This is a genomic window from Mesorhizobium sp. M1A.F.Ca.IN.020.04.1.1 (assembly GCF_003997315.1).
GTDB lineage: Bacteria > Pseudomonadota > Alphaproteobacteria > Rhizobiales > Rhizobiaceae > Mesorhizobium.
The window spans coordinates 1-40,871 of record NZ_RZSN01000030.1; the positions used below are offsets into that span (position 1 = coordinate 1).

At 58.5% G+C, this 40,871-nt stretch carries 33 protein-coding genes and 2 pseudogenes; 13 read left to right on the top strand and 22 right to left on the bottom strand.

Going from position 1 to position 40,871, the window contains the following annotated elements; translation table 11 throughout:
* Positions 1-808: 808 nt before the first annotated feature.
* The 3 genes and pseudogenes from EOA49_RS09210 to EOA49_RS09220 all read right to left on the bottom strand — a co-directional run.
* A complete protein-coding gene (locus EOA49_RS09210; protein WP_127240997.1) occupies positions 809-2,284 on the bottom strand; it encodes an NAD-dependent succinate-semialdehyde dehydrogenase in 1,476 nt (491 codons plus the stop codon).
* Between the two features lie 407 nt (positions 2,285-2,691).
* The gene (locus EOA49_RS09215) at positions 2,692-3,951 is read right to left on the bottom strand and encodes a pitrilysin family protein (RefSeq protein WP_348626865.1); all 1,260 of its coding nucleotides are present in this window, start codon (positions 3,949-3,951) and stop codon (positions 2,692-2,694) included.
* Between the two features lie 9 nt (positions 3,952-3,960).
* Positions 3,961-5,262 (bottom strand): annotated as a pseudogene (locus EOA49_RS09220) (pitrilysin family protein); the annotation flags it as partial.
* A 1,689-nt stretch (positions 5,263-6,951) separates the two neighbouring features.
* Between EOA49_RS09220 and EOA49_RS09225 the strand changes: the two are divergent.
* Complete coding sequence (locus tag EOA49_RS09225) at positions 6,952-7,164, top strand: cold-shock protein (protein WP_008874821.1); 213 nt, start codon at positions 6,952-6,954, stop codon at positions 7,162-7,164.
* Between the two features lie 222 nt (positions 7,165-7,386).
* Here the strand turns inward: EOA49_RS09225 and EOA49_RS09230 are convergent, their stop codons facing one another.
* The 6 genes from EOA49_RS09230 to EOA49_RS32580 form a co-directional block, all read right to left on the bottom strand.
* A complete protein-coding gene (locus tag EOA49_RS09230) occupies positions 7,387-7,857 on the bottom strand; it encodes a MucR family transcriptional regulator (RefSeq protein ID WP_029354830.1) in 471 nt (156 codons plus the stop codon).
* A 466-nt stretch (positions 7,858-8,323) separates the two neighbouring features.
* Positions 8,324-8,857: a tetratricopeptide repeat protein gene (locus EOA49_RS09235; RefSeq protein WP_101918715.1), complete on the bottom strand. Its 534-nt coding sequence runs from the start codon at positions 8,855-8,857 to the stop codon at positions 8,324-8,326.
* A gap of 53 nt (positions 8,858-8,910) precedes the next feature.
* Entirely contained in the window at positions 8,911-10,974 is a 2,064-nt protein-coding gene (gene sctV / locus EOA49_RS09240) for a type III secretion system export apparatus subunit SctV (protein ID WP_127240995.1), read from the bottom strand.
* 232 nt (positions 10,975-11,206) lie between these two features.
* The gene (locus EOA49_RS09245) at positions 11,207-12,097 is read right to left on the bottom strand and encodes an EscD/YscD/HrpQ family type III secretion system periplasmic domain-containing protein (protein ID WP_029354836.1); all 891 of its coding nucleotides are present in this window, start codon (positions 12,095-12,097) and stop codon (positions 11,207-11,209) included.
* A gap of 116 nt (positions 12,098-12,213) precedes the next feature.
* Positions 12,214-12,456, bottom strand: a complete 243-nt coding sequence (locus tag EOA49_RS33385) for a nodulation protein NopA (RefSeq protein ID WP_236370642.1) — start codon at positions 12,454-12,456, stop codon at positions 12,214-12,216.
* A 72-nt stretch (positions 12,457-12,528) separates the two neighbouring features.
* Positions 12,529-12,858: a hypothetical protein gene (locus EOA49_RS32580; RefSeq protein ID WP_091595908.1), complete on the bottom strand. Its 330-nt coding sequence runs from the start codon at positions 12,856-12,858 to the stop codon at positions 12,529-12,531.
* Positions 12,859-14,202: 1,344 nt separating this feature from the next.
* Between EOA49_RS32580 and EOA49_RS09260 the strand changes: the two genes are divergently transcribed.
* Positions 14,203-16,317 (top strand): hypothetical protein, encoded by a 2,115-nt coding sequence (locus EOA49_RS09260; RefSeq protein ID WP_236370640.1) that lies wholly within the window; start codon positions 14,203-14,205, stop codon positions 16,315-16,317.
* Between the two features lie 546 nt (positions 16,318-16,863).
* On the opposite strand, the gene EOA49_RS09265 is transcribed toward EOA49_RS09260, so the two are convergent.
* The 12 genes from EOA49_RS09265 to EOA49_RS09320 all read right to left on the bottom strand — a co-directional run bounded on the left by EOA49_RS09265 (position 16,864) and on the right by EOA49_RS09320 (position 26,427).
* Complete coding sequence (locus tag EOA49_RS09265; RefSeq protein ID WP_024505378.1) at positions 16,864-17,667, bottom strand: hypothetical protein; 804 nt, start codon at positions 17,665-17,667, stop codon at positions 16,864-16,866.
* Between the two features lie 359 nt (positions 17,668-18,026).
* Positions 18,027-19,064: an EscU/YscU/HrcU family type III secretion system export apparatus switch protein gene (locus EOA49_RS09270; RefSeq protein WP_095521255.1), complete on the bottom strand. Its 1,038-nt coding sequence runs from the start codon at positions 19,062-19,064 to the stop codon at positions 18,027-18,029.
* A complete protein-coding gene (gene sctT / locus EOA49_RS09275; protein WP_091595845.1) occupies positions 19,061-19,879 on the bottom strand; it encodes a type III secretion system export apparatus subunit SctT in 819 nt (272 codons plus the stop codon). The genes EOA49_RS09270 and sctT overlap by 4 nt, the downstream gene beginning before the upstream one ends.
* Positions 19,880-19,887: 8 nt before the next feature.
* Positions 19,888-20,163 carry an EscS/YscS/HrcS family type III secretion system export apparatus protein gene (locus EOA49_RS09280; RefSeq protein ID WP_024505375.1) on the bottom strand — a complete coding sequence of 92 codons (276 nt, stop codon included), beginning with the start codon at positions 20,161-20,163 and terminating at the stop codon, positions 19,888-19,890.
* A gap of 2 nt (positions 20,164-20,165) precedes the next feature.
* Positions 20,166-20,831 (bottom strand): type III secretion system export apparatus subunit SctR, encoded by a 666-nt coding sequence (sctR, locus tag EOA49_RS09285; RefSeq protein ID WP_029354851.1) that lies wholly within the window; start codon positions 20,829-20,831, stop codon positions 20,166-20,168.
* Positions 20,824-21,852, bottom strand: coding sequence for a type III secretion system cytoplasmic ring protein SctQ (gene sctQ / locus EOA49_RS09290; RefSeq protein ID WP_187331393.1), 1,029 nt, complete (start codon positions 21,850-21,852; stop codon positions 20,824-20,826). The genes sctR and sctQ overlap by 8 nt, the downstream gene beginning before the upstream one ends.
* An 89-nt stretch (positions 21,853-21,941) precedes the next feature.
* The gene (locus EOA49_RS09295; RefSeq protein WP_091595843.1) at positions 21,942-22,454 is read right to left on the bottom strand and encodes a hypothetical protein; all 513 of its coding nucleotides are present in this window, start codon (positions 22,452-22,454) and stop codon (positions 21,942-21,944) included.
* Positions 22,430-23,788 carry a type III secretion system ATPase SctN gene (gene sctN / locus EOA49_RS09300; RefSeq protein WP_024505372.1) on the bottom strand — a complete coding sequence of 453 codons (1,359 nt, stop codon included), beginning with the start codon at positions 23,786-23,788 and terminating at the stop codon, positions 22,430-22,432. Before sctN ends, EOA49_RS09295 begins: the two co-directional genes overlap by 25 nt.
* On the bottom strand, positions 23,785-24,408 hold the full coding sequence (sctL, locus tag EOA49_RS09305) for a type III secretion system stator protein SctL (protein ID WP_095521256.1): 624 nt from the start codon (positions 24,406-24,408) through the stop codon (positions 23,785-23,787). Before sctL ends, sctN begins: the two co-directional genes overlap by 4 nt.
* Positions 24,405-25,052, bottom strand: a complete 648-nt coding sequence (locus tag EOA49_RS09310; RefSeq protein ID WP_329609620.1) for a nodulation protein NolU — start codon at positions 25,050-25,052, stop codon at positions 24,405-24,407. Before EOA49_RS09310 ends, sctL begins: the two co-directional genes overlap by 4 nt.
* Positions 25,045-25,908, bottom strand: a complete 864-nt coding sequence (sctJ, locus tag EOA49_RS09315; RefSeq protein ID WP_095521257.1) for a type III secretion inner membrane ring lipoprotein SctJ — start codon at positions 25,906-25,908, stop codon at positions 25,045-25,047. Before sctJ ends, EOA49_RS09310 begins: the two co-directional genes overlap by 8 nt.
* Before the next feature lie 9 nt (positions 25,909-25,917).
* Positions 25,918-26,427 carry a nodulation protein NolB gene (locus tag EOA49_RS09320; RefSeq protein ID WP_095521281.1) on the bottom strand — a complete coding sequence of 170 codons (510 nt, stop codon included), beginning with the start codon at positions 26,425-26,427 and terminating at the stop codon, positions 25,918-25,920.
* Positions 26,428-26,613: 186 nt separating this feature from the next.
* Here EOA49_RS09320 and EOA49_RS09325 point away from each other — a divergent pair, with 186 nt between their 5' ends.
* The 7 genes and pseudogenes from EOA49_RS09325 to tdh all read left to right on the top strand — a co-directional run bounded on the left by EOA49_RS09325 (position 26,614) and on the right by tdh (position 35,768).
* Positions 26,614-27,312 carry a secretin N-terminal domain-containing protein gene (locus tag EOA49_RS09325; protein WP_091595837.1) on the top strand — a complete coding sequence of 233 codons (699 nt, stop codon included), beginning with the start codon at positions 26,614-26,616 and terminating at the stop codon, positions 27,310-27,312.
* A 427-nt stretch (positions 27,313-27,739) separates the two neighbouring features.
* The gene (locus tag EOA49_RS09330) at positions 27,740-29,551 is read left to right on the top strand and encodes an HrpF/NolX family T3SS translocon protein (protein WP_236370748.1); all 1,812 of its coding nucleotides are present in this window, start codon (positions 27,740-27,742) and stop codon (positions 29,549-29,551) included.
* 1,051 nt (positions 29,552-30,602) lie between these two features.
* Entirely contained in the window at positions 30,603-30,947 is a 345-nt protein-coding gene (locus tag EOA49_RS09340) for a helix-turn-helix domain-containing protein (protein ID WP_091595831.1), read from the top strand.
* A gap of 37 nt (positions 30,948-30,984) precedes the next feature.
* Positions 30,985-32,322 carry a serine hydroxymethyltransferase gene (gene glyA, locus EOA49_RS09345; RefSeq protein WP_091595829.1) on the top strand — a complete coding sequence of 446 codons (1,338 nt, stop codon included), beginning with the start codon at positions 30,985-30,987 and terminating at the stop codon, positions 32,320-32,322.
* 57 nt (positions 32,323-32,379) lie between these two features.
* A complete protein-coding gene (gene metK / locus EOA49_RS09350) occupies positions 32,380-33,555 on the top strand; it encodes a methionine adenosyltransferase (RefSeq protein ID WP_063169265.1) in 1,176 nt (391 codons plus the stop codon).
* Positions 33,556-33,574: 19 nt separating this feature from the next.
* Positions 33,575-34,669 (top strand): adenosine kinase, encoded by a 1,095-nt coding sequence (locus EOA49_RS09355; RefSeq protein WP_245316490.1) that lies wholly within the window; start codon positions 33,575-33,577, stop codon positions 34,667-34,669.
* 65 nt (positions 34,670-34,734) lie between these two features.
* Positions 34,735-35,768, top strand: a pseudogene (tdh, locus tag EOA49_RS09360) (L-threonine 3-dehydrogenase).
* A gap of 1,084 nt (positions 35,769-36,852) precedes the next feature.
* On the opposite strand, the gene EOA49_RS09370 reads toward tdh, so the two are convergent.
* Complete coding sequence (locus EOA49_RS09370; protein ID WP_126089914.1) at positions 36,853-37,137, bottom strand: hypothetical protein; 285 nt, start codon at positions 37,135-37,137, stop codon at positions 36,853-36,855.
* 309 nt (positions 37,138-37,446) lie between these two features.
* Between EOA49_RS09370 and EOA49_RS09375 the strand changes: the two genes are divergently transcribed.
* From EOA49_RS09375 to EOA49_RS09390, 4 genes are all read left to right on the top strand, one after another.
* Entirely contained in the window at positions 37,447-38,133 is a 687-nt protein-coding gene (locus EOA49_RS09375) for a response regulator transcription factor (RefSeq protein ID WP_029354874.1), read from the top strand.
* Between the two features lie 71 nt (positions 38,134-38,204).
* Positions 38,205-39,626 carry a type II and III secretion system protein family protein gene (locus EOA49_RS09380; RefSeq protein WP_051695798.1) on the top strand — a complete coding sequence of 474 codons (1,422 nt, stop codon included), beginning with the start codon at positions 38,205-38,207 and terminating at the stop codon, positions 39,624-39,626.
* A gap of 12 nt (positions 39,627-39,638) precedes the next feature.
* A complete protein-coding gene (locus tag EOA49_RS09385) occupies positions 39,639-40,199 on the top strand; it encodes a CpaD family pilus assembly lipoprotein (protein ID WP_236473720.1) in 561 nt (186 codons plus the stop codon).
* An 84-nt stretch (positions 40,200-40,283) separates the two neighbouring features.
* Positions 40,284-40,871: acyltransferase (locus EOA49_RS09390; RefSeq protein WP_164749206.1), on the top strand; the 588-nt coding region annotated here is incomplete at its 3' end.

Below are 40,871 nucleotides of genomic sequence, written 5' to 3' on the forward strand. Positions count from 1 at the left end.
CATGACCCTTGAGACCATCAGCCAGATGAGCGATGATCCGCTCATCAGCCTGCCGGCAGTGGCGCGCTGATCAGTCCGGCCCTTGCCGGAGAGCACGGCGACCAATGCCGTTACCTACACCACGCCAGTGGGCACGATCGAGATCGGCGAGGGTGCCAAGGCGGTGGTTCATTAGGGCCGGCCTCGAACTGGACCCACATCAGTGGTCGGAAAGCGGCGTGCACCGCAATGTCGCCATAGCAGCCAAGATCCTTTGAGTCCGGACATGCAGACCTGTTGGACCGGCGATCGTTGAAGGTGCAACTGTATGGAGGGATTTAGAACTTAACACTGTCCCCTGGACCGACAGCTCGGTCAGACATCGCACTCACCGCTTGATTATGGAAATGGTGTGCCTGTAGTACAGCGGGTAGCGCTTGCTGCGCACTGTCCTAAGAATAGCAATCATGACCCGTCTGGGGGTCTGCAACACGACGATCCAACCGCTTGGGCATTGTCGCATATCCCACAATGTAGAGTGCGCAACAGGGCAAAAGCTGATCCATCGGCGGTTTATCAATGCTTTTTGGCTTGGCACGGCACATGCAACGCAATCGGCAAAAGGCGCACGAACTGAGTGGCCCCATCGGCCCTAGGAGCGCTGACTTATGCCCTCCCAAGGCATGTCCGGCCCGGCAGCGAGCTCAGTCTCCTGCCGGGCATCCGTGTTTCAGGTCAACGGCGTTTGGAACTTCAAATTAGGTGGCGGCATTGACCGCAGGCCGCCCCCGGTGGGCGGCCGGTGGGCGGAGAGACAGTGCAGCAGGTTTCAAATCCCGCCCATGCAGAGATATTTCATTTCCAGATAGTCCTCGAGGCCATGGCGGGAACCCTCCCGCCCGATGCCGGATTGCTTCATGCCGCCAAACGGTGCCGCCTCCGAGGACATGCGTCCCGTGTTTATGCCAACCATGCCATATTCCAGAGCCTCTGCCACACGCCAGACCCGCTTCATGTTGGACGCATAGAAGTATGCGGCAAGGCCGTAGATCGTGTCATTGGCTTCGCGCACGACCTGGTCCGCATCGTTGAAGCGAATGATCGGCGCCAGCGGCCCGAATGTCTCCTCTTGCGCGACTGCCATGACGCTGGAAATCTCGGTGAGGACCGTGGGTTTGAAAAACGTGCCATTCTTGCCGATACGTTGGCCCCCGCATCGTATTGTGCCGCCTTTCGCAATGCCATCTGCGATGTGAGACTCTATCTTGGCCAGAGCATGCCTGTCGATGAGCGGTCCGATGTCCACTCCGGCATCGAATCCGTCGCCAACCGATAAGTGCCGGACTTTCTCCACGAATTTCTCGACGAACTCATCGTGAACGCTCGATTGGACGTAAATGCGGTTCGCCGAAACGCAGGTCTGGCCGGCATTGCGAAACTTCGCCTGGATCGCACCGTCAACAGCAGCGTCGATGTCGGCATCATCGAAGATGATGAAAGGTGCGTTGCCGCCGAGCTCAAGGCTAACCTTCTTGATCTGGTCAGAGCACTGACGCATCAGCAGCCGCCCGACCTCGGTCGAACCGGTGAAGCTGATCTTGCGGATCTTGGAATTGGTGCAGAGTTCACGGCCGACGCGATCACCTTCGGACGCATAGATCAGGTTAACCACGCCATCGGGAAAGCCGGCCTGATGGGCAAGGGCGAACATTGCGCCAGCCACGAGCGGCGTCTGTTCAGCGGGCTTGAGCACGATCGTGCAGCCCGCAGCCAAGGCCGGCGAGATCTTGCGCGCCACCATGGAGGCCGGGAAATTCCATGGCGTGATCGTGCCAACAACGCCGATGGGCTGCTTGATCACTAGCATTCGGCGGTCTGTCGAGGGTGCCGAGATCGTCTCGCCATAGACGCGATTGGCCTCCTCGGCATACCATTGCAGATACGCCGCCGCATGCGATACCTCTGACATGGCTTCGGCAAGCGGCTTGCCCATTTCCGCAGTCAGAATCGCGGCGAGATCGCCTGCATGGTCGATGATCAGCTGATGCCATCGCCAAAGAACGTCGCTACGCTCTCGGGCAGTCAACGCGGCCCATCCCGACTGCGCAACATAGGCCTTGTCTACCGCAGCACGTGTCTCCTCCACGCCCATATCGGGAAGCTCTGCCAAAACTTCGCCGGTCGACGGATTGACGACCTCGAACGTCTTATTGCCAACCGGTCTGCCGAGTGCCGGCAGGCGGTCGATGGCTCCAAACAGGTGCGGGGATTTCAGACGGCGGATCATCGGCAGGCACAGGGGCAATACCGGATTCCTCCTCAACGCAGCGAACATCCAGGTCGACAGGCCGTCGGTGTGTATTCTGCACCAGCGGGTTCGTCCTAGGGCCTCGGCAAAGCAGCTGGTAGACCAAACATACGACAACAGTTCCGTTAGTTTGAGTGCCCGCGGTTCATCAGTTGATGGATTGAGCAGCCGGATGTTTGCTTCATCCACCCGCTGCCTGCTGGTGGCGTGCGAGTGTATTCTGCAAAAGGCGGCATACATGCTGAGGAGCGCCGTTTCGGCGAGAGGCCCGCCTGGACCGCCAATGCCGCGCAAGGCCCGCGAAACGACTCCGCGGGTCTGCATGATCTGCTTGGCCCACCGGCCTCCATATTCGCTCTTCCCACGAGAAGCCCCAAGGAAGAAGGAAGGCGAGATGAGTTTCTTTACTCATCCTTGCCGCCCAGCGGCGGGCCGACCACCAAAATGGCGGGCTCGGCCGAAAGCAGCTTCTTGGCCGCCGCCTTGACCTGTTTGAGCGTCACCCGACCGATGCTGCGGGCGCGACGCTGGTTGTAGTCGACGTCGGCCTTGTGAATCTGCAAATCCAGGAGCCGGTCTGCAATCGAACTGGTCGAGCCCAGACGGTCAATGGCATAGGTGCCGATCAGGTGCTTCTTCGCCGCCTTGAGCTCGGCCCCGGTCGGTCCTTGCTGCGCCATCTGCTTTACCACATCTCGCACGATGCTCAGCGTTTGGGCGGCGCAGTCCGAGCGTGTCTCTGTCGTAACCAGAAGCTTGTCAAGGGTCAGTTCAGAGCTGACGTGATAGGCAAGGCCGCGTTTTTCGCGCACCTCCTCGAAAAGGCGGGAAGTCATGCCCGAGCCGCCGAGGATGTCATTCATCAGCACGGTGGCGAAGTGATCCGGCGCGCTACGCTTCACGCCAGGCCAGGCCAATCGCAGCGAAGTCTGCGGCAGGTCGCAGTTCTCCTCCACCAGTTGGCCGAGCTTCGGTACGACATCGGCGACGGGGGCGAGGGTTTGTTGCTCAGGCAAGTCACCAAACAGCTGGTCGAGCCTTTCCCTCAGCGTGTTTGCATCAATGTCACCGACCACGGCAATATGGAGCCCGTCGCGAGCGAAAATCGCCTTGTGGAAGGCGAGGAGGTCGGACGGCGTGATGCCGGCCAGGCTCTCTTTTGTGCCTTCTCCCGGCCTCGAAAAAGGATGCGTGCCATAGATCGCGCGCAGCCATTTGCGCTGAGCGATTGCGTCAGGGTCGCGCTCGCTGCCGACGATGTCGGAGACAATCTCGTCGCGGACGCGATCGATCGGCCCCTGGTCGAAGCGCGGCGCGTTGAGTGCGAGCCGAAGCAGGCCGAACGCGGCGTCCTGCTGTTTGGGAAGCATGCACACCGATCCGCAGATGTAGTGTCTTTGCGCCTCCAAACCCATCTCGGCGCCGGCATCGTCGAGCTTCATCTGGAAGGCATCGCTGTCGTAATTACCGGCGCCTTCGATGAACAGGCCGGCCATCAGATTGGCCATCCCCTCCTTCCCGACCGGGTCCTGCGTGATGCCGCCGGCAAAGCCGATGTTGACGATTTCCACTGTGTGGTCCTCCACCAGCCAGGCGATCATGCCCTTTTCGGACTTCACCTCCTGGATGTTCATCGCAGCATGGGGCTGAGCGCCGAGCGTCATCTCTTCATTCTCCGTCTTGGGCAAGAGATAGCCCGTGGTCGAACGGTCGAACGCGAGATAGCGGGCGGCAACTGCTTTGATTTGCGCGGCGGTAACCCTGCGGATGCGAGACGGCCGTTCCTCGACATCTTTCACGGTGCCGCCGGTGGCCAGCGTCGAGCCGTATATGCAGGCGAGGTCGTCCTGGTCGTCTTCGGCAAAGATCATATCGCGCACAAAGCGCTCCTTGGCCTTGCCCAGTTCCTCGCTGCTGACACCATCCTTGGCAATGCGAGCGACTTCGGCAGCGGCCGCCGCTTCGAGATCGGCCAGCTTGGCATCGCCGCGCGGCGCGCCATAGATGGCGAACCTGGTGTCGTCGAGCATGGTGCCCTGGAAATAGGCGCAGGCGCTGGAAGCGATACCTTGCTGGACAGCGAGCGCCTGGTAGAGCCGGCTGCGGTTACCGCCGCCGAGGATTTCGGACAGGTCGAGCGCTTCGGCCTCGCCCGGCTTGGCGGTATGGTAAGACGGCACCACCCACTGCGTCGAAAAACTGGGCACGCTGACGCGGGCGTCGGAGAGCGTGACGGTGCGCCTGGTGTTCTGCTCGGGCTCAACCGGCCGGATGCGCGGCGGCAGGTCGGGCCCGCGCGCCACCTTGCCATAGGTCTTCTCGGCCAGCACCTTCACCGTCTCCGGCTCGACATCGCCGGCCACGATCAGCACGGAGTTGTTGGGCCAGTAGTATTTTTCATAGAAGGCGGTGGCGTCGACGCGGTTCAGCTGCTCGATCTCCTGCATCCAGCCGATGATCGGGATGCGATAGGGCTGGTTCTGCCACAGCGTCGCGTCGATCTCCTCATGGAGCACGTCCTGCGGGTTGGTGTCGGTGCTTGAGCGGCGCTCCTCGATGACCACGTCGCGCTCGGTCTTGACGACATCGTCGGTGAGGATGAGGTTTCGCATTCGGTCGGCCTCGAAGCTCATCATCAGCTCGAGCGCCGACGGCGCCACTGTCTGATAGAAGGCGGTGTAGTCGGAGGAGGTGAAGGCATTTTGCGAGCCGCCGATCTCGAACACTGCGCGGTCGAATTCGCCGGCCGCATGGTTGGTCGTCGCCTTGAACATCAGATGCTCGAAAAAATGGGCAATGCCGGATTTGCCCGGCGGCTCGTCGGCGCTGCCGATCTTGTACCACACCATGTGGGTGACGATCGGCGCCCGGTGGTTGGGAATGACGACCACCTCCATGCCGTTGTCGAGCACGAAATCCGTCGCCTTGCCGTCCTCCCATGCGACGGGGATCGGAGCCGTCCTCGCGCCGCCCAACTCGGTCGCAACGGACGTCCTGCGAAGCCCGTGAGTGCGGGGCTTGCTTGGTAGTTCTGATAGGGAGAGTGGGATTATGGGCTGGGTTCCTGGCAAAGTGATTTGTTCCTCATTTTGAAGGCTCTATGTCTCCCGACGCCTATTGGGAGAAAGTGGATCGGCACGCGACGCCGAGCCAGATGAGCCGTCAGCGTGTTGCCGGGCCTGACGCGGGCCTCATCTTTGGATGCGTCCGGGGAACGTTCGGCAGTATTTTGGTGAGGCCATGGGAAGTCTGCTCGTTATCCATTGGGTGTTTGCGGATACCTGAGCATGCGCCGTGCCAAGTAAGAAAGCCCCGATTTGCAAGGTTTGATCCAACCTTGATACTTGCGATATCCGACATTGTCGGGCATCCGACAGAAAGCGCCTTTCGCCGGCGCGCCGGCTACGGCGCTCGCCTCCTCCGGCGTGACGACGATCCTTTGGCGGGCGCCGCGCACACCGATCTGCCCGCCTATCAGCACCGCGACATCGAAGGACAACGCGATCGTGACTGATGGGTCTTACGCAAACATGCAGCAGTGCCACCGCCATCAGGACTTCATCCGCCCCTCAAAGCCCCGAGCGCGAGGGGACGACGTGTAAGGCAACATGTCATCCTCGACAATGATGCCGCGCATAAAGAGGTAAGGTCCCTCGTCGTACCGGCGAGCCCCTTCGCTGGGTTCGCCGAGGGTCTGGTTTGCGAACGTCGACCGACAGCATCACGCATGGGCGGCCGGATCGATAGACAAGCATTGACCGTGCCACCAGCGCATTGAGGGCAGCGCAGAGTCCAATTGGCCTGTGCCAGCCGGTATGTTGGAGCTTCAAGTGTGGCCAGCCAAGCGGGCTGAGGCCATGGAACTCCTGATATCCTGGACAGTCCAGATTGCAACGCACGACGCCTTTGGTCATCGCCCGAACGTTCATTGACGCTCAGCGAAGCTTGCGTCATCCGGACGATCTGGGAAAAGCTTGGCCGGGCCGGCGCCTTCCCAGGCGCACGGGACGCGCGACGACCCATGTGGACCTTGGATTTCACTCCGCACCTACGCTGCTTTGGCCTTGTCAGCAGCCTGGGCGGCATAGCTGAGTCCCGCCCTTGCTCAATCTGCCAAACCATCTCGCTCACAATCGATCGGGTGGTTTGTGCCGTCTGAACGCGCATTGTCAACTTGCCGACAGTCTGGGGTTCCGAACCCGACAGTTGATTCAAACCGACAATGGCCCGCCTCAGAAGCAGGCAACCGCGCTTCGTAGCAGGCCGAAGCTAATCGAGGTTCGCGGGTCTCGGTTTGAGTGTGCAGTGTCGCTGCGCGCCTGATCTTTCGGTCTGATGACAAAAACGTCGTCATTTTGGCCGACGATATCGGTCGGGAGCGGGTATTGCGGTCGAGCAGCGACCCAAGCACGTCCACAAGATGTGCCGAGTTTGCAGGGTTGGGTCATTGTTTCTGTCGACGTTTGAGCGACAGCGCACGACGAAACGTCTGGCATACGCCTCGTCTGGCACGCGCCTCGCGTGTGTGGCAGGTGCTGCTGGAGATCAGGCGGTCGAGTGGGCCTTGCAATTTTCCGATTTTGCTGCGCCTAAAGTCTCGTGTACAAATCAGGCTGGCGTGAATGGCCTGCCTAAGTTGCGACTTGTTACAAAGGAATGGATATATGGCGACTGGAACGGTGAAGTGGTTCAACAGCACCAAGGGTTTTGGTTTTATTCAGCCCGACAACGGCGGTCAGGATGTCTTTGTCCACATTTCCGCTGTTGAACGAGCGGGCCTGTCGACCCTTAATGAGGGCCAGAAGATAAACTACGAGGTCGAACAGGATCGCCGCACCGGCAAGTCCTCTGCAGGCAGCCTCAGCAAGGCTGGCTAACGCGTGCGGCAAGGATGCGGCATACTCCGAACGCATTGACCGGCTCGAAACCCGGCCGGAGCATGCAACCAGGTAATGCCGCGGCAGCGATTGCTGGAGCCGTCGCGAATTCCTCTGGAATGAGGCTCTTGGACGGGAAAGGCGGGGCTCGTCCCCGCCTTTTGATTCCGCGCAGATTGGGCCTACGGCTGCCGCGCGTCCCGAACGACTGTTGATACGGATTTAGGCTGCGACCTTTTTGCGGGTCCGTTTCGCCGGCGCCGGCACCGGGGCTTCCGGCTCTTTCGGTTTGCGGCCGAGTCCTATGGTCTTGGCCAAGGCGGAGCGCGTAGCGGCGTAATTCGGCGCCACCATCGGATAATCCGACGGCAGACCCCATTTGGCGCGATATTCGTCCGGGGTCAGACCATAGTGCGTCGACAGATGGCGCTTTAGCGATTTGAATTTCTTGCCGTCTTCAAGGCTAATGATGTAGTCCGGTTCGATCGACTTTTTGATCGGGACAGCAGGTTTTTTCACAGGCACAGGCTCTTCTGCCGGTATTAGTCCGGCCGTGCCTTTTAGAGCCCCGTGCACTTGGGCGATCAGGGCAGGAAGCTCCCCCGCCGGGACGGGGTTGTTGGAGACGTAGGCTGATACAACATCGGCAGTGAGCTCGATGAGGATGTCGGTGTTGTGGGCTTCTTCTGTCATAAACTTCTCCGGGCAGCTTGAAACACAGTCGGGCGAAGTGTCGCTACATAGTGGCGGTTGCCGCTGAAAGCAAATGGATCGACGGGTGCGCTGCTCCCCACCATTGAAGTCTCGGGGACGTATCCCGTCATCGTCCATCGGCCTAGAGGCAGCGTATTGCATTATGGGAGCGGTCGCGCCTGCCCCAAGTTAGAGGCAGGCATTCGCGCGTGAATTAATCAAATCCATCCTGAGCGTATCTCGCGTGGCAACCACGAAGGCGCTCTGGCAACGAAGCGAGGCGGATGGCCTTGCGGGTGGCCGAGAGATGTCATCCGGCTCTCCTGCCGACCTCTGCCGGCCAGATCTGGAGCAACAGCTTTGCGCAGATATGGCTCTCTTCAGAGGCCATCTATGATGGGAGCCGAGCGCGTCTCGAGCCGGGGAATAGGCTGCACATGCGCTGTGCCCACCTATTGCGATCGTGCTAACCTTGGCTGTTCGGACTTGCCGTTAAGGCAAGCGACAGATTGAAGTTATGCTGCACCATCTGATTCCCTGGCTCGGTTTCGAGAGCTCGCCGATACAGGGCCTGTGCCGCGTCATGCCGCCCCTCAATGTCCAAGATCACGCCCTTCGCATTCAATGCACGTACGTTTGCTGGGGCTGCAACCAAGACGCTGTCGAGCACCTCAACCGCTTCGTGCGGGCGCTTCTGGGCCACCAAGGCTTTTGTAAGCCGTATCGCCGCATCAACATTGTCCGGGTGCTGCTTCACCTCATCCCGCAAAGCCCGCTCTTGAACATCCTGACCAACTTCGCGCAAAATGCGTTCGCGCATAGCCGGATCGATTTGATCGGCGCTGAGCAACTCTGGGGAAGATGTCTCCTGCACGGAAAGAGCGGGCTTTTGCCAGCTGGCGCAACCGCCCAAAGGCAGAATGGCGAGTACGGCAAAAAGAAGTGAGCTCCGGCGCAGAAACATAGGCGATGGAGAAACTGTATTTCTAACAAATTTCATATTATCTCTCGGTTATCAGGGAGGCGGGTCGCGTTCAGTTAGGAAAGGTGGAACTACTCTAACAATCCGCTGTTCGATCCGTGCGGGAGTTTGACGGATCCTGCCGGGCGAATTGTAAAGTCGGAGGCGAGGTCTTGATAAGACAGCACGGCGAGATCGATCCCGTTTCGCGTCAGAAAGCCGCGGACGAAACGTCGGACATCCATTGACGTCAACAGAATAGGGCGGGTTTGACCCGGTTCTGTGTTCGAAAGGACCTGACGTATCTGTGATAGCATCGCTTCGCTTTGCCGATCCTCCAGTGCGAGATAGGGGCCTGCATCCGAATCTCGAACCGCGCCACGCATCACATCCTCGCTCTCGCGTTCGACGACCAGGGCGGACACGATGCCCTCGGTGTTGGCATAGCGGTGGCAGATCTGTCGCTTCAAACCAGAACGGACATATTCCGTCAGCAGGGCAACGTTTTGCTCACGCTCGCTCCATTCGGCCAATGCCTCCAAGACGAGACGGGTGTGGCGGATTGGGATACCTTCCTCCAGGAGGCGGCGCAGAACATCGGCAATCCGAGGAATCGGCGTCGTGCGCAGCACCTCTTTCACAAGCTCAGAATATTCCTGCTCCATTCGGCCCAGGAAATGTCGGGTCTCTTGGATGCCCACCAATCGCGGTGCGTAGCGGGTCAACGTTGCATGGACGCGCAAGGCGAGGAGTTCGCCGGGAGCCCAATGCTCCGTGCCGGCGCCCGTAAGGGCCTGTGCAGGGGTATGTTCGACCGGGAGTCTGTCCGTTTTCGGCTCACGCCTAAGGGGGATACCGCTCGAGTCGACGTGCGCTACATCGGCTCGGAGCGTCATCTGGCTTGGATCTATCGCGTCCTGTTCGACTGGCACGCCCTCGACATCTATCCGGAATTGCGATGTAGGCAGCTGCTCGTCAACCAAGACAGGGATGCGGGGAACGATAATGCCCAGATCGGCTGTGACCAGGAGCGAAACGCGCCCAATATGTTTTTGCAATTCGGCTTGATCGATCGCCTGCATAAGATTTGGCGCTAAAAAAAATGCGATCGGGAATTCCTTCGCAGGCGCGGCTTGCTTAGGCTCCGCTGCAGTTCCATCTTTCGCATCGGCAGTGCCGGCGCCCAGCACATCAGCCTTGACAATGCTTACCGCAGCGAACACTGCGGCCAGCATCAGAAAGACGGGGAGGGGAAACCCAGGAACGAACCCCATCACGACCAGGACGCCGGCCGCCAGCCGCAAGGCTCGAGTACTGGCCGTGAGCTGACTGACCATTTCGGTACCGAGGTTGATCCTCGCCGTCCCAGTCACACGGGTGACGATGGTCGCCGCAGTAATGGAGAGCAGAAGGGCCGGAATCTGCGATATCAATGCATCGCCTATCGTCAGCAGAGTATAGTGATGCAGCACCTCGCCGAAGGACATGCCCTTGGAGAGCAGACCGATCGAAATTCCACCCAGCATGTTGATGCAGATAACCACCAGCCCGGCGATGGAATCGCCCTTCACAAATTTCATCGCGCCGTCCATCGCGCCATATAGTTGGCTTTCCTTCTCCAATTCGGCGCGCCGCCGGCGGGATTCGTTGGCATCGATGTGGCCGTTGCGTAGCTCTGCGTCGACCGCCATTTGCTTGCCCGGCAGAGCATCCAGCGTGAAACGCGCCGCCACTTCTGCCACCCGTTCGGCACCCTTCGCGAGGACCATGAATTGCACCATGGTGACGACCAGAAATATGACGAAACCCACCACGATATTGCCTGAGATGACGAAATCGCCAAAGGTATGAATAATGCTGCCGGCCTCCCCCTCGGCCAGGATCAGTCGCGTCGTTGCGACCGTCAGCGCGAGACGGAATACAGTGGAAATCAAAATAACGCCGGGCAAAGAGGAAAAATCAAGTGGAGTACTGACATACAGGGCAACCATCATCAGCAGTATGGCCAACCCCATATTGAATCCTATCAGTGCGTCGACCACCACGACCGGGATAGGCATGACCATCATCGCGACAGCCAGAAGCAGCATCAACGCAACCATTAAATCCGGGCTGGCCGGCGCACGCTTGATGAAGTCACGCAGGACGTTGGCCATCGAGACACCTTTGCAATCGGTTGAGACTTACTCTGCTGTTACGCCCTGAAACGTAGCTTTCGAACTCCGAAGGCGCCTCGGCCTTGGCCAGCGCGTGACCCTGCATGAGAGCCACAAACAGGCGCGAAATGGCTGGGCAGCAAATGTTTCCAACGCAGCCAGCTTGTCAGCACCGAGCGCGACAGGATGTTTGGCTGGCCATAGAGTGCTGCTTGATGGGGCCTGCGAGCTTTCAATATGGGAGAGCAGCAATGCGGCCATTCCTGCTCAGCAGCACACGGCTGTCCTCAATACGATCGACTACCCATCCATCAGCCAAAATGGCCCCGACAAAATACTTCTCGCTGTCGATGACAAGATACGGTTGGGCCCCATGCCACACAGCTTCGACCGCGATTGCGGATGGCGCCTTCTCCTCTTTGATGAGCACTCCGTTCACCAGTGTTAGAGTACCCTTGGTGCGACGATCGAACGATTGCTGAAGCTTCTGCCAGCTGATGACCGATTCAGACGTGACGGTGCCCTCGGCGGTCACAACACCCTTTGCGGAGCCAATCTTGACGTCGAGAAGACCCGCTCGATCGACTTCCTCCTGCAGCTCTTTGGCCGCTGCCCCCGTAAGTTCATTGTCAGCGCGGTGACTGATCGTTCTGGACGCGACTTCAGCCCGAAGTGAATTGGGGCTCGATCCACTTGCATTGCCAAGATAGGAGAACATGCCCGAAAGCGCGCCGATCCCGAGTGAGCTGATTATGACCATGGCGAGCACACCGATCGGTAGGCGCGGTATGCCGGTCGAACCAGGCGGCTCTGCATCCTGCACGGACCAAGCAATGGACATCTCGCCTACGAGCAGGACGGCAGGAAGGGGCACAACAACGGACTGGCCTGCGGCGATATTCCGGTTGCCCTCGATACTGAGTCCGGGTGCAAGCGCCTCGAGTTCGATCGACTTGCCAAGAAGAGTTACACGAAGATGATGCGGTGCCAGTCCTTGCTCGACAAAGACCAAATCGGCATCGAAGCCGCTGCCGATTAAACACGTTTGAAGATCCGTCTTGCCGGTCAGTCCGCAATAGAGCCCCGAAAGCACTTCGAAACGGAGGGAAACCGCGTCATCCACAGAGCATCTCTCAAACAGGATAGAAGCCGCACGGCAATTGCCATGCGGCTCATTTCGGGACTACGTCGCGTCAATAAGGAGACGCGCTAGGGGCAGTCTAAAAGCCGCTTCCGACATTACGAAACGCGTTCGTCGGCGGCCTTCTTGATGGTCTGGAGATTGGTCGTTAGAGTGCGCAACTGGACACTCCTTTTCGTCGCCTCCAAGCTAACATTGGTTAGTTCTTGCACTTGCGCCTGAAAAGCAGTAGCATCAGCTCCGCTTGTATTGCCGGGAGTGCTACCGGTAGTTTTATCGGTGTTGCCAGTGCTATTGGTGTTGGTATTGCCTGATTTTTTATTATTATCAACTGCAGCCATGATCATTCCTTTTTCTGTTGGAGTTGTGCCGTCAATAACGGCCTGTATGACCTCACGCCGGATTTTCCCGCGTCAGGCATCTTCTGTGTCATCCAAAGCTTCATCGGCCTCAGCCATCGCATCGTTCGCGAATTGGAACGCGAACGATCGCAGGATACTTTGGAAGGCTTCACTTTGTGCTGCAGACTGTGAGTTGTCTTGAAGTTGATCATTTGAAACGGTCCGGTTATCCGCCCGATCGTTCCCGCCAGCTGGCTTGCCATCATTCCCACCAGCTGGCTTGCCATCATTGCCACCAGCCGGCTTGCCATCACCAGAATGCTCGGATTTCGAATCCCCATGGCCCTTTCGGATCAAGGAAGTCCCGAGGTTGCCAACTCCACTCCCAATTGCTGCTATCATCAGGTACTCCGGCATTTGCCATTGGCGGCGACGTGTTAAAGGTTAACCTCGATCAAGCTAAGGGCGGGAGCTTTCGAGAACCTGACGGCTTTTGACAAAAACCGGCCAGCGCAAAAACGTATGCTCTGCAGGATGTTGCTCTCGCATCGAACAGTCGACCACGATCTCGGCTGTTCGGCCAATCCCGCCGTCCACGCATGCCGCGACCGAATGGCAGCCGCAGCAGCTCGTTTGCATCCTCGATGCTGTGGTGTCGAACAGGAGACACGGTCCACGTGCTGCATGACCGCAATGACCGTATTCTTGCTGGCTCCACGGGCGCACGCAACGAGCAGGAACTCGGTCTTTGCATCACCATTCTCTCGCCTGCACATCACGGCCCGGCGCGGTGAGCTCATTGGCTTCGAGAAGGTCGGCGACCGTACGAACATGGGATGGTCTGCCGGCTTTGGGAGGCCGGTGCGGATCCTCTTCTCACCATATCGAAAGCTTGAAGCGGTCGGATTTTCTTGCCCTGTTCGTGAGAACTCCCATCGTCAGCTAATCGTCAGCCAAGCGGTCTATCTAGGCCGGCCGTGCCTGACCTTCGGATCCAAAGGTCCCGTCTCGACACTTTTTGTAACTATAGATCGAAATGGTTTCCCGCGCGATACGCAACGCACACGCTTCTCTGAAGCAAATGTGTGACTTTGTCGGTGGCGAACGAGAGGAGTGACGCCTCAATAAAATCGTCAGGCACGTGTCTAGGAAGGGGAGCTAGCCGAGTTGGTCTGATTTCATTCGCTGTTCCTGGAAATCGGCGGACTGAAGCGCTGATAATCTCAGGACATCGATATGCGAAAGTCCTGTGAGCTCGGGCCAATCTTGGCCTGCTACTGAGAAGCACTTTGGCGGGAACATTACGCCGTCGCGGGTCTGGCTGACCGTGACGTTAACCGAAAGATGCCGCTGGTCTCGTCAGCCGCCAGCACAATAGCAGCACATTCTCGCCTACTACGGAGACGCAATATGAAGGGCATTGGCCGACCACGGAAATCGCAGGCTGAAACTGGAGCCAGCCGCGCGGGGCGGGCGAGCAGTTCCCTTTCGCAATCAAGTCTTGCTGCGGGAGAAGGTGGACAGTCATTCGATTCCGTTGTGGAGCAGATGCGCTCTGGGGACGCCGATAGGAGGCCCTCCTCCCTTCCAGTTGCGCGCGGTCCAGGCGATGCCCGCGAAAGTCTGCCAGGCGCCTCGATTGGCGAAGATCAAATCCTGAACGCACCGCCACGTGGAGCCGCTGCGCCACCACGCGGAACCGTAGCGCCACGTGGCGCAGCCGCAAGGCGGCGCGGTTCTCCCTCCATGTCTGAGGGCGAAGCCATGGCGCCGGTCGGTAGCCAACTATCAACCGCGCAGGTGGAAGGCACCAGCTCATCGTCAAATGAAGATATCAGTCCGACACAGCTCAGAATGAACAGTCTTGTTCAACAACTGACTGATTGCGAGGCTGCGGCCAGGAAAACCGACGTCCCCGAGGAGGCGGTGGAGCTGATCAGTCGGGTCGTCGATGCAGCCTCAGCAATTCTGGAGTACCGCGCTAGCCTGCCTGCGGCTGAGGCGCAGACAATTATGCCAGACGACAAGGTGCGTAGATGTTGCCAGATCGTGTGCGACGCCGCGAATGAAGTAGACAAACTTGGCCTGTCGACGATCACGAAATTGGACAAAAAGACCAAGAAAGCGGCAGGTATGGTCGATAAACTCTACTCCTACTCCCAGGCGGACCGGCAGGAGCTGTTGATTTTAAATGTGGAGAACCACCATACGGCGGCAATTAAGTGGTGGGAAAAAAAGGCATGGCGCTCCGAACGGCAGCGATCCGCCTGCGCTGCCACCGCTAGCCTATCCAGTGGAACGCCCGTGATGCGGGAAGCCGAGCGGTGCGCACTGCGGCTGCGTGCCGGCTCGGTACTGAGTGTCAGGATCTGGCTGGTCCGTGAGCGGATCGGTCTTGCGCGGGCCAAGATTGAACTGCGGGCGAGCAGGTTCGAGCCAGATTTGAAGGAACTCCTCGTCGGTCGAAATGGAGTGGTGCAGCTGATGGCAAGCGCCGTTCAAGAAGCTCTTCGCGCCCTCTCTTTGGCGAAGGGCATAATGGATGATGGCAAAGCACTCAACGCTCATGATTGCGCGGTTGTAGAAAAGATCATGGAGCGGCTTTCGGATTTTGGATTGGCGTTGCACGAGGTGCATACCAAGCTAAGCCATACCTACCCAGATGCCGGCCTCCCATTGAAACTGTTCGAACGGATCGTGGACGATGCATGGATCACTGCGCACGATGCCATGCACTTGTTGAACCTGCAGTCTCCGCCGTCAGCCATCATGGCGCCACAGGCCCAGGCGGGCGCTGCGATGCCGGCCAGGGCAGGCGCTGCGATACCGGCTGACACTGCTGGTACGGCTGCAGTGTCAGAAGGCACTACAGCGCGAAGGAAAGGGAAGTCAAAGCATAAGTCGGCAGCTCGCGCCGGGACTTCTGCCGCCGGGCAGCCATCAACACCAGTCGCTGCGAACGCCGGCACAGTGCCAGCAGCCAAGGTTCTCGCGCGCTCGGATCAAGTTGCGAGTACACAGGTGAGAGCGCAAGAGGTGGCTGCGAGTTCGTCGGGGGCAGGCTCGACAATCGGGGGCGCCGCGTTGTCAATGGAGGTATTGACGGAGCGGCTCAAACGATTGGACGAACTTTTGCAGTTCGATCTGGCCGGTCAGCAAAGCGTCGTCTCCCAAGTGCGCCAGATGAAGCCTGAGGAGGCCGGTAAGGTCGTGGACGATGTGGCCCAGTACCTGCGAGCCCAGGCCATTGAGATGCAAACCTGTCTCGCCGGGTTGCAGGGGCGTAATGTACGCCTGCTACTCACCTCCACCCAGCTACCCAAAGTGCACGAACGCACAGACCAGCTCAAAGGGTTGCTGAACATGGTGCTGGGACAGGCCAACGCACTGAATGAAGGAAAAGCCGGCATTACGACTGATTGCATGAAGGCCTACGCATTTCCGGCGCAAAAATACCTGGAACATTTGTGCAATGCCGACGAATTGATGCCGCCGGAGGCACCGGTCGCGCTGCGTGGCGAGCCAGGAAAGCTGTTTGAGATGAAGCTGCAGCCCAAGATGCTGGTCAATGGTGGGATGCCGAGCCCGATGTGGGTGCACATCCACACGAGTCGCCCCGTCATGGCCAGAAACTTGGAAGGGCTGGCTGATTCCGAATTCACCGCTTGCCACGTTAAATCCAACGAACAGCGCGGCTACAATCGAGAGCGAGAGGAAGCCGATGCTAGGTCCGGTCGCGAGAAGGTCATAATTCATCGCGGCAAACTCACCCCCGCTTTCTGTAAGTCCTTGTTGACCTCGGGGCTTGGCCGCCAACCACGCCATTCGCGTGCCGAGCTCCCGTCGGCGCAGGCTGCATGACAGGGCACGTACTTTGGGGTCTAGGGCAGAATGCGGCCGGCCACGCTGTGAGTCAGCGAGCATTTCTCCTGGCCAAACCGCGAATGCCGCTGCGCGAGTTGCGGTCCGGCGATTGGAGTCGATCGGCTACCGTCAGGGCCGATTTGCGATGTCGCGTTACCTGCTGTTGACGTGGCGGCGTATCTTGCCTCCCATCCAACTTATCGCCGAGATCGCGCCGCCAAGATCGAGGCGGAAGGTCTTCCTGCGAGCGCGGAGCAGGCATAGCCGATCCGATCGGGATCGGCGCATCGCAACGACCCAACGGTGTGGTGGAGAAAATTGGATTCGGGAGAGCTCGTATCCAAGAGGCGGAGTTCCGGCCCGAATACAATCCGCTCGCCCGCTGCACCCACGATGCGCATCCGCAGTTTATTGTCTGGGAGATGGGCTGGATTGCTCGGCGGCGCTGGCGCTAAGGCGGGGCTGATCGCCGGACAATCAGCATTCACTGCCAACAGCCTTGCAACCGTCACCAGTTGCAAGGCTCGGCGGCGGGTCGACAAATCACATGAAATCGTCGTCGGACCCGCTATCGCTGCTGTCGCTGTCCTCGGTTTTGTGGAGATAGAGTGGAGGTTTGCCTGCACGCTGCCACTCACCGGCACTGTTCTTCGTCCATTTGTCGGGATGCTGCGTAGGGTCAAGCACCAGGTCGCCATGATCCACTTCAACAAACCCCATCGTCTGCGCGCGCGCTTGTGCTTCCGGATTAGCCGCACGCCAATTCAGCAACGGTCGGTCGCCGTCTATCCGAAGTTGATGCTCCAGCAGAATATCGCCCGCATTTTCGACGAGCGGATGGGCGACTTGAAGATCCACTATGGAAGTGACCTCAGTTCGACCAGGAAATTGTTCCCGCCAACTTTCCGATTCGAACTCGTTCATGCTGAATCCGCCTTCCATTCTCAGCAGTCCGGCACTCCGGTCTCCCAATTGGTAACTGAAATATCGCGCGTGCTCCGTATCTCGACGGATGCCATATTGCTGAGCAACGTCCGCGGTGCGCCTGGCTCGTGACGATACGAACTCCGAATACTCTTGAGGATTGTCGGCGATGTGCGTGATTTCATCACCATGAAATTGCCTCACCTGTCTCCTGAAGGAAGTCCTGTTGATCTCCACCACAGGAGGTCGGGAATTGAGGGAGTATGCTTGGGGAGCCGCCGATGATGAGGCGCCGCTACCTTCCGATCCGGATAAGTGCATTCGGGCAAATGTGTCCGCGAACCCTTCGCTTCCTGCATCCGATTGCTCGCCGGCATTATGCGCGCGGTAACTATCGGATGAGCCACCAATTCGACCATACATGACGATTCGTACTCCTATGTTTCGCAACCGAGCTCAAGTTAGCACGGCTGTTCAACATAGGTCGCTTAGTTGACGACTAGCTGACGAGGGCATTCCAACGGCTGCACGAATCAAATCCGCACTGCCGGCCTCAAAACCTCGGACTGCGCCACGCACCGGCCAGCAGAGGCTGCAAGGTCATGCCGGAGGACTTGCCGTAGTTGCTGGGTGGCAGATCCGAGGGGAGTGATTGCCCCAGGCCCGCGGTTGCGCGGTTGGCCTGACAGAGACACTGGGGCACGGATGGCCAGCCGACATTTGCCACTAGCTAGCATGGAGCCAGGTCAGTTTTGAACTGGGCAGTCGTGGACTTCCAATGACTAGGCCAAGCCTGCGGCAAAGAGTGCTTTCGCGACAGGCTGGAAATATTGCATAGGAACGGCGTTGCCGAGTTTTGTAGTGCTTATCAGCTGACGTGCTAAGACATGGTCATGGACGATCGTCAGGCGTAGTGCCCGCGCCTCACTCAACACATGTGAAACGCGCTCACCTTCGGCACGGCAAACTAAGAACGGCACCCCGGTTTCACCGCGAACGTAACGCAGACCGATCAGGACCGCCCTTCCTGTTAAGACCAGCGTGGCGCGATGCACGCCAAGCGCAGGCTCGTCGGCCGCCTCCTCGCGGATGCGACGCTGTTCACCTTTCAACTCTGGCGCTCCTTGCTGATCCTTCGACTCGCGCGTCACTTCGGTATTGGTCATGCGCATTTCGCGCAGATACAACGCGCGCTGGAGCAGGAGATCGATCAGTCCGCCGACCAGCAGTGCGCCGGCGCCAATTCCCATCAGCAATTTTGTCTCCATAAAGATGAGGCCAACACAGCCCATGCCGCAGATCGGCAGAGGGACCATTGTCTTCCACATCCCGAGAAGGACAATGGAAAAGGTTGCGCTGAGAACCAATACCTTGAACATGGTCTTGCAGACTTCGACCATGGAACGAGCAGACCCCAAGCGCTTCAGCCCTTCAAAGGGGTCAATTTTCTTAAAGCTGAGCTTCATCGGCTCCAGAGAGAAGACAAATCCACCATTGGCTAGCAGGCTGGCCAAAATCACCGCGGCGACGAGGGTTCCAAGCAGCGGGCCAACAGCCGCGACGGTGAGTTGGACGAGCACAACCAATGCCTGCGGCACCGCGGTATCGAAAGGTAGGCTCTGCAACTTGGTGGCTAATAGGAGCGCTTCCCGGCATTTGTCCTCGATCACGCTGCCTCTTAGCCAAAGGTAGCCGAGCCCAGCGCAAGTCCCGACCGCGCGGACGAAATCGGAGCTACGTGGCAGCTGTCCTTTTTTGCGCGCTTCACTTAACTTCTTCGGGCTGGCGGCGTGTGTCTTCTCTTCACTTGTGTCGCTCATGGCAGCAATTTGTCGAACCACTCCAGCGCGCCGTTGGCTTGTGTGACCTCCAGTTTCATGCTCTCCACCAGATAGGCAGCGTAGGTGACCATGAGAACTGGAAAGACAATGTTCTTGATTGCCGGAGACAGTTGGCTCGCCTTAAATTGCGGGGCAAAGCGACGCAGCAGCATCATCGATATATCAATCAGTATCAGGAAGAACACGACAGGCCCCGATACCAATAATGCCGTGCGCATTATGCGGTCGAGAAGCCCCAACAACTCCATTGCTCCTGGCCCGCTCAGTGTCGGGTGAAACTGATACACCGGCCAGATCAAGTAGCTGCGGTACAGGACACTGATCAAAGTTTCCAGGCCTCCTGATCCGACGAATATGGCAATCGCAGTGATCCCCAGAAAAACGCCCATCGCGGAAGCCTGACTGTTCGTCGCGGGATCGGCCGAAGCGGTCGGGCTGCTGATGCCGCGTTGGTTGTCGATAAGCTCCCCGGCAGCCTGAAGGCCCCAAAGCGGAATGCCAAGAAAAGTGCCAAGGAGTACACCGACAAAAACTTCCTTGAATCCGAGCAGGGTTAGCTGGATCAGGCGTGTATCAGAATCCAGCGCCGGCAATCCGCCGCTGACGTGTGCCAGGCATGGTAGTGCGAAGCCAACAGCCAAACAGCCCCGGATCAGCCCACTGATCTGCGAGCGTGTGAATACGGGAAAGATCAGCATGATGCCCATCGCGCGGGCTGCCCCAAGACCTGCCGCAACGACGAGTTCGAGAGCCGTCTGGATCAGAATTTGAATATCGGCCGATGGCGCGTCCATGGGGCGGACTAGTAGCTAAGTGTCATTGCGGGAAACTCGGTGAAGATCTGATCGGCTAGCTCTATGAGCGGGGCGCTTAGCACAGGAGCAAACAGCCCAATCACCGCGACAACGACCAGAAGCTTCACGGTGAGCGGCAAGCTTTCATCCTGGATCTGCGTCGCCGCCTGGAGGATGCCGATGACGAGGCCGACAACCACTGATGCAATGAGCGGCGGTAGAATCCAGATCATGAAAACCACCAGTGATTGGCTCATAAGAGTAATGATGCTGGATTCAGTGATGATCAGCCTCCCGGTAACGTATAACTCAGCACAAGCCCATGCATCAATTTTGACCAACCATCAATGGCAACAAACAAAAAGATCTTGAACGGGACAGATATAACAGTTGGTGAGACCATCGACATACCCATTGCCATCAAGATAGTTGTCACTATCAGATCTATAACAATAAAAGGCAGATAAAGTAGAAATCCTATCTCAAATCCGCGCTTCAATTCTGATAGCAAGAAAGATGGTACAAGTATTGCAAAGTCATCAGGCGTGGCTGCAGCGTGCATTTCCTCTGGCCAGACCTTTTCTGTCGAAGATAGGAAAAATCGCCGCTGCTCTTCATTTGTGAATTTCTTGAGATGCTCGCGCAAGGGCTCACTTCCGGCTTTAGCGGCGCTTACCCAGTCGTCGAATGTCTGATAGTGGAGCTTGGGATCCGACATGCGGTCATAGGTCTGCTCAGCAACGGGCGCACTAACGAACATAGTGAGGATCATCGCCGCGGCGTACAGCACCACATTGGGTGGTATGGTCTGGGTCCCGAGCGCATTGCGGACGAGGAAAAGAACAATTGATACCTTTACAAAGGCCGTTGTCGTGGCAACTGCTAAAACCAGCAGACCGAGTCCGGCGGTAACCGCAAGAAGCGCCAGGATTGTCGGCTGAGCTTCACTCATTGCATGCAAACCCGCCACGGAGCCTGATGCCCAGCTCTTCTCCGATGCGGACAATGTCGCCACGCCCGATACGCTGACCATTGGCCACTATGTCGACCGGGCCGTCGATCGGCCATCCAAGTTCAAAAATATGCCCTTCGCCGGCACTTCTTAATTCCCCAAGAGAAATAGGCCAGCGGCCGCATTCAAAGACAAGCACGATCTCGACATCGTCGAGATCCTTAGTAAGCTCCAGTTGCGATCCGGGTTGTGTCATATGCGCATTCTCCAAAGGACACGGTCGCGGGCGGAAAGGCCCCCGCAAGATTAATTCATCGCCGTCAAGATCCGCCCCGGCGCACAACTGGCCGACAGCTAGGGTGATCTGGCCGCGGCCGAACGGCGCAATATCGGGCAACAATGCATCACCGACACATGCGCTTCGAAGAAGCGCCGCAGGAAGGCGAAGCGTGCCGACCTCTCCTGCAACAATGAGCGGGAGCTCTGGAGGCAGCCCGCCCAGCTGCCGCGGCAACTGGGCAAGCAGTTCGCCTAGCGCGCGAAACGCAGGCGGTACTAAGCCGTCAAGAGGCGTGAACAGGAATAGACGGCCCTTGCCCTTGACCGCGCCGAAAATGATGTCGAGTTCAAGATGAGGAGCCAGCATCGTGGCTTCGCATACGCGCACGAGTTGCACGTTCAGACGCGTCGTCTCCTCCAGTCGAGTGACAAGCGGCTCAAGAGCGAGTTCGAGAATAAGCGAAGCAGTTGGCTCGGAAGGGAAGGCCAAGCCGTTCTGCACTGTCGTGATGAACTCCTCTACGAGCGGGCGCGACAGCGACAAGATGACCGTCTCGGCTCCCACTCTCCAGACGCAGTCAAGCATCGGAATGGCAGCAGGTTCCTGCTGCCAGACAAGCCCTGCCGTTCGCACCGATAGCGGCACCTCGTTGATCCGGCTTTGAAACGGCGTGCGGGGCGCTGCTGTATCATTGAGCCACGAGACAACCGTGCGGGACAGTTTCAGAACTGGTTCGAACATGGCGGGTGTGACCGCAGCGGCTATCAAAGACTGCACGGTCGTGTCATTCGGACGACCTCTTGCGACTGTCGGATCCGGTTGCGCGGCATTTAGGCAAGCGACCCCCTCGCATATTTCAGCAGTATCTCGTCGTCGGCCTCGATCTCGGCTGCGGCCTCCGAATGAGTCTCGACGGCGCGCCGCACGTCGTCCTCGATTTGTTGCCATTTGTCCCTTGCCGCCGAACATATGACCCATAGCTCCCTCGTCCTGGACGCCGCCATCTCAGCCTCCTCTTGAGCGATTTGGGCATCATCAAGCATCTGCCGTCTGGAAGTGATCTCAGCGGCAAGCTGTTCAGTGTGAAGGCGGTGACGGTCGAGCGCTGCGCTAGACAAGTTGTCGAGTGACATCAGATGCTGATAGAGCGCTGCTTCTGTTCTTGAACAATGTTGCTGTATCATTGCAAGCTCCCTAGCGGCATTTTGTACGGCTGAGGCGGCCACATCGCGCTGGGCTTCCTTCTTGGACAGCTCGCCAAGGGCACGACGCTCTTGCATTTCCTTCAGAAGCCGTAACCTCGAAGACTGAACCCAGTTCACGCGGTCAGACGCGACATCCATGCGACCGTCTCCTCGAAATCTGACGCGTCATCTTCGCTCTGGCGCAGAAACTCCCTCAGTTCGTCGATTGACGCGACGGCCCGGTCAGTCAGGGGATCTCCACCTGGCTTGTATTCGCCAACATTGATCAAGAACTCGGTCTCGGCATAGCGCGATAGGAGCTCGCGGAAAATGGATGCTGCCTTGCGATGTGTCCCCGAAACGACTGCATCCATGACGCGGCTGCGACTCTGCAGCACATCAATAGCGGGGAAATGCGATCGCGCCGCAATAGCGCGTGAGAGGATGACATGGCCATCGAGAATACCACGCGATTCCTCGGCGATTGGATCACCTGTGCCATCACCCTCTACAAGCACCGTATAGAAGGCCGTGATTGAGCCCCGCTCACCCATGCCGGCGCGCTCGAGCAGGCCTGGCAGCATGCCAAAAACGGAAGGAGGAAAGCCCCGTCGCGTCGGCGGCTCACCCGCAGCAAGGCCTATTTCGCGCATAGCGCGGCAGAAGCGCGTCAGCGAATCCAGCATGAGAGCAACGCGTAGGCCCTGATCGCGAAAATATTCCGCGAGCGCAGTCGCCATTGGAGCGCATTGCGCACGCTCCACCGCCGAGCGGTCGGAGGTTTCAACCACGACGACCGTACGGAGAAGGCCCTCTTCACCAAGATTCCTTTCGATGAATTCACGAACTTCCCGTCCACGTTCGCCTATGAGCGCCACTATGACGACGTCAGCGGCGGCACCCTTTACGATCTGTGACAACAGCGTCGACTTGCCACCACCTGGCTCGCCATAAATCCCGATCCGCTGGCCCTCGCCGCACGTCAGCAGACCATCGAGGACACGGACCCCAAGCGGGAATGGCCGCTCAATCATGCGCCTCGTCATCGGATTGGGGGCTCTGCCATGCAGTGGCCGAGTTTCGACGGTCTTGATTTCGCCTTTGCCGTCCAATGGGCGGCAACGACTGTCGATCACGCGACCGAGCAAATCGCCGCCGACGGGCACCTCACGCATTCGGCCAGTGGCCACGACCTCTGCGCGGCTGGATAGGCCCACCAAGTCCCCGATCGGTGTCAGCAATACACCATCACCCGACAGGCCGATCACCTCGGCCTCGAGCGACAGCCCGGTTCGCGGGTCCTCTAGGAGGCAAAGTTCCCCAATACGAGTGTCTGGCAAGACGGCATGAACCAGTGTGCCGATAGCCCGCGTGATCCGACCCCGCACCGCACGCGTGTCAATTCGCTTGGCCGCAGCCCTCAACGACGAGATTGCTGGAACGAGAGCTCGAGTGTCGGCGTCAGCGTTATGTTCTGGGACGGGCTTTCTCATAGCTCGCCTTTTTCACAGAGCGTCCCGAAACCAAGGCGCAGCGCGCGCATCTGGGCGTCAAGTCCCAGGTCGACATTGCCGTACTCGCTCCACAGCACGCACCGTTGCGGCGACAACGTCGGGTCGGGCTCGATCCGCACCCTTGGTCGACCATCCTGGCCGTCGCATCGAGCAAACTCTCGTGCAAGCATGTCGACTTGCATGGGAGAAACATGAAGGCAAACTTCGGCGCCGCTGTATTGACACTCTATGGCGTGACGAACAGCCCTCACCAATAGCTCGCCCGGATCGAAAGCGCCGATAAGATCGCTCAATATTTCCATCACGAGCTGCGGCAATTCCTGCTCCAGAGCCGCCTTTCGTCGCGCGATTTCGGAGATTGTCTCCGCAATCAGCCCTGCCATCTCCTCGGTGCCTGCATTCGAGCCCTCCATGTGGCCGCGCGCCCACGCCCGCTGGTAAACGGCGCGTGCCCAGTTTCGAACGCGCTGCCGATGCCGTTCTGCCGCGGCAAGCGCTTGCGCGGCGCTGTGCCAGGTTTCGAGCTCGCTCGCGGGTATCAGTGGTCCGACTGGACGCATCTGCGGCGCTATTGGCCCCTCGGAAAGTTCGGCTGTCATTTCACCGGGGTCTCTGTCTCAAAATGAGCTAGTACAAGTGAAAGCAATTGGCCGGCGGCGGTCCAATGCTCAGGTGCTGGAGTCTCCGCGGCAGTCCCCTCGGGCAACCGAAGAAGCACGCGGTTACGCTCGGTCGCTGAACTGTCCTGGAGCCAAGCCCCAAGACATGCATGTCCATCGTATTCGATTTGCTGAGCGAGTTTTTCTGGGTCCGCGATCAGTCTGTTCTCAACGGCATGCAGCAGGTGTCGGATTCCGAATGCGTGTGCATCCACGCCGATGCGTTTAACAAGGATGGCAAGCTCAGGCTGAGAGACAAACGCGACCAGCGAACGGGCATGCCAGATACTACCAGCAAGAAGGGCAGCTCGATATGGATCGTGCCCGCGTAGAAGGTCCGGCCTGCAGCCGATGTGGTTCAGATCCACGTCATAGTTGCCCAGCAATTCTGCCAGCCTTGGATGCAGTCTGGAACACTTCTGCAACTTCACTAACGTTTCTGCCGATAACGCCGGATCAAGACGCGCCGCTAGACGGGTCGGATGGGCCGAAGCCGCAAGCTCGCTCGCGCCCGGAAAACGCAATTGGTGCGGACCATCAGGTCGGGCGGTCTGTATAGGCATTTGCAATGAGATGTCACCCACGTCCAATTGCAGGCATTCTTTTGCGAATGGCCTCGACAGCAGAAGCATCCCGGCGCCCCTCGACCTTGGAAACGCCGGTTGATTGCTTGCGCCGACGCGTAACAACGCTGACCAAGAGATAACAGGCCAAGGCGAATACGGCTGCGGCAAAACCTGTCACGGTCGCCAGAATTGGCGCAGGAAGAGGTATTGATGCTTGTGGCAAAACAGCAGTCGGATCGGGCCGTTGCTCGTGTGCGGACCGTTCTACCGGCACCAAAACCACTTCCACCTTATCGTAGGACAAGCCTTCGATGCTGTCGGCTACGAGCATCTTTATCTTTGGCAGCAGAGCCGCGACATTTGTTTTGGCGTCGTGCCTGATAAACACCGAGGCCGAGGATGGCGTGGCGCCGGCTCGCACAAGGTCGTTATGCGGCAGCACGACGTGAACACGTACAGAAAAAACGCCATCGATATCGCTGATCGTCCGCGACAACTCTTCGCTCAGGGCATACACGTAACGGGCACGCTCTTCGGTCGGCGAGGCAATCAGGCCTGATCCTTGGAATATCTCACCGAGGTTCTTGAAGGATTGGCGCGGCAACCCCTTGGCGTTCAGAAGGTTGATTGAGAAGGCGAGCAGCTTTTCGTCAACCTGGATCGTGCTGGTCCCATCCTTGGCGACCACCCGGATCGCGGCGACCCCGTTGTCTTCAAGAAGTGCGAGCATTTCATTTGCCTCACGCTCTTGCAATTGCGTGTAGAGGTCGGTTTTGCAAGCACTGAGGGCGACGAGAACTGGCAGCATGACAAGTCTAATCGACCGCCACCCTGACAGGCCACGCATGATTTCGCCCTTGGCCAAGCCAATCATGCGCCCGGTTCAGCCTTCCTTCAAAAGTTTATTCACGGATGATGTGATGCCGCTGACGCCTTTGGAGATAAGCGCCACCTGGGTGACGCCGTTGTAAACATCCCGAAGACCAGCCATCATCGTTTCGAAGTCTTGCCCTTGTTGAGGAATGCCCGAGATTCCGGTTCCCGCCTCACCTGCGACGGGAAGCTTCTGCGCCGGTCCCGGTAGAGCGCCCTTCGAAAGGGCTATGTCATGGTCGAGCGCGGGGAAGGAAACAGTGTTGTGTGGATATAGGGAGGAAATCGTCTGCAACACGCGATCGCCCATGCCGCTCGTCGGCGCAGCCGCGCGCTGAACATCCATCGCCGCAGCAACTGGCGCCGCACTCGCTGGCCCCGCGGCGGCATCGTTTTTCAGCGAGTCGGCTGCATGCCCTAAGGCGCGCTCAAACTGGGCCTGCTCGACAATCGACGGTGATCCGACCCTGGGGAGGCCAGCCGTTAGAGTGGCAGAGATCGACGTGACAGGCATCATCATGTAAGGACTCGGTTGCTCTCTCTGACCGGGCGAGCCCCGCCCATTCATCACCCGGTGTCGGCGCAACACTCCTAGGGGGGCAAGCTGACAACAAGCTGACTAACGGCGGCGTCATTTCGACATCTAAAATCTCTTCGGCAATTTAGTCACTTGTGATGATTTCAGCGTTTGGTTTATCAGTGCGACATGCCGAGAACGCTTATCCAACCCGTCACCCTGCATGTTTTGAGACTTCTCTGTGCCGGGTTTTTTCTGTCCACCGGGATTCACCCGGCGCACGCAGTCCCGCTGTCCCTTCCGGCGACACCCTATAGATACACGGTTCTGGATCAGGAACTCGCTGCAGCGTTGCAGGAATTCGGCAACAACCTGAATATCAGGGTCAACATCAGTCCTGCGGTGAAGGGGCGAATTCGCGGACGTATGCCTGATTTGCCACCGCGCGCGTTCCTCGACCGCTTGACGAACCTTTACGGTCTCCAATGGTACTATGACGGCCTTGTGCTCTATGTGTCTGCTGCACAAGAATCGCAAACTCGAATGCTTTTGATGACGTCGATTCGCTTCGATGCGTTCAAGGGGGCTCTCGACAAGCTTGATATCTCCGACGAGCGCTATGTAGTCAAACCCGTGCCAGGCAATGGCCTCGTCTTCGTTTCCGGTCCACCGCGCTTCGTCGCACTCGTGGAGCAGACCTTTAACGGCTTGGTGGCGGAGGCGCAGGCGCAGACTCACATAGCGGCCACGCCAAAGGAATCAGTGCTGATCTTGTTTCGCGGCTCCTCCACTACGGTCGTTCGCGACGGACGACCGGATGCTTCTTATTCTTCTGACATCCCACAACAGGATAGCGTTGGCGGGAAGCCTGAGCTGGGCAAGAAATGAACATTGAGGATTTGCCGCAGCTCTGAAGAACATGACTGCGGCTACCCCTTTGTGAACTCTTCGCAAACTCGTCAGTTTCTCGAAAGCTAATCCGCTCATGATGAGTCCCGGCAGCTCTCGCGGTGACTCCGGCCATTGTGTTGGACCGAACCTTGGAGCCGGCCCGGAACACAGCAATTGAAGGCAGGGCAGGCGCATTCGTGACCTGCCGACGCTTGGAATTGTCGAATTTTGTGAAACGCAAGGGATCTTCTGTCGGGGTCTCTTGTGGGGATTTCAACGTCACGTCTGAGGATGCACAATGTCGGCCAGCAATCTTTCAACTTTCTACCGCTCAAATTCGCTACAGTCCGCAAGGGGTTGGCCGGGCCTGAAAGTTTCCCATTTTGCGACCCAGCATCAGCAAAGTGCATCGTGCTTCGAAGCGATGCTGTCCACTTGTGTGCTGGCAAACAAGCCCGGCTCTTTCGCGCAAGGGGATCTGCCAACGTCGAATCTTGATTCGACAATGGATAAATTGCGGCAGGACCCTTTGGGCCATCTGGCACCGGATGTCGAATCGACATTGAAGGGCTTGGAGCAACACCCACTGGATCTGCTGCCGCCACATATGAGGGCGGCTCTCAAGGAGGACCAATCGCAACGCTCCAAGGCGACTGAAGCCCAACATCTGCTCCGCGTCACCCCGAAGATCGAGCCGGCTCCCAGGCCGAGCCCCGGAATCACGTGGAACGGTGGGTCGCTGACCACGGCTGAGTTGCAGATTGTTGCGGTACTCAACCGTCACAAGGACCAATGCCCGCTTAGTTGGAAGTCGTTGACCGAGAAAGCCAATGATCCCTCTACGCCACCGGATCTGAAAGCGGCGATCAAGGGACTGCAGCAGGATTCGGGACTTTTTTATGCGATTGGCTCGCAGGGCGACGGCCGCTGTGGAGGCAAGATCAACGCCAAGGACTTGGCCGGATTTTCAAACCACCACCCACAAGTTGCTGCATTTCAGGAAGCCCAAGCGCAAAGCTACGAGCAGAACTACATACCATCCGACGGCAGCGGAGGTTTGCAGCCTTCGGTCATGACCTTGAGCGATGCCTTGCGGGAGTTTTACCGGTACTCCGAAAATCTGTCCAAGGACCTGAGTCTGGATGAGTTCAAGAAAATGGTCGGCGGCGAATCGAAAAACGGCAAATTTCCGCCCCAGGTCATTGCGGCGGCGCAATATTTCCTCGATCACCCCGATGCTTGGAACCAGTTGTGCGGTGGCTCGAAAGGGAAGATGCACAAAGAGGATTTCCTGCAAGTCGCCTCATCGTCGATGAGCCTCACGCAAACTGAGCTGAATACGGTCGAGATGATCAAGGACCATCAGGACACGTTCTTTGGAAGCGGTGTTCTGACTCGCGACAAACTGGCGAAAATGAAAGACGACAAGAGCCTTGATCCGAAAGTGCGGGAAGCAGCCTCTCAGCTCCTTTCAGATCCTCTTTTGTTTGGCCTCCTGAACAATTCGATCACGGGCTATAAGACCCATCATAAATTCTTCGACTTTGGCGGCGGGCATACGGTTGATTCCGGCAATATCAGCAAAAAAGACTTTGCCCATTTTTGCACAAACATGTCGTCTGCGAACCGCAACGTTCAGCAGCCAATCACCCACGGCGCCCAAACCGCAGAAGAGCAGAATGCCGTCGCGGACATGAAGATGGGCCTGATGGACCAGCCTGACATTAAGTCAGCCAAAAAGAACGGCGGGGCCGTCATGCACGTCGTCGACTCCGTGCTCAAAATCGAGACGAAAGTGCTCGACTTGGCGGCAACGGCGGTGGGACTGCTCAGCTTCATTCCGGGCCTCGGACAAGTAGCCGATCTTGCCTCGATGGTTCTCGAGGCTGAGTCGCAAGCAGCCAATCTCCTGCGTACGGCCATTAACGGAGGCGATATGAAGCGAGCGCTGGAGGAAGCTGGCCTCAATATGGCCGCGCAGGCGATCGGCCTTATCGCAGGCCCCGAGGTCAAGCTGGCCATTCGAAATGGGCTCGTAAAGCACCTGATGGAAGAGGCCTTGGCGGCAGGCATTGATCTTTCGGTCTCGACGGCGCAGGACTACGCAGAAGGCTATGTGAATAACCTCCAAGCGCGCCTTGCAGGCGGCCCTGAGCAAAACCTAGGCCTTCCGAGCATGCCATCATTCCAGAGTGTGGCAAGCAATGTGCCCTTCGTCGGCATTGCCTTATCCTAGCCGTCGCCTTGCGCGGAAGCTTTGGCTCGCGCGCTGAGATAAGGGTCATTGTGGCACAAGCAGGGGTTCATCCGCATCAACGCAAGCGGTGTTCCTGACGCCATCTTGATCGGACTGTGAGGGAGATGTCCGAAGTCTGTGAAGGCTTCGGTATATGACGACTTCAGAGTTACGCTGAGCCCAGCCATCTCGAGCCGGTGCGCCGGGTCGAGGTTTTCACGGGCGCCGGCCGGCAGCGGGAATGGTCTCCGGAAGGCACGGCGCGGATGGTGGCGGAGCTGGCGCAGCCGAAGGAACGGCTGTCGCGCGCCCAGGGCGGCCTCCCGAACAGCCAGACGATGATCTCCTGCGGCCTATATCCTTGTGCCCACGCTCAAGGCAGTCGGCTGAAAACAGCGCTAAAACAGCATTATCCTGCACTGCACCCTCGATCCTTGCGCTCACCGATCGCTCGTCGACACGCACGCGGTCAAGTCGTTATCGGCGCTATGCCGATGGGCTTCGAGAGCAAGGTGGACGCTGAGCGGTGCGTCAGCCTCAGGGCGCGGCTGGCCAGCTTTGGGTCTCACGCTCTATGACGGCAACACCCGGCTGATCCACTTGGCCTGTTCGGGGGCTCCCGGCAGCGGCGCGGAAGCCACGGTCCGCCTTCCTCGGCTTCAGGCCAAAGACACCGCAGCATGCTCCAGAGCTATGTCTGCCGCCTTCGCCCCATCGTCGCTGGTCATGTGGAAAGGACAAGCAGGCTACGCACCCCATAATCCCGTCGGGCAGGATTCGACAGTCGACGGCGAGACATTCGCCAAACCTCACCCTTGATTCTCAGCAACGTTAAAAAAAATTCACATAATGTTCGTGAGCGTAGTCTCCTGTCAGGTGGTACATTAGCCCCAATATCTGGCGTCTTAGTCGTAGAAAGGACTGTGATCCATCTTCCATTAGCATCCATACCAGCGGATTTACAGCAAATGACAAGAAGAGATCTCATGCGGATTGATGGGGATAGAAGGGCTAGCGGCTTGCTGCATCCCGTCCGGGTTGATGCCAACCAATGTTGACACTGGTAAATCGCGTAAGGACGGCAGCGCATCTTGATCGCCTTCGAATCCTGGGCCTTTGCGCGCATGCGGATCTAACCGTCGGCGAGCTGGCCGATATTACCAGTCTGCCTCGCGAGCAGGTTCGACGCCACGTCCGGCGGCTGGTCAGAGCCAACTTTCTTTGCTGCAACGAACAACGTCCGCAGTCTTCGTACCATATGCAAGCAGGAGGCAAGGATGGCGGGCTGGCTCAATTGGTGGTCGATCTCCTGCCCCACGATGATGGTCATCATAAAAGAGACCTACAACGCCTGGAAGCAATACAAGACGCGCGGTTGAAGGGACCGCCTGCTTGATCGTGAAATAGATCAGTCCAAATGGAGCGCGACTACCATGGATAACTCCGCCGGCGGCGCCATCGCGCAGCCCGACACTTACGGGCGGCCTCACTTAGCCGCCGTCGACTCCCGCGTTCGCGAACTGCTTCTAAGACAGGAGCGCCAGGAGCGGACAACTCTCAAACTGATCGCCTCCGAGAACTTTGCCTCCTCGGCGGTGTTGGAAGCGACCGGGTCGATTTTCACCAACAAGTATGCCGAGGGATACCCCGGTGCGCGCTACTACGCCGGAAACGAGATCGTCGATGAGCTTGAGACCCTCGCGATCGAGCGCCTGAAAGCGCTATTTGGCAGTGAACACGCCAACGTCCAGCCTTATTCAGGCTCGCCAGCCAACCAGGCTGTCTATCGCGCGCTTTTGAGCCCCCGTGACAAAGTGATGGGCTTGCCTTTACCCGAAGGCGGCCATCTGACTCACGGTTGGTCCGTCAATTTTTCCGGCAGCGATTATCAGCGCGTCCCGTACAGGCTGCACGAAAAGACACAGCAAATTGACTATGACCACTTGCGCGAGACCGCCAAGCGGGAACGCCCGAAGCTAATTTGGGTCGGCGGAACTGCTTATCCGCGTATTTTTGACTACGCGGCAATGGCCGAAATTGCTTCGGAGGTGAACTCGTATCTGGTGGCTGACATCGCCCACATCAGCGGCCTGGTTGTCGCAGGAGTGCATCCGAACCCCGTGCCCCATTGCGATGTGGTCACCAGCACCTCTCACAAGTCGATCCGCGGTCCCCGGGGTGGCTTCATTTTATCAAGGAATGAAGACCGTTATCAGCCCCTCCATCATCCGAAGAGCAAACACAATCTGGCCAAACGTATAGACCGCGCCGTGTTCCCTCTTCTGCAAGGCGGACCGCATATGAATACTATCGCCGCGCTTGCCGTCGCTTTGCAGGAAGCAGCGAACTCGTCCTTTCGTGTCTACGGTCAGCAGATCGTCCACAACGCCAAGGCTCTGGCCCAGGCGCTTCTGGAGCGAGGTTATGAACTCGTCACCGGGGGCACTGACAATCACATGCTGATCCTTGATCTTCGGGACCGGCCGCTGTCAGGCAAAGCCTATGCGGAGCGCTTATCGCGTGCAGGCATCATTGCGAATTTCAATATGGTCCCGGGCGACCGGCGGCATCCGGCGCTGACAAGCGGCATCCGCTTAGGGACACCAGCGGTGACGTCCATGGGCATGCGCGAAACGGAGATGGTGCAGATCGCCGCTTTCATCGACTCGGTCTGCCGCCAGCCCGATGACCAGGAAGTTCATGCGAGCGTACGAAGAGACGTTGCCGACTTCTGCACTGCGTTCGATGTTCCCGGCATCCCCGACCGATAAGCCACCCCAATCCAGAAACTCCTCACTAACTCCAGCACTTGAAGCGAGGGCATTTTTATGACCAGGCAGTTCGTGTTCTCTTCCGAATCCGTCGGCGCGGGACACCCCGATAAGATGGCAGACAACATCTCCGATGCCATTCTCGATGCGGTCCTGCGCACCGATCCGAAGGCGCGCGTCGCCTGTGAAGTGTTGGTGAAGACGGGGATGGTCGTTGTGGCTGGCGAGATCACCAGCCATGCCCACATCGATTACAGCCAAGTCGCCCGCGATACGATACTCGATATTGGCTACGACGATGATGCGATTGGCTTTGATGGTCGACGTTGCGCCGTCGTTCTGGCCCTCACCGAGCAGTCGCCCGACATAAGCCAGGGCGTTGATGAAGGACGAGGGCAGGATCTCGGGCAGGGGGCAGGGGATCAGGGCATCATGTTTGGATTCGCATGCAACGAGACGGATACATTGATGCCCCTGCCGATCCAACTCGCTCACCATTTGACGAAAAGACAGGCCGAGGTCCGGAAAGCGGGACAGCTTGGCTGGCTGCGTCCGGACGTGAAATCTCAAGTGTCCGTACGCTACGAAGGGCTCCGCCCGGTGGCGCTGGATACCATAGTCCTGTCGACGCAGCATGACGAAGCGGTCTCACAAGCCACGGTACGCGAAGGCGTCATTGAGGAGATCATAAAACCGGTCCTGCCGGCCCACCTGGATACTTCGGGGATCAGATTTCTGGTCAACCCAACAGGGCGGTTCGTGGTCGGTGGGCCTGCCGGCGACTGCGGCCTCACAGGACGGAAGATCATCGTCGATTCCTACGGTGGGACCGGGCGTCACGGCGGCGGTGCCTTTTCGGGCAAGGACCCATCCAAGGTTGACCGCTCGGCGGCCTATGCCGCCCGGTATGTCGCGAAGAACATCGTTGCCAGCGGCCTTGCGGAGGTCTGCGAGGTTCAGCTTGCCTACGCGATCGGCGTGGCCAGTCCGGTTTCTGTCATGGTCAATACTTTCGGAACCGCAAGGATCGAGGAAAAAAGGATCGAGCGCCTTGTTCTCGAGGTTTTCAATCTCCGACCGAAAGGCATCATCAAGATGCTTGATCTCTTACGCCCGATATACCGCAAGACGGCGACATACGGACACTTCGGGCGTGAAGAGCCTGAGTTCACCTGGGAGAAGACGGACAAAGCTGACGATTTGCTGCGTGAAGCAGGACCGGCAGCTGCGTGAGGGCGGCTGGATCAAGCGCATGCGGCAACCCATTTCAACTCGCGAGACCACGCCCGGCCGGCATGGCAAGAAGCCGGCTCGGGTTTTTGGCGGAGATTTTGATGCGGATTATGACGTGCTCTGCATCGGTAATGCCATTGTCGACATCATCGCCCAGTGCGACGAGGCATTCCTCGAGACCAACGGCATCATCAAGGGAGCGATGAACCTCATCGACACAAGGCGCGCCGAGCTGCTCTACAGCCGCATGGGTCCGGCGATCGAGGCCTCCGGCGGCAGCGCCGGCAACACGGCGGCCGGCGTCGCCAGCTTTGGCGGCCGCGCCGCCTTCTTCGGCAAGGTCTCCAACGATGCGCTGGGCGAAATCTACGCCCACGACATCCATGCGCAAGGCGTCGCCTTCGACACCACGCCGCTCAAGGGTGAACCGCCGACGGCGCGCTCGATGATCTTCGTCACGCCCGACGGCGAGCGCTCGATGAACACCTATCTCGGCGCCTGCGTCGAGCTCGGGCCTGAGGATGTCGAGGCGGACAAGGCCTCTGGCGCCAAGGTCACCTATTTCGAAGGCTATCTGTGGGATCCGCCGCGCGCCAAGGAAGCAATCCGCCAGACGGCGATGCTGGCGCACGCGGCAGGCCGCGAAGTGTCGATGACCCTGTCGGATTCGTTCTGCGTCGACCGCTACCGCGACGAGTTCCTCGAGCTGATGCGTTCGGGTACCGTCGACATCGTCTTTGCCAACAGCCACGAGATCAAATCGCTTTACCAGACGGCGTCGTTCGACGAAGCGCTGGCGCAGATTCGCAAGGATTGCCGCATCGCCGCCGTGACCCGATCGGAAAAAGGCTCGGTGATCGTGCGCGGCGACGAGACCGTGGTGATCAAGGCGACCGCCATCAAGGAGCTGATCGACACGACGGGCGCCGGCGATCTCTATGCCGCCGGCTTCCTGCATGGCTACACGCAAGGCCGTGACTTGCAGACCTGCGGCGACCTTGGCTCACTGGCAGCCGGATTGGTGATCCAGCAGATCGGCCCCAGGCCCCGTCAGAATTTGCGCCGCGAGGCCGAGCAGGCGGGGCTGACCATTCCGGACGTTCAAACGAGTTAGTGGCCTACCTTCCCGTTGTGCAGGCTATCTCGCCAGAAGCGCAATCACGGAATAGGGAAATCCTGATGTCGAACATGATGAAGGCGCTTGTGAAGGCCAAGGCCGAACCGGGCATCTGGATGGAAGAGGTGCCGGTGCCGGAAATCGGCCCCAACGACGTGCTGATCAAGATCAAGAAGACGGCGATCTGCGGCACCGACGTGCACATCTACAATTGGGACCAGTGGGCGCAGAAGACGGTGCCGGTGCCGATGGTGACGGGCCATGAATTCGTCGGCACCGTTGCCGATTTCGGCGCAGCGGTCACCGAATACAAGGTCGGCCAGCGTGTATCGGGCGAAGGCCACATCGTCTGCGGCCATTGCCGCAACTGTCGCGCCGGGCGAGGGCATCTGTGCCGCAACACACTCGGCGTCGGCGTCAACCGGCCGGGCGCCTTCGGCGAGTATCTGGCGATCCCGCAGCACAATGTCGTGCCGATTCCCGACGATGTGCCCGACGAGATCGCCGCAATCTTCGATCCCTTGGGCAATGCCGTTCACACCGCACTGTCCTTCGATCTGGTCGGCGAGGACGTGCTGGTGACTGGCGCCGGGCCGATCGGCATCATGGGCGCGCTCGTCGCCCAATGCGTCGGTGCGCGCAAAGTGGTCATCACTGACATCAACCCGGTGCGGCTGGCACTGGCGAAAAAGCTCGGCGTCCAGCATGTCGTCGACGCCTCGAAGGAAAAGCTGCGCGACGTCATGCCGGCGCTCGGCATGACCGAGGGGTTTGACGTCGGCCTCGAAATGTCGGGCGCAGCCCCCGCCTTCCGCGACATGATCGATACCATGAACAATGGCGGCAAGATCGCCATTCTGGGCATTGCGCCGACCGGCTTCGAGATCGACTGGAACAAGGTCATCTTCAAGATGCTGCATCTCAAGGGATCTACGGCCGCGAGATGTTCGAGACCTGGTACAAGATGATCGCGCTGGTGCAGGGTCCTCTCGACGTATCGGGCCTGATCACACACCGCATCGGGGTCGATGACTACCTCGACGGTTTCGAGGCGATGAAGAGCGGCAATTCGGGGAAGGTGGTGATGGATTGGTAGGGATTGCCTTGGCCGCTCTTCAGGAAAAGCTGACGGGACAGCACCCCTCTGGTCCGCCGGACATCTTCCAACGAGGGGAACATGGCTGGGTGGAGAGCTATGGCTCCGCTAGGTGCGCCCCCTAATCATGATACGGCGACGTATCGCGGCCCATCCGATAACGGTCGATGGTGGCAATTCGCCTCAGCCGATGACGGAAACCCGGTGAACGGATGCTCACAGGCCCCCACGCGATCGTCTATTTCCTAAGATCTGCGATTGAGGTCGAGGTGTTGCCGCCGTTTCAGCGGGTAAGATGCGTTAGACGACTTCCGGTACCTTTCCGGTCAGCGAATTAAGGAAGGCAACGAGCCGCATTGGACAGGTCGTGCCATTCCGGTTCGGGGGAAGTATGGCGCGGCTCAGCATGGCGACACGGTCGGAACTGAAGCGGCGATCGTGGAGCGTTATCGCGGCGTTGACAAGCGGCGCATTCTGAATGAGTTCGGGGCGGTAATCGGCTATTATCGCAAGCGCGCGCGATCCGTCTTATGAACCGTCGTGAGCAGAGGCCGTCTGCGGGCAAGAGCCGCAGCCGCTGTTACGGCAGCGATGTCCGCGAGGCGCTCATCGTGTTGTGGGAGGCTTCGGAGCGGCTGAGGTCCGCATCGTCGCTCGCGGCGGCCAGCGCCGCCGGGCAGGAATGAGTTCGGCAGTTCGCCGCTCGGTGCAAGCCCGCACCTTCGGCGATTGGAAAGATCCGCCGCCCGGCTTTGTTGAGCGCATTCGGGCACGTCTTGGTCGGGGAGCTTCGTGCAGACGATGGTGCTGACCGAAATTGCCACCGGCTGGACCGAATGCATTCCGGTCCGCACGCGCAACAGCGGCAATGTGATCATGGCGATCAAGCAGGCCCGCTCGCGGTTTCCCTGACCCTGTGCTGCTGTTTGCCGGCATCCGCCCGCACAGGAAGAGCTTGGAAAGCGGTCGATCGTCGTGGCCTGAATGCGGAAATCGAGGAGCCGTTGGTCGTCGATCTCCAGCCTGAACGCGGTCGTTTCCTGGTGCCGCAAATCGGCTGTTGCATACACATCCCTGTCAGACGTCAGTTTTCCTCGCCCATTTTGGTGTCGAGACGCGAAGTGCTCTTTTGGACCAGCAAGGCTTTTTGGAAATCTGAGAGCGGCTTTCCGCGGGGCGCTCCATTTTTGAGCATCAAGCTACCACAGCCAATGACGCGCAGGTTCCACCAGACTCGCCAGCCTTGAAGGACAGCGAAAATAGCATAGCACGACAGACACAACAATCCATCAGGAAGCCGCAGTCGTTGAAGATGCGGCGCTGCATCCATACCGTGGATGCATTCGATCCAAATAATCGATTTGTTCAATCAGTTTCTCGAAAGCTAACCCTACCCTCTGTGGGAATCGGGCTCTGGGCCGCGACGCTGCCTTGCGAGCGCAGGGGCTGCACGTAGGAGAGATGATGCAACGAGAAATCGCACGCGGGTTGCTGGCGTCGTGGGTTCGCCGACCGGCGTATTTGAGCCCGTCAGTTGGTCCTCACCCGCGCCTATTGCCACCGAGCGACTTGCATGTCCCTCCAACTCGGACCTGTTCCGAGAGATGCGACGAGTTGCGCGCCGTGTGCTCCGATCAGATGGCCGCCGGTGACGCGTCTCTCTTCGATAGGAGATGAAATGCGAACGCTGCTCGTGGATCATCATGCGGATCTTGCGCGCGCCATGCGACTTGCGCTCGGGGATGGCGGCTTCGTCGTTGATGTCGTTGGTACTCTGGAACTGGCCTCGAGTGCATTTTCTTGCGCCAGCTATGAAATTCTCCTGCTGGAATTGGCTCTGCCAGATGGCGATGGCTTGGGTTGGCTGAGGCAGTTGAGGACCCACGGGCATTCAGTTCCTGCCGTCATTATGAGCAGCCTTAACGATCTCGATAAGCGAATTGCGATCTTCAACGGTGGTGCGGACGACTTTCTGCTCAAACCCGTCTCTACCGATGAGCTTATCGCCAGAATGAGAGCCATTCTGCGCCGGGCGTCACAGATGACCGACCTGAGGCTCGTATTTGGCAATCTCAACTTCGATCCGGTCGCCCGGCAGGTTTTCGTTGCTGGGCACCCAATGATGATCGCACGTCGCGAACTCTGTATTCTAGAGCATCTGCTTAACCGGGCAGGCCGCATCGTGCCCCGTGCGCAGTTGGAAGATCACCTCTATTCGTTCAACGACGACGTGTCTGCCAACGCGCTTGAAGTCGGAATCTATCGTTTACGTGGACATCTGACCAGATCAGGTGCAACGCCACGGATCAAGACCATCCGTGGCATTGGCTACATTCTAGAATTGACTGACGCGTCATCCGCATAGTTTGTCGAATCGAAAGAAGATCTATTTTGCTGATCCTTCAACATCCTTGCCCTGCGCTCAATTGGCGGGCGATCGCCATCAAGGTTCCGAGACCTGCAGTGCCCCGTTACCTGGGCCATCTCCTCTGCGCGCTTATTGTGACTTTCCCACTTGGTGTCGCGGCGCAAAACAAGCAGGACAAAGGCGCGCCGCGTGCGGCTTCGAATAGCATCAATGCCACGCTGACCCTTTCCTCTTCGCTCGGGGAGACCGTTCATCTGCCCGCGCCAGCCACGACCATCTTTGTTGCTGACCCGACGATCGCGGATTTTCAGGCACCATCGAGCAAAACAATCTTCGTCTTTGGCAAGAAATCGGGGCGGACCAGCCTATTCGCCTTGGACGGCAACGGCGAGCCTCTCGCCGAATTGCGTATCGTTGTCACGCAACCGATCGGGGATTTACGCGCCATGTTGCGGGAGCAGGTCGGCGACTATCCCATCCGCGTCAACTATACGCCGCGCGGCGCAATCCTTAGCGGGACGGCGCCCGACGCAGAGGTCGCCGACACCGCAAAAAGAGTCACTGAGCAATATCTGGGCGACGGAGCGCAAGTCGTCAACAACATCAAGGTCGCTGGATCCCTGCAAGTTAACCTCAGCGTGCGCGTAGCCGAAGTCTCACGCAGCGCCATGAAGTCACTTGGCGTCAACCTGTCCGCCTTCGGTCAAATCGGCAATTTCAAAGTGGGCGTTCTAAGCGGAAGCGGTGCAAGCGCTGGATCTGGTTCAACCCAGGGTGGCGGTACAGCAGAAATCGGATTCGACAACGGTGTCGTCAACGTCAGCGCGGTTCTCGACGCGCTCGCCAAGGAGCATATAGCTTCCGTCCTGGCTGAGCCGAACCTCACCGCTATGTCGGGTGAAAAAGCCAGCTTTCTAGCTGGCGGCGAATTTCCCATTCCTGTCCTGCAGGAAAACAGGCAGGTATCGGTTGAATTCCGTCACTTCGGCGTCAGTCTGGAATTTGTGCCGACAGTTCTCAGCAACAATCAAATCAACATTCACGTAACGCCCGAAGTCAGTGAACTGTCGACGCAAGGTGCCGTGCAAATCAACGGAATTTCCGTGCCGGCAGTTTCCACGCGCCGAGCCGATACGGTCGTCGAACTCGCCAGTGGGCAGAGCTTCGCAATCGGCGGTCTAATCAGGCGGAACGTCAACAATGATGTCAGGGCCTTTCCCTGGCTCGGAGAAATGCCGATCCTGGGACCGCTTTTTCGCTCGTCCTCGTTTCAAAAAGAGGAGTCAGAACTGGTCATTCTAGTTACGCCTTACATTGTAAGACCAGGCTCCAACCCAAACCAGATGAGCGCACCTACGGAGCGGGCGGCACCGGCTTTGAACGGAGGGGGCGCTCCGACGAATTCCGTGGCAAGTCCCCCGCGAGACCGCGCTGCTATCCGTGCGGGCGCGCCAAGCGCCCAGGGCGGTCTCGGCTTCATCATCGAATAGTGTCGTCCAATGATGTTGCGTTTTATAGTCCTCTTTGTCGCTCTGGCACCAAGCGTAAGTGGCTGCACAAGCACTACGCCAGTTGATGTCGAACCATCGGCATCAATGCTTGTCCGAGAGGAGACCACCCTCCTGACGTTGCAAAGCCTGCGCGCTTCCGAACGGCAGCGTTTGCGTGATTTCCTAAACAAGGCCAGTCGCGGCCGATTCGATGCCCTCCACCTCCTCATCAGCGGTTCGCCCCAGCTCAGCGCAGGGGTAGCCCATCAGGCCAGGCAGTTGGCAATCGAAGCAGACAACATTCAATTGCTCGATCAACACGACGCCGGCTCAGTGCGAATTGAGGCGATTGTCTATCACGCCCGTCCGCCGGTCTGTCCCTCATATGGTGCCTTACCCAATGAAGAATCCTTCAAACAGCCGCTTGGTTGTTCGACAGGATTTAACCTGGCCGTGATGGTCAACGATCCGCGCGATCTGCTCGACAATCAGGCCGTCAAGTCCGGCGATGGCGATCGTGCTTCTGTACCAGTTGCCACTTACAGAACATTCGGGACGGATAAAGGTGGCTGATACCGGCCCTTATCTTGGCAGCACTCCTACCGGAGATTGAAAGCTTCCAATCTCGTCCTGATCTAAAATCAAAGGAACCGCTGGATGCAATATAGGCGCGATATCGCGGGCCTTAGGGCTGTTGCTGTACTTCCGGTCGTACTCTTTCATTTCGGAATTTCGGCGATCCCGGGTGGCTTTAGCGGGGTCGATATCTTCTTCGTCATCTCCGGCTACCTGATCAGCGGAAGCCTCTTGGATGACCTTGAACGCGGCCAATTTTCGATCGTCAACTTCTACTGGCGCCGTGCCCGGCGCATTCTGCCGGCTCTCGTCTTTGTGATGCTTCTCACCTGCATTGCCGCATTGTTCATTCTTCTGCCATCGGATCTGCGCGAATTCGGTCTTAGCATCATAGCTGCCTCGACCTTCTGGTCGAACGTTTTTTTCTGGAAAACGTCAAGTTACTTCTCGATCGATGCCGCGCTTCGACCACTGTTGCACACCTGGTCGCTTTCCGTAGAGGAGCAGTACTACATCTTCGCCCCAATCCTGATGTTCCTAATCTATCGCTACATCGGGAAGCGCTGGCTGACGACACTTCTTCCGATAATTCTCTGCAGCTTCGTAATGGCGGTGATGGCGACATCGCTGGCGCCCACCGCCGGATTCTATCTGCTGCCGACCCGAATC

Excerpts from the sequence above, each read along its gene's own strand:
- EOA49_RS09385 (WP_236473720.1), top strand. The coding sequence starts at position 39,639 with ATGTTGCGTTTTATAGTCCTCTTTGTCGCTCTGGCACCAAGCGTAAGT.
- EOA49_RS09215 (WP_348626865.1), bottom strand. The coding sequence starts at position 3,951 with ATGACGCTCGGCGCTCAGCCCCATGCTGCGATGAACATCCAGGAGGTG.
- EOA49_RS09265 (WP_024505378.1), bottom strand. The coding sequence starts at position 17,667 with ATGTATGGTCGAATTGGTGGCTCATCCGATAGTTACCGCGCGCATAAT.
- EOA49_RS09270 (WP_095521255.1), bottom strand. The coding sequence starts at position 19,064 with ATGAGCGACACAAGTGAAGAGAAGACACACGCCGCCAGCCCGAAGAAG.
- sctL (WP_095521256.1), bottom strand. The coding sequence starts at position 24,408 with ATGACAGCCGAACTTTCCGAGGGGCCAATAGCGCCGCAGATGCGTCCA.
- EOA49_RS09375 (WP_029354874.1), top strand. The coding sequence starts at position 37,447 with ATGCGAACGCTGCTCGTGGATCATCATGCGGATCTTGCGCGCGCCATG.
- sctN (WP_024505372.1), bottom strand. The coding sequence starts at position 23,788 with ATGAGAAAGCCCGTCCCAGAACATAACGCTGACGCCGACACTCGAGCT.
- EOA49_RS09235 (WP_101918715.1), bottom strand. The coding sequence starts at position 8,857 with ATGAAATTTGTTAGAAATACAGTTTCTCCATCGCCTATGTTTCTGCGC.
- EOA49_RS09260 (WP_236370640.1), top strand. The coding sequence starts at position 14,203 with ATGTCTGAGGGCGAAGCCATGGCGCCGGTCGGTAGCCAACTATCAACC.
- EOA49_RS09330 (WP_236370748.1), top strand. The coding sequence starts at position 27,740 with ATGCTGTCCACTTGTGTGCTGGCAAACAAGCCCGGCTCTTTCGCGCAA.
- EOA49_RS09355 (WP_245316490.1), top strand. The coding sequence starts at position 33,575 with ATGCGGCAACCCATTTCAACTCGCGAGACCACGCCCGGCCGGCATGGC.
- EOA49_RS09325 (WP_091595837.1), top strand. The coding sequence starts at position 26,614 with ATGCCGAGAACGCTTATCCAACCCGTCACCCTGCATGTTTTGAGACTT.
- EOA49_RS32580 (WP_091595908.1), bottom strand. The coding sequence starts at position 12,858 with ATGATAGCAGCAATTGGGAGTGGAGTTGGCAACCTCGGGACTTCCTTG.
- sctT (WP_091595845.1), bottom strand. The coding sequence starts at position 19,879 with ATGGACGCGCCATCGGCCGATATTCAAATTCTGATCCAGACGGCTCTC.
- EOA49_RS09225 (WP_008874821.1), top strand. The coding sequence starts at position 6,952 with ATGGCGACTGGAACGGTGAAGTGGTTCAACAGCACCAAGGGTTTTGGT.
- sctQ (WP_187331393.1), bottom strand. The coding sequence starts at position 21,852 with ATGTTCGAACCAGTTCTGAAACTGTCCCGCACGGTTGTCTCGTGGCTC.
- EOA49_RS09295 (WP_091595843.1), bottom strand. The coding sequence starts at position 22,454 with ATGGATGTCGCGTCTGACCGCGTGAACTGGGTTCAGTCTTCGAGGTTA.
- EOA49_RS33385 (WP_236370642.1), bottom strand. The coding sequence starts at position 12,456 with ATGGCTGCAGTTGATAATAATAAAAAATCAGGCAATACCAACACCAAT.
- metK (WP_063169265.1), top strand. The coding sequence starts at position 32,380 with ATGACCAGGCAGTTCGTGTTCTCTTCCGAATCCGTCGGCGCGGGACAC.
- EOA49_RS09340 (WP_091595831.1), top strand. The coding sequence starts at position 30,603 with ATGTTGACACTGGTAAATCGCGTAAGGACGGCAGCGCATCTTGATCGC.
- glyA (WP_091595829.1), top strand. The coding sequence starts at position 30,985 with ATGGATAACTCCGCCGGCGGCGCCATCGCGCAGCCCGACACTTACGGG.
- EOA49_RS09320 (WP_095521281.1), bottom strand. The coding sequence starts at position 26,427 with ATGATGATGCCTGTCACGTCGATCTCTGCCACTCTAACGGCTGGCCTC.
- EOA49_RS09230 (WP_029354830.1), bottom strand. The coding sequence starts at position 7,857 with ATGACAGAAGAAGCCCACAACACCGACATCCTCATCGAGCTCACTGCC.
- sctR (WP_029354851.1), bottom strand. The coding sequence starts at position 20,831 with ATGAGTGAAGCTCAGCCGACAATCCTGGCGCTTCTTGCGGTTACCGCC.
- sctJ (WP_095521257.1), bottom strand. The coding sequence starts at position 25,908 with ATGATTGGCTTGGCCAAGGGCGAAATCATGCGTGGCCTGTCAGGGTGG.
- sctV (WP_127240995.1), bottom strand. The coding sequence starts at position 10,974 with ATGGCCAACGTCCTGCGTGACTTCATCAAGCGTGCGCCGGCCAGCCCG.